Genomic DNA, 53,032 nt, shown 5'->3' with positions numbered 1-53,032 from the left:
CTCGGAGCCCGCCAGTTGATGGCGCTAATGGGCTGAAAGGCCTTTTTTCGTCTGTTGCCCGCACAAAAACAAACGCCCCGAACAAGTCGGGGCGTTTTGTTGGGCCTTCATCAGTGTGTTTTCACACAGTCTGCGAAGCCGGTTTTTTTGTGCCTGCGATCTTAGAACGAAGCGTTCTGCAGACCGTCCAGGTAACGCTCGGTGTCCAGTGCCGCCATGCAGCCGGCGCCGGCCGAGGTGATGGCCTGACGGTAAACGTGGTCAGCCACGTCACCGGCGGCAAAGACACCTTCGACGCTGGTTGCGGTGGCATTGCCGTCACGGCCGCCCTGCACTACCAGATAACCGTCCTTGAGGGTCAACTGGCCTTCGAACAGCGAAGTGTTCGGCGTGTGGCCGATGGCGATGAACACGCCGTCGACTTTGATCTCGTCGAAGCTGCCATCGTTGTTCTTCAGACGCGCACCGGTCACGCCCATGTTGTCGCCCAGCACTTCGTCAAGGTTGGCGTTCAACTTGAGGATGATCTTGCCTTCGGCCACACGGGCGTTGAGCTTGTCGATCAGGATCTTCTCGGCGCGGAAGGTTTCACGGCGGTGGATCAGGGTCACAGTGCTGGCGATGTTGGCCAGGTACAGCGCCTCTTCAACAGCGGTGTTGCCGCCGCCAACCACTGCAACAGGCTTGTTGCGGTAGAAGAAACCGTCGCAGGTCGCGCAGGCCGAAACGCCTTTGCCCATGAACGCTTCTTCCGATGGCAGGCCCAGGTAACGAGCGCTGGCGCCGGTGGCGATGATCAGGGCGTCGCAAGTGTAGGTCGCGCTGTCGCCGGTCAGGCTGTAGGGCTTGGAAGCGAAATCAACGGCGTTGATGTGGTCGAACACGACCTCGGTTTCAAAACGCTCGGCGTGCTCGCGCATCCGCTCCATCAACACAGGACCGGTCAGGCCGTGGACGTCGCCCGGCCAGTTGTCGACTTCGGTGGTGGTGGTCAGTTGACCGCCGGCCTGCATGCCGGTGATCAGCAGAGGCTTGAGGTTGGCACGGGCCGCGTATACCGCAGCGCTGTAACCGGCAGGGCCGGAACCGAGAATAATCACTCGCGAATGACGGACTTCAGACATGACCTGCTCCTGTTGACCGGGCCGAAAAACTGGCACGGTTCGCCGGACTGCCGGCGGGAATAAAAAAGGACCGTGGAAAACCTTGGGGAAGGCTTGAGCTCGACAGTCCTGTAAAAAGTTGGGTGCAGCGTATCGAGGGGGGCAAGATTAAGGAAATACGGTTTAACAATCCAGCTCATAGGTGGTCTCTATGCCGACCCACTGACGAGATGGACGTCTTTGTTACAGTGAATGTCGATCGCTCTGCCGCGCTTTCGCACATCTTGCAAAGTCGGTAAGGTCGGCGCGTTTTCCCTTGCTCGGAGCCCCTTATGCCCGCCCCTGTTCTGTCCGGCCCGCAATACCTGCGCGAAGGCCTCAAACTGGTTCTCAGCCCGGGCCTGCGCCTGTTCGTGTTGTTGCCGCTGGCAATCAACCTGGTGCTGTTCGTCGGATTGATCTATCTGGCCGGCCATCAGTTCAGCCTGTGGGTCGATACGCTGATGCCGTCGCTGCCCGACTGGCTGAGTTTCCTCAGCTACATCCTCTGGCCGCTGTTCGTGGTGCTGGTGGCGTTGATGGTGTTCTTCACCTTCACTATGCTCGCCAACGTGATTGCCGCGCCCTTCAACGGCTTCCTCGCGGAAAAAGTCGAAGTGGTCGTGCGCGGCAGCGATGACTTCCCGGCGTTCAGCTGGGGCGAACTGATCGCGATGATCCCGCGCACCCTCGCTCGGGAAATGCGCAAGCTCGGCTACTTCCTGCCGCGGGCCATCGGCCTGTTCATCCTCTCGTTCATCCCGGTGGTGAACATCGTCGCCGCCCCCCTGTGGCTGCTGTTCGGCGTGTGGATGATGGCGATCCAGTACATCGACTACCCGGCGGACAACCACAAACTGGGCTGGAACGAAATGCTCGCCTGGCTGCGGCAGAAGCGCTGGCAGAGCATGAGTTTTGGCGGGATCGTTTACCTGGTGCTGCTGATTCCGGTGGTCAACATCCTGATGATGCCGGCCGCCGTGGCCGGTGCGACGCTGTTCTGGGTACGCGAGCGCGGGGCCGAGAATCTGGTGACGCAGCGCTGACCCCGTCACAAATCCATCATCCGACCGTCACAAGCGCGACATGGCCTCAGCCGACACTGAGGTCATGACGACAGCTCTACACATCACTCTGATCAGCGAAACCTTCCCGCCGGAAATCAACGGGGTGGCCAATACCCTTGGTCGCTTGTGCGATGGATTGCGCGCGCGCGGCCATCAAGTTGACCTCGTACGGCCGCGTCAGGGCTGTGATCCGCAACGCAGTGACGACGATGCTGTGTTGTTGTGTCGTGGCTGGCCGTTGCCGGGTTATCCGGGGCTGCAATGGGGCCAGTCGTCGATGCACAAACTGCTGCGGCGCTGGAAGCAGCAGCGCCCGGACGTGCTGTACATCGCCACTGAAGGCCCGCTCGGTTTGTCGGCGTTACGGGCGGCGCGGCGTCTGGGGATTTGCGTGGTCAGCGGTTTCCACACCAATTTCCAGCAATACACCAGTCAGTACGGCCTCAGTCTCCTGACCCGGATGCTGACGCATTACCTGCGCTGGTTTCACAATCGTTCGGCGCTGACGCTTGTGCCCAGTGTCAGCCAGCGACTGGAGCTGGAGCGCCGGCATTTCGAGCGATTGGCGTTGTTGTCCAGAGGCGTGGACAGCCAGTTGTTCCACCCAACCAAACGCATGAACGCTTTGCGTGAGCAATGGGGGCTGGGTGAGCGTGACATTGCTGTGATTCATGTAGGAAGACTCGCGCCAGAAAAAAACCTCGGCTTGCTCAAACGCTGCTTTGAAAAGCTGCGCAGCACTTATCCACAGCGCAATCTGAAGCTGATCGTGGTTGGCGACGGGCCGCAACGTATGGCCCTGGAAAAAGATCTGCCCGAGGCAATTTTCTCTGGGGCGCAGCGCGGTGAAGCGTTGGCGGCGCACTATGCGTCCGGTGATGTGTTCCTGTTTCCGAGCCTGACGGAAACCTTTGGTAATGTGGTGCTCGAAGCACTGGCTTCAGGGCTTGGCGTGGTAGCTTACGATCAGGCAGCGGCGGCGCAGCATATTCGCCATGGCTATAACGGCGTACTGGCGATGCCGGGCGATGAAGAGGCGTTCTGTGATGCGGCGACGTGGTTGCTGGAGGCGCATGAGACATTGCGTTGCGTGCGCCTGAATGCACGGCAACATGCGAGTCGCCAAGGATGGGCGGCCGTGATCGAACAGTTTGAAAGTCACTTGCGTGGGGCATGCCAAGGGGAGCAGTTGGTGCCGAATGCGCCGACATTGCCTTGATTACCGCTGACTTTGAGCCGTCTTCGCGAGCAAGCCCGCTCCCACATTGGAATGCATTTCAATTGTGGGAGCGGGCTTGCTCGCGAAGGGGCCTATGAAGGCGCCCGTTAAACCAGCGTCATCAACGCCTCACGGCTGAACGGCAGAATCTCCTGCTCACGTCCTTCGCGCACTTTCTGCGCCCAGTCCGGGTCCACCAGCAGCGCACGGCCTACTGCCACCAGATCAAATTCCTCTTTATTCAAACGCTCCAGCAGGTTCTCCAGACTGGCCGGTTGGGCGACCTTGTCGGTGTTGACCATGAACTGCAGGAATTCGCCATCGAGCCCGACGCTGCCGACAGTGATGGTCGGTTTGCCCGTTAGCTTACGCGTCCAGCCTGCCAGGTTGAGCTCGGACCCGTCGAACTCCGGCTCCCAGAAACGCCGCGTCGAGCAGTGAAAAATATCCACACCCGCATCGGACAACGGCTTGAGAAACTCGCCCAACGCTTGCGGGGTTTGCACCAGACGTGCGGTGTAATCCTGCTGCTTCCACTGCGAGAAACGGAAGATGATCGGGAAACCTTCGCCGACCGCCGCGCGTACTGCCTGAACAAGTTCGATAGCGAAACGCGAACGGTTGGCCAGGCTGCCACCGTATTCGTCGGTGCGCTGGTTACTGCCTTCCCAAAAGAACTGGTCGACCAGATAGCCGTGGGCGCCGTGGATTTCCACGCCATCCATGCCGATGCGCTGTGCATCTTTGGCCGCCTGAGCGAAAGCGGCGATCACGTCCTGAATGTCTTGTTTGCTCATGCCGTGAACCACGACCTGACCGTCCTTGAGTTTTTCCGACGGACCGTAACCCGGCACGCTGGCGTCCGGCTCGGTGCCGATACGGCGTACGCTGCCGACGTGCCACAGTTGCGGAACAATCTTGCCGCCTTCAGCATGGACGGCGTCGACGACTTTTTTCCAGCCGGCCAATGCGGCCTCACCGTAGAAGTGCGGCACGTTCGGATAGCCGTTCGAGGCCTTGTGGCCGACGGTGGTGCCTTCGGTGATGATCAGGCCGACACCAGCGGCTGCGCGACGGCGGTAATACTCGATGACTTTGGAGTTCGGTACGCCGCCCGGAGAAAACGAACGGGTCATTGGCGCCATGACCACGCGGGTCGGCAGTTCGAGGGCACCGAGGTGGAACGGTTTGAACAGGGCTTGAACGGGCATCACAAGGCTCCACGAAAACATTATCGACAGGGCATAAGCCATATGACGGCGATAATATGAATAGTGACGCCAGCGCGGAAGCACTATTGATCTGAATGATTAAGGGTCAAAAGGCAGGCAAAAAAATCGCAGCGCGATGGCTGCGATTTTCAGGTTTCAGCTCAGCGCTTTTTCAATCGCATGAACAATGGTCGGATCGTCTGGCGCCGTGCGTGGCGAGAACCGGGCCAACACCCGGCCGTCCTTGCCGAGCAGGAACTTCTCGAAATTCCAGGTGATGTCACCGGGAAATTCCGCTCCCTCGCCCGCCAGCAGGCGGTAGAGCTGGTGACGATCGTGACCGTTGACTTCGAGCTTGCTCGACAACGGGAACGTCACGCCATAGTTGAGGCTGCAGAATTCCTGAATTTCCTGTTCGGTGCCTGGTTCCTGTCCGGCAAACTGGTTGCACGGCAGGCCCAACACACTGAAGCCTTTGCTTTTGAACTGCTGGTAAAGGTTTTCCAGCGCCGCGTACTGTGGGGTCAAGCCGCATTTGGAGGCGACGTTGACCACCAGCACGACGTGGCCCTTGAAGGGCGCCAGCGGTAGCTCCTGACCATCCAGGGCTGTCAACTTAAGGTCGTGAAAAGCACTCATGACGAACTCCAGGATTCCCGTGTTCTACTCGAAACGGCCACTTGGCGAAGCTACCAAGGACAGCCGCGGACTAAAAAGGCGCCCGCAGGCGCCTCTCCAGTTCTCGAAAGCTTAGCGCAGAAAATCAGTGCTGATGGCCGCCTTCGCCATGGACGTGACCATGAGCGACTTCTTCCTGGCTGGCGTCACGGATAGCAACGATCTTCACTTTGAAGTTCAGGCGCTGACCGGCCAGTGGGTGGTTGCCGTCAACAGTCACATCGTCGCCGTCCAGGTCACGGATGGTCACGATCTGCATTTGGCCGTCCGGCGCCGAAGCGTGGAACTGCATGCCCACTTCCAGCTCGTCAACACCTTCGAACATGCTGCGGCTCAGTGTGCTGACCAGTTCGGCCGAGTATTCGCCGTAAGCGTCTTCAGGCTCAACGGAAACTTCCAGCTCGTCACCAACAGCTTTGCCTTCCAGGGCTTTTTCCAGGCCCGGGATGATGTTACCTGCGCCTTGCAGGTAGACCAGCGGAGCGCCGCCGGCGGAGCTGTCGATGACCTCACCAGCGTCGTTGGTCAGGGTATAGTCGATGGAGACAGCCTTATTGGCGGCGATCAGCATGGGGCGAGACCTTTTGCATAAGAATTTAGAAAGGCGAAGTTTAGCGAAGCAATCGCGCGAAAGCGAACACAACCCGGACAAACGGGATTCGACGATTACGGGCTTCCATCTGGACGAAGAGGATCACTGGGTGGTCGAGCTTTCCTGCGGCCACACTCAGCACCTGCGTCACCAGCCACCCTGGCAATCTCGGGCGTGGGTGCTGGATCCGGCGCAACGTATTGAAAAAATAGGCCAACCCTTTGCCTGCGGTTGGTGCGCACAAGGCTCGGTTAGCGATAACCTTGGCGACTGAATTTCGGCAGATCGTCAGAGAAAGATGATCGCCATTGCCATGCACCCTTAGAGAATTCGCATGCAAACTTTTTTTATCGCGCCCACCGATTTTGGCGTGGGTCTGACCTCCATAAGCCTCGGGCTGGTGCGCATGCTTGAGCGAGCCGGGTTGAAAGTCGGTTTCTTCAAGCCGATTGCCCAGCCGCACCCGGGCGACACCGGCCCTGAGCGCTCCACCGAACTGGTGGCCCGCACCCATGGTCTGAAACCGCCACAACCGTTGGGCCTGGCCCACGTTGAGCGGATGCTCGGCGACGGCCAGCTCGATGAGCTGCTCGAAGAAATCATCACCCTTTATCAGCAGGCAGCCGTCGGCAAGGACGTGCTGGTCGTGGAAGGCATGGTGCCGACCCGCAGCGCCAGTTACGCCGCGCGGGTGAATTTGCACCTGGCCAAAAGCCTCGATGCCGAGGTGATTCTGGTCTCGGCACCGGAAAACGAAGTGCTCGCCGAACTCTCCGGCCGTGTCGAATTGCAGGCGCAATTATTCGGCGGCCCGAAGGACCCGAAGGTTCTCGGCGTGATCCTCAACAAGGTCAAGACCGACGAGAGCATGGAGGCCTTCGCCGCACGTCTGAAGGAGCACTCGCCATTACTGCGCAACGGCGATTTCCGCTTGCTCGGCTGCATCCCGTTCCAGCCCGAACTCAACGCGCCACGCACCCGTGACGTGGCAGACCTGATGGGCGCGCAAGTGCTCAACGCCGGCGACTACGAAACCCGGCGCATGAGCAAAATCATCATTTGCGCGCGGACCATGCGCAACACCGTCGAGCTACTCAAGCCCGGCGTGCTGGTGGTGACGCCGGGCGACCGCGACGACATCATCCTGGCCGTCAGCCTCGCGGCGATCAACGGCGTGCCACTGGCCGGCCTGCTGCTGACCAGCGACACCCTGCCCGATCCGCGCATCATGGACTTGTGCCGTGGTGCCTTGCAGGCCGGTCTGCCGGTGTTGTCGGTGAGCACCGGCTCCTACGACACCGCCAACCTGCTCAATGGCCTGAACAAGGAAATCCCCATCGATGACCGCGAGCGTGCGGAAATCATCACCGACTTCGTCGCCAGTCATCTCGATGCCAACTGGCTGCACCAGCGCTGTGGCACGCCACGGGAAATGCGCCTGTCGCCAGCGGTGTTCCGCTATCAATTGATCCAGCGCGCCCAAGCCGCCAACAAGCGCATCGTCCTGCCCGAGGGTAGCGAGCCGTTCACCGTGCAGGCAGCGGCGATCTGCCAGGAGCGCGGCATTGCCCGTTGCGTGTTGCTGGCCAAACCCGAAGACGTCGAAGCCGTGGCCCGCGCCCAAGGCATCGTCTTGCCGCCAGGGCTGGAAATCCTCGACCCGGACCTGATCCGCGAGCGCTATGTCGAGCCGATGGTCGCCCTGCGCAAGACCAAAAGCCTCAACGCGCCGATGGCCGAACAACAATTGGAAGACACCGTGGTGATCGGCACCATGATGCTGGCACTGGATGAAGTCGACGGGCTGGTTTCCGGTGTCATCAACACCACCGCCAATACCATCCGCCCAGCCTTGCAACTGATTAAAACCGCGCCAGGCTGCACGCTGGTGTCGTCGGTGTTCTTCATGCTGTTCCCCGAAGAAGTGCTGGTCTACGGCGACTGCGTGATGAACCCGCACCCAAGCGCCGCCGAACTGGCCGAGATTGCCCTGCAAAGCGCTGACTCTGCCGCCGCGTTCGGCATCACCCCGCGCGTGGCGATGATCAGTTACTCCAGTGGCGAATCGGCCACAGGCGAGGAAGTCGAAAAAGTCCGCGAAGCCACCCTGCTCGCCCATGAGCAACAGCACTCGCTGCTGATCGACGGCCCGTTGCAATACGACGCCGCCGCCAACGAGAACGTGGCACGGCAACTGGCGCCTAACAGTCCGGTCGCCGGACGCGCCACGGTGTTCGTGTTCCCTGACCTGAATACCGGCAACACCACCCATAAAGCCGTACAGCGCAGCGCCGATTGCGTCAGCCTCGGCCCGATGCTGCAAGGCCTGCGCAAACCGGTGAACGACTTGCCACGCGGTGCACAGGTCGACGACATCGTCTACACCATCGCCCTCACGGCGATCCAAGCCGCCAACCGACCTATGGATGTGTAAATGCTGGACTTTCTACCTGCACCACTGCGCGGCGTGATCGCCTCGCTGCTGTTGGCGCTCAATACGATAGTGCTGTGCTCGTTTCTGTTCTGCGTGGCGCTGGTCAAGGCCTTGCCGTTCGCCGTCACTCAGCGCATTGCCGGCTGGCTGATGCGCCACACCCACCAAGCCTGGATCAGCAACAACAAAGGCTGGATGAACCTGGTGCGCCGCACGCGCTGGCACCTTAGCGGCCTGCAAGGTCTGGACTATCAACACTCGTACCTGATCACCAGCAACCACCAGAGCTGGGTCGATATTCTGGTGCTGCAATACGTCCTCAACCGGCGCATCCAGCCACTGAAGTTCTTCCTCAAGCAGGAGCTGATCTGGGTGCCGGTGATTGGTCTGGCCTGGTGGGCGCTGGGCTTTCCGTTCATGAAGCGCTACTCCAAGGCGTATCTGGAAAAGCACCCGGAGAAGAAAGGCAAAGACCTGGAAACCACCCGCAAGACCTGCGCGAAGTTTCGCAACAACCCGGTGGGAATTTTCAACTTCGTCGAAGGCACGCGCTTCACTGAAGGCAAGCATGCTCAACAGCAATCGCCGTTCAAATACCTGCTCAAGCCCAAGGCCGGCGGCATTGCGTTTGTGCTGGATGCGATGGGTGAACAGCTGGAGTCGATCGTCAACGTGACGATCCACTATCCGGCCGGACGTCCGGGTTTCTGGGACCTGCTGTGTGGGAATGTGCGGGATGTCGTGGTGCACTTTGAAGCGCTGAAGATCCCGCCGCAATTCATCGGCAAGAACTACGACCAGGACGGCGAATATCGCCTGCAGTTTCAAGGCTGGATCAATCAGCTGTGGCTGGACAAGGATGCGCTGCTGGAACAGATGCACCGCGAATATCCAGACCGCCATTGATTCCTGTGGGTGCGGGCTTGCTCGCGAATACGGTTTACCATTCAACGCTGATGCTGGCTGATCCACCGCTTTCGCGAGCAAGCCCGCTCCCACAGTTGACCGGGTTGGCACGAAATAAAAAGCCCGCCGATGATTGCTCATCGGCGGGCTTTTTGGTTTGCAGCTAACGCTTAAATCGCACCACGCTTGCGCAGCAGATCCAGCACTTGCTTGACGCTTTCTTCCAGCGACAGCGCCTGGGTGTCAATCACCAGATCAGCATTGAGCGGCACGTCATACGGGAAGGATTCGCCCGGAATGTTGTCGCCACCCGCCGCATACAACCCTTGCGGATCACGCTCGGCGCACACAGTCGGCGAAGCCTGGACGTAGACCGTCAGCAAACGTTCCTTGCCGATCAGGTCCTTGGCCTGCTCACGCCCCTCTTCGCTGGGTGCCACGAATGCCGCCAGCGTCAGCAGGCCCGCTTCGTTGAACTGACGCGCAACATGCGCGGCACGACGCCAGTTTTCGGTGCGACCGACGCGATCATGCGCCAGACCTTTGTTGAGGTCGTGACGCAGGTTCTGACCATCCAGTACAAACACCGCACGGCCCATGTCGAACAGCTTGCGCTCAACGGCGTACGCCAGCGTGCTCTTGCCCGCGCCCGACAAACCGCTGAACAACACGGTGGCCGGTTGCTGGCCGAAACGCTGAGCGCGTTCTTCGGTGGCAACATGGGCCAGTTTGCCGTGGTGCGTCGCGGTGCCGTGAGTCACGGGCTGCGCGACGATCATGCCGGCGCCGACGGTGCCGTTGGTCAAGCGGTCGATGACGATGAAGGCGCCAGTGGTGCGGTTGCTCTCGTAACCGTCGAGGGCGATCGGCGCGTCGAGCGCGATCTTCACCTTGCCGATTTCGTTGAGCTGCAACGCGCTCGCCGGGCCTTCTTCGAGGGTGTTCACATCCACTTTGTTGACGATGCTGGCGATGGAGCCCGGCACGTAACTGGTGGCGCGTTTGATGTCGTATTTCTTGCCCGGCAGCATCGGCTCTTCAGCCATCCACACCAGCATCGCTTCGAAGCTGTCGGTGACCGGCGGCACGTTGTCGGCATGCACCAGCAGATCGCCGCGAGAGATGTCGATTTCGTCTTCCATGGTCAGCGTCACGGCCTGACCGGGGCCTGCGTGCTCCAGCTCACCTTCGAAGGTGACGATGGATTTCACGCGGCTGCTCTTGCCCGACGGCAGCACCACGACTTCGTCACCCTTGTGCACGATGCCGCTGGCGAGCGTGCCGGCAAAACCACGGAAATTCAGGTTCGGACGGTTGACGTATTGCACCGGGAAACGCAGATCGGTGAAGTTACGGTCGCCCGCCACTTCCACGGTTTCGAGAATCTCCATCAGCGACTGGCCGGTGTACCACGGCGAACGCTCGGACTTGTTCACCACGTTGTCGCCCTTCAGGGCCGACATCGGCACGAAGTGCATGCTGGTAGGCTTCATCTTCAAGCCTTCGGCGAACTTCAGGTAGTCGGCCTTGATCGACTCGAACACGCCTTCATCGAAATCCTTGAGGTCCATCTTGTTGATGGCGACAACGATGTGCTTGATGCCCAGCAAGGACGCGATGAAGCTGTGGCGACGGGTCTGGGTCTGCACGCCGTAACGGGCGTCGACCAGGATGATCGCCAGGTCACAGGTGGACGCACCGGTGGCCATGTTGCGGGTGTACTGCTCATGGCCGGGGGTGTCGGCGATGATGAATTTGCGTTTGGCGGTGGAGAAATAGCGGTAGGCGACATCAATGGTGATGCCCTGCTCACGCTCGGCCTGCAGACCGTCGACCAGCAATGCCAGGTCGATATCGTCACCGGTGGTGCCGACTTTCTTCGAATCGCGGGTGATGGCTTCCAGGTGATCTTCGTAGATCATCTTGGAGTCGTGCAGCAGGCGCCCGATCAGGGTGCTCTTGCCGTCATCGACGTTACCGCAGGTCAAAAAGCGCAGCAGCTCTTTACGTTCGTGCTGGCCCAGGTAGGCGAGGATGTCCTCGCTGATCAAATCAGATACGTGCGACATGACAACCCCTTAGAAATAACCCTGACGTTTCTTGTCTTCCATGGAGCCGGCGCCATCGTGGTCGATGACACGGCCCTGGCGCTCGGAAGTTCGCGTCAGGAGCATTTCCTGAATGATGTCCGTCAGGCTTTCAGCCTCGGACTCCACCGCGCCCGTCAACGGGTAGCAGCCAAGGGTACGGAAACGCACTTTCTTTTTGACGATGCGCGCTTTGTCCTCATCGGACAGGTGCTCGAGGATTCGGTCGTCGTCGATCATGATCAGCGTGCCGTTCTTCTCGATCACTTCGCGCTCGGCGGCAAAGTACAGCGGCACAATCGGGATGCCTTCGAGGTAGATGTACTGCCAGATGTCCAGTTCGGTCCAGTTCGACAACGGGAACACGCGGATGGATTCGCCCTTGTTGACCTTGCCGTTGTAGACGTTCCACAGCTCTGGACGCTGGTTTTTCGGGTCCCAGCGGTGCTTGCTGTCGCGGAACGAGTACACGCGCTCTTTGGCGCGGGATTTCTCTTCATCACGACGGGCACCGCCGAACGCTGCGTCGAAACCATGCTTGTCGAGCGCCTGCTTCAGGCCCTCGGTTTTCATGATGTCGGTGTGCTTGGCGCTGCCGTGGGTGAACGGGTTGATGTTCTGCGCCACGCCGTCCGGGTTGATGTGGGTGATCAGGTCCAGGCCCAGTTCTTCGACCATCTTGTCGCGGAACTTGTACATCTCCTGGAATTTCCACCGGGTGTCGACGTGCATCACCGGAAACGGCAGTTTGCCCGGGAAGAACGCCTTGCGTGCCAGGTGCAGCATCACGGCGGAGTCTTTACCGATGGAGTACAGCATCACCGGGTTGTCGAACTCGGCGGCCACCTCGCGGATGATGTGGATGCTTTCCGCCTCCAGCTGTTTCAGATGCGTCAGTTTGTCGACCATGGCTACTCACGAAAGCTTTCTTATGAACGGCCAGCGGGCCGTGTTCGAGCGGGGAATCCTAGCACAGCGAGCTTCTTCTAATCAGGACGCCAACTAGATCGAAAGAGCATATGAATATGCCCACTCGTTTGGGCAGCAAGCGCTCTTCTGTGGGAGCGGGCTGGCTTGCGAAAGCGCAGGATCAGTCGAAATCATTTTTGAATGACACACCGCATTCGCGAGCAAGCCCCCTCCCACCTTGGATCGATGTGATACGTCAGATCGGGTTCGGGCAATCGATGAAGATGTGTTCGAGGGCGAAGCGTTTGGCCAGGTAATCGCCCAGCGCCTGCACGCCGTAGCGTTCGGTTGCGTGATGACCGGCGGCGATGAAGCTGATGTCGTTTTCCCGGGCGCTGTGGAAAGTCTGCTCAGACGCTTCACCGCTGAGAAACAGATCGACACCCGCCGCCACCCCGTGATCGATATAACCCTGGCCGCCGCCAGTGCACCAGCCAACCCGACGAATCATCGCACTGCCTTCGACCAGCAACGGCTCACGACCCATGACGTCCTGCACCTTGCGGGCGAAATCACGCGCAGTGACAGGTTCGTTCAGCGAGCCGACCAGACCGACGACTTTCAGATTGTCCGGATCCAGCGGGCCTTCAACGGTGATGTCCAACTGGCGCGCCAACTGCACGTTGTTGCCGACCTCGCAATGCAGATCCAGCGGCAAGTGGTAGGCGAGCAGGCTGATGTCGTGCTTGAGCAATGTCTTCAGGCGACGCTGTTTCATGCCAGTGACGCACGGGTTCTCGCCCTTCCAGAAGTAGCCGTGATGCACCAGCACCAGATCGGCTTCGGCCTCGACGGCGGCGTCGAGCAACGCCTGACTGGCGGTGACGCCGCTGACAATGCGCATCACCTGCGGACGGCCCTCGACCTGCAACCCGTTGGGGCAATAGTCGGCGATTTTTGCACTGCCCAGGTAACGATCGGCTTCTTCGACGAGGGTGCTGAGGGCGACGGCCATGAAAGACTCCTAAATATCCCGTTCAGAGGCGCGCGCGGCCTCGTATAATGCGCGACATTATGGGCGGTCTGACCCCGCCTGCAACTTTTCCAGGACGTGCTTAATGTTCAAGGCGCTACGTTTTATGGGCTGGCCGCTGTTGGCCGGTGTGCTTATCGCTCTGTTGATTATTCAGCGTTACCCGCAATGGGTCGGGCTGCCGAGCCTTGACGTCAACCTGCAACAGGCCCCACAGACCACCAGCGTGCAGCAGGGGCCGGTGTCCTATGCGGACGCGGTGACCACTGCCGCACCGTCAGTGGTCAACCTGTACACCACCAAAGTCATCAACAAACCGGCGCATCCTTTGTTTGAGGATCCGCAGTTCCGCCGCTTCTTCGGTGACAACTCGCCCAAGCAGAAGCGCATGGAATCGAGCCTCGGTTCCGGCGTGATCATGAGCCCGGAAGGCTACATTCTGACCAACAACCACGTCACCAGCGGTGCCGATCAGATTGTCGTCGCGCTGAAGGATGGTCGCGAAACCCTCGCCCGTGTGATCGGCAGCGACCCGGAAACCGACCTCGCCGTATTGAAGATAGACTTGAAAAACCTGCCGTCGATTACCGTCGGGCGCTCCGACAACATCCGCATCGGCGACGTCGCGCTGGCCATCGGCAACCCGTTCGGCGTCGGCCAGACCGTGACCATGGGCATCATCAGCGCCACCGGGCGCAATCAGTTGGGCCTGAACAACTACGAAGACTTCATCCAGACCGACGCGGCGATCAACCCGGGCAACTCCGGCGGCGCGCTGGTCGATGCCAATGGCAACCTGACCGGCATCAACACGGCAATCTTCTCCAAATCCGGCGGCTCGCAGGGCATCGGTTTTGCCATCCCGGTAAAACTCGCGATGGAGGTGATGAAGTCGATCATCGAACACGGTCAGGTGATTCGTGGCTGGCTGGGCATTGAAGTGCAGCCGCTGACCCAGGAACTGGCGGAGTCGTTCGGTCTGTCAGGGCGCCCGGGGATTGTTGTCGCCGGTATCTTCCGTGACGGTCCGGCGCAGAAGGCCGGCCTGCAACTGGGCGACGTGATTCTGAGTATCGATGGCGAACCGGCCGGCGATGGTCGTCGCTCGATGAACCAGGTCGCGCGGATCAAACCCACCGACAAGGTGACGATTCAGGTGATGCGTAACGGCAAAGAACTCAAGCTCACCGCTGAAATCGGCCTGCGCCCACCACCGGCACCGGTGCAGGAAAAAGAACAGTAGGACTTTGTTCGCGCCGATGGCGCGAATAACAGACATTCTCAAAAGGCATGTTATATTGTTTCAATTTAGCCATTGGAACAACATATCATGTCGTCTCGAACAAAGGCCTCTCTACTGGGCCTGACTCTCGGTCTGCCCCTGGGTTTATTGGGCGATCCGGCCTTCGCCGAAGATCAGATTCCGCTGGAACTCGACGCCATCAGCGTCACCTCCGATTACGAATCCCCCACCGGCCCGGTCAAGGGCTACCGCGCCACACGCTCCTCCAGCGCGACCAAAACCGATACCGCGATCCGCGACATCCCCCAAGCCATCAGCGTGGTGCCCGCCAGCGTGCTCAAGGATCTGGGCAGCACCAGCGTCGAGCGCGCACTGGAGTTCGCCGGCGGTGTGTCGAAGCAAAACAACTTCGGCGGCCTGACCCTCTACGAATACAGCGTGCGCGGTTTCACCACGTCGGAGTTCTACAAGGACGGTTTCAGCGCCAATCGCGGTTATCCAAGCACGCCGGACGCGGCCAATATCGAGCGCATTGAAGTGCTCAAAGGCCCCGCCGCCAGCCTCTATGGCCGTGGTGATCCCGGCGGCACGGTAAACATCGTCACCAAGAAACCGCAGGCTGAAGCCTTTAGCACCCTGCAAACCAGCGCCGGCAGTTGGGATCGTTATCGCACCGCGCTGGACATCAACACGCCACTGGATGATCAAGGCGATGTGCTGTCGCGCATCAACCTCGCGGTCGAAGACAACAATAGCTTTCGCGATCACGTCGACAGCCAGCGCGTATTCGTCGCGCCTTCGATCAGTTGGCAGTTGAACCCGGACACGTCGCTATTGGTAGAAAGCGAAATCGTCCGTCACAGCTCCACCTTCGATCGCGGCATTGTCGCGCCGAACAATACATCGAGTGGAGTGTCGCGCTCGACCTTCCTCGGTGAACCGAACGACGGCAACATCGACAACCACAACAACCTGCTGCAGGCCACGCTTGAGCATCACCTCAATGACAGCTGGAAACTACGCCTGGCCAGCCACTACAAGGAAGGCAAACTCTGGGGCTTCGCCTCCGAAAGTCGTGCGCTGAATGCCGACGGCCACACCGTCAACCGCCGTTACCGCGAGCGCGACAATAACTGGCATGACAGCATCACCCAACTGGAACTGCGCGGCCTGTTCGACCTCGGCCCCTGGCAGCACGAACTGCTGATCGGCACCGAATACGAAAACTATCGCAAGAACGAACGGGTCACGACCCTCGCCGGCAGCCCGTATGCCATCGACATCTACCGGCCGATCTACGGTCAGCCAAAACCCGATGGCGCACGCTCAGGCACTGACTTCTTCGAACACGTCGAAAGTCACGCACTGAACCTGCAGGATCAAATCGTCTTCACGGACAAACTGCGCGGGATGATCGGCGCGCGTTTCGAACATTTCGACCAACGCATCGACGATAAAACCCGCAGTGCCAGCAGCCGACAGAGTCACGATGCCCTCACCCAGCGCGCCGGCCTGCTCTATCAGTTGACGCCCGATACCGGCCTGTTCGCCAACGCCTCGACCTCCTTCAAACCGAACAACGGCCTCGACGCCGCCGGCAAATCCTTCGCCCCGGAAGAAGGCGTTGGCTACGAAATCGGCATCAAGAACGAACTGTTCGACGAACGTCTGAGCAGCACCCTCGCCTTCTTCCACATCGACAAGGAAAACGTCCTTGCCCTCGACCCGGGCACCGACACCAGCCGTGCGATGGGCAAGGCGCGTAGTCGTGGCTTCGATCTGCAAGTGACCGGGCAAGTCACCGATGCCGTAAGGGTGATCGGGGCATTTGCCTACATCGACGCCGAAGTGACCAAGGGCGACGCGGTGATTGCCACTGGCAGCCGAATTCTCGGCGTGGCCAAGCGCAGCGGCAGTTTGCTCGGTGTTTACGAATTTCAGGATGGTCACCTGCGCGGCTCGGACGTCGGCGCAGCGTTTACGTATGTCGGTGACCGCTCGGGTGAGTCAGGCAGTGACTTCGAATTACCGGCCTATCACACCGTCGATCTGCTGGCCCATTACAAGGCCAGCGACAACGTCACCGTTGGCCTGAACCTGAACAATCTGTTTGACGAAAAATACGACGAGCGCTCGTACAGCAACTACTGGGTCAACCCCGGCGAACCGCGCAATTTCACCGTCAGCCTGACACTCAACCTGTAAAAGGACGTCACCATGCAATACCGTAAAACCCTCCTGATCCTCGCCGCGCTGTTCGCCACACAAGCCACAGCCCATGGCCTGTGGACAGAACAACGCCGCGGCAACATCGAAGTGATCTACGGCCACGGCGCCGAAGACAATGCCTTCAAGGCCCAGAAAATCAGCGGCGCGTGGGCCTATGACGCGGGCGGCAAGATGATCCCGGTCAGCGTCGAGCGCCTTGCCGATCACGCCCGCCTGAAGCCGCTGAAAACGCCGGCGGTCATGGCGGTGGCGCTGAACAACGGGATGTGGTCACAAACGGCTGACAAGAAGTGGATCAACGAAGGTCGCAGCAAAGTGCCCGGTGCAATCGAAGCGACGCAGACGTTCAAATACAGCCTGGCGATTTATCAACCGGGAGCGAAGTTGCCCAAGCTCGATCAGATCAAACTGCTGATTTTGCCGGAGGTCGATCCGCTAACCGTCGGGCCGGGGAATTCATTGCCGGTACGGGTTTTGCTCGATGGCAAACCGGCAGCGGGCGTGAAGTTGATCGGCGATTATCGGAGCGCGCCGAATACGCTGAGCACCGAGACCGACAAGGACGGGCGCGCGCAGGTGTTGGTACGAAATGAGGGGTTGAATGTGATTGCCGCGCAGGTTGAGGTGCCGGTGAAGGACAGTGTTGATGTGAACAGTCGAGGGTTGTTCAGTTCGCTGACGTTTTTGGGGGAGCCACATCACGAGTAAGGCTCAGGATTCGCGGCGCTGCATTCGCGAGCAAGCCCGCTCCCACATTTGATCTGTGTCGTGCACAAATCCACTGTGGGAGCGGGCTTGCTCGCGAAAGCGGTTCAGAGGTCGCCGAGCCCGTCGATCAACGCCTGATTCTGCTCCGGCGTGCCGATGGAAATCCGCAGGAACTGCGCAATCCGCGCCTGCTTGAAGTGCCGCACGATCACGCCTTGCTCACGCAATTTGGCCGCCAGCCCTGCGGCGTCATGTTGCGGATGCCGGGCGAAGATGAAGTTCGCCGCCGACGGTAGCACCTCAAAGCCCTTGGCCCGCAACTGCGCAATCACCCATTCACGGCTCTCGATGACCAAGCGACACGTCTTGTCGAAATACTCGCGATCTTCGAACGCCGCTGCTGCACCGACATTCGCCAGACGATCCAGCGGATAGGAGTTGAAGCTGTTCTTGATCCGCTCCAGCGCCTCGATCAGGTCCGGATGCCCCACCGCCAGACCGACCCGCAGGCCCGCCAGTGAACGGGATTTGGACAGGGTCTGCGTCACCAGCAGGTTCGGATAGCGATCCACCAGGCTGATGGCCGTCTCGCCGCCGAAATCGATATAAGCCTCATCGACCACCACCACCGAATCCGGGCTGGCCTTGAGGATTTGCTCGACCGCGTCCAGTGCCAGCAGGCAACCGGTCGGAGCGTTCGGATTGGGGAAAATGATCCCGCCGTTCGGCTTGGCGTAGTCCGCCGGATCGATCTGGAACTGCGCGTCCAGCGGCACCGCGTCGAACTTGATGCCGTACAACCCGCAATAAACCGGATAGAAGCTGTAGCTGATGTCCGGGAACAAGAGCGGCTGATCGTGTTGCAGCAAACCGTGGAAGATGTGCGCAAGCACTTCATCCGAACCGTTGCCCAGGAACACCTGACTACTCTGCACGCCGTAGTAGTTGGCGACCGCGTTTTTCAGCAGGTCGCTGTTCGGGTCCGGGTACAGACGCAGGTTGTCGTTGAGCTCGGTCTGCATCGCCGCCAGGGCTTTTGGCGACGGGCCATAGGGGTTTTCATTGGTATTGAGCTTGACCAGTTTGGTCAGCTTCGGCTGTTCGCCCGGCACATAAGGCACCAGATCCTTGACGAACGGGCTCCAGAATTTACTCATGCTCAGTTCCCCTGCTTGTCGTCAATGATGCGGTATTCGGCGCTGCGCGCGTGGGCACTCAGCGATTCGCCACGGGCCAGCACGGATGCGGTTTTACCCAGCTCCGACGCGCCGGCCTCGGAGCAGAAGATGATCGACGAACGTTTCTGGAAGTCATACACGCCCAGCGGCGAGGAGAACCGCGCAGTGCCGGAGGTCGGCAATACATGATTGGGGCCCGCGCAGTAGTCGCCCAGGGCTTCGCTGGTGTGACGGCCCATGAAAATCGCACCCGCGTGGCGGATCTGCGGGAGCCAGGCTTGCGGGTCAGCGACCGACAACTCCAGGTGCTCCGGCGCGATACGGTTGGCGACTTCGATCGCCTGCGCCATGTCACGCACATGAATCAGCGCACCGCGACCATTGATCGAGGTTTCGATGATGGTCGCGCGATCCATGGTCGGCAGCAGTTTGTCGATGCTCGCGGCAACCTTGTCGAGGAACTCGGCGTCGGGGCTGACCAGAATCGCCTGGGCGTCTTCATCGTGTTCGGCTTGGGAAAACAGGTCCATGGCGATCCAGTCCGGATCGGTCTGACCGTCGCACACTACGAGAATTTCCGAAGGGCCGGCGATCATGTCGATACCGACCTGACCAAAAACGTGGCGCTTGGCTGTCGCTACATAGATGTTGCCCGGGCCGACCACTTTGTCGACCTGCGGCACGCTTTCGGTGCCATAGGCCAGCGCGGCAACGGCTTGTGCGCCGCCGATGGTGAACACCCGGTCGACGCCCGCGATGCACGCCGCTGCCAGCACCAGCTCGTTGATTTCACCACGCGGGGTCGGCACGACCATGACCACTTCGGTCACACCGGCGACCTTGGCCGGAATCGCGTTCATCAACACCGACGACGGGTACGACGCCTTGCCTCCCGGCACGTAGAGGCCTGCGCGATCGAGCGGCGTGACCTTCTGGCCCAGCACCGTGCCGTCGGCTTCGGTGTAGCTCCAGGAATCCTGCTTCTGTTTTTCGTGGTAGCTGCGCACCCGGGCTGCGGCTTTTTCCAGGGCTTCGCGTTGCGCCACGGTGATACGGGTCAGGGCCAGTTCCAGGCGCTCGCGCGGCAGGATCAGGTCAGCCATCGAGGCCACTTCCAGACCGTCGAACTTCTGGGTGAACTCGACCAGCGCCGCGTCACCGCGCTCGCGCACAGCCTTGATGATGTCCAGCACGCGCTGATTGACCGAGTCGTCAGACACACTTTCCCAGCTCAGCAGATGATCCAGATGATGCGCGAAATCCGGATCAGCAGCGTTGAGTCGGCGAATTGCAGTCGGTGCGGTCATAGCGAGAGCCTCATAGGAATGGCAAAAACTCAGGCGCCCTAACTTAGCAGTCGTTTCCGCTTGGGCACCTGAGATTCTGGCTATGAGGCGGATAGACGGGCGCGGCTCAAGGTCGCGCAGGTAGATCAGCCGCGGTGTCGCGATTCCACTGCGTTGCGCAGGGTGTCGATCAACGCCTGGATGCGGGCGTGTTGCATTTTCATCGAAGCTTTGTTGACCACCAGACGCGAGCTGATCGTGGCGATCAGTTCCTGAGGTTCCAGGCCGTTGGCGCGCAGGGTGTTACCGGTGTCGACCACGTCGATGATCTTGTCGGCCAGACCGATCAGCGGTGCCAGTTCCATCGAGCCGTAAAGCTTGATGATGTCGACCTGACGGCCCTGCTCGGCGTAGTAACGCTTGGCGACGTTGACGAACTTGGTCGCCACGCGCAGACGGCCCTTGGGCTCGACCGCGCCGATCTTGCCGGCGGTCATCAGTTTGCACTGGGCAATCTGCAGATCCAGTGGCTCGTACAGGCCCTGGCCGGTGTATTCCATCAGCACGTCTTTACCGGCCACGCCGAGGTCGGCCGCGCCATGTTCGACATAGGTCGGCACGTCGGTGGCGCGCACGATGAGCAGGCGTACGTCTGCCTGCGTCGTGGGGATGATCAGCTTGCGGCTCTTGTCCGGATTCTCGGTCGGCACGATGCCCGCTTCAGCGAGAAGCGGCAGGGTGTCGTCAAGGATGCGGCCCTTGGACAGTGCGATGGTCAACATGGGAAACGTCAGTCCTTATCAAGGTACTCATGTCCGGTCGCAATCGGCGCCGGACACACATCGAGCCGATACCGGCTCGATTCAAAACGAATTCAACGGGCACATCCTTGTGCCCATGCAGCAGCTATTAGCCCGGAACGCGACGGATCTTGGCGCCCAGCATCTGCAGTTTTTCTTCGATGCACTCGTAACCACGGTCGATGTGGTAGATGCGGTCGATCAGGGTATCGCCTTCGGCAACGAGCGCCGAAATCACAAGGCTGGCCGAAGCACGCAGGTCGGTTGCCATCACTGGCGCGCCTTTGAGGACTTCAGTACCGGTGACGATGGCGGTGTTGCCCTCGACCTGGATCTTGGCGCCCATGCGGTGCAGTTCGTAGACGTGCATGAAGCGGTTTTCGAAGATCGTCTCGATCACTGCGCCAGTGCCTTCGGCAATGGCGTTGAGCGAGATGAACTGTGCCTGCATGTCAGTCGGGAACGCCGGGTACGGCGCAGTGCGCACGTTGACCGCTTTCGGGCGCTTGCCATGCATGTTCAGCTCGATCCAGTCTTCACCGCTGGTGACCTCTGCGCCGGCTTCACGGAGTTTTTCCAAAACCGCCTCGAGGATGGTCGGATCGGTATCCTTGACCTTCACACGACCGCCGGTCACTGCAGCGGCCACCAGATAGGTGCCGGTTTCGATACGGTCAGGCATGACTTTGTAGAAACACGAACCCAGACGCTCGACACCATCAATGGTGATGGTATCGGTGCCAGCACCGGAAACCTTGGCGCCCATGGCGTTGAGGAAGTTCGCCAGGTCCACCACTTCAGGCTCACGCGCGGCGTTCTGCAGCACGCTGCGGCCCTTGGCCAGAGCAGCAGCCATCATGATGTTTTCGGTACCGGTCACACTCACGGTATCGAAGAAAAAGCTCGCGCCGCGCAAGCCGCCTTCAGGCGCCTTGGCCTTGATGTAGCCACCTTCGACGTCGATTACCGCGCCCATGGCTTCCAGGCCACGGATGTGCAGGTCGACCGGACGCGAGCCAATGGCGCAACCGCCAGGCAGGGCGACTTCGGCTTCACCGAAACGGGCAACCATCGGGCCCAGCACCAGGATCGACGCACGCATGGTTTTCACCAGTTCGTACGGAGCGATCAGGGTCTTGATGGTGCGCGGGTCGATTTCGACGCTGAGTTTCTCGTCGATCACCGGCTCAATGCCCATGCGACCGAACAGCTCGATCATGGTGGTGATGTCGTGCAGGTGAGGCAGGTTGCCAACGGTCACCGGGCCATCGCACAGCAGGGTGGCTGCCAGGATCGGCAGGGCGGAGTTCTTTGCCCCGGAGATGCGGATTTCGCCATCAAGACGAACGCCGCCAGTAATAATCAGTTTATCCATAAGAATCTCGACGCCCTTAGGCTCAGGTGCGCTCGGCCCAGGCCGCGCTGCTGAAAAATTTCATAGTGACCGCATGGATGCTGCCATCGGTGATCCATGGGTTCAAATGGGCATAGATCTGCTGCTGACGCTTCACCGGGCTCAACGCCGCCAGTTCATCGCTAATCACGTTCAGCTGGAAATTGCAGCCTTCGCCCTCAACTTCTACCAACGTTCCGGGCAGCTTTCCTTCAAGGAAGCTCTTCACTTCTACGGCCTGCATGCTCAACCTCAATCGGCGCCCTGTGCGCACGGGTCGGACATCATACAAAAAAGCCCCGCGCCTGCGAACCCCGCATGGCAGGACTCTGACGGGGGGCTTCTTTATCGATGCGAATTCAGTGTAGCGCCAGCACTTCGGTCAGCTCGCTGACCTGAGCGATTTCGCGCATGTCATCGGGCAGTGCCCGGATGCTGACAGCCTTGCCGGCGGCTTGAGCATCGCGCATGAAGCACAGCAGCAACGACAAACCGACGCTGCTGGACTTCTTTACGCCCGAGCAGTCGATGACCAGCGACGAAGCCTTGCTGGACTTGATCAGCGCCTGCCCTTCCTTGCGCAGGTCAGGCCCGGTGCGGTAGTCCAGCACTCCGCTGAGCAAAAGCTCATCGACATCACTCATACGCACTGCCGCCTCTTTCATTGCGCTGGCTTCACGGCAGCTTTGTCGGTTTGTTCTTTGGCTTTGGCGACTTCACCGGCCCAACCGTTGATGGTCGCGTCCAGGTTGTTGCCATTGCGCTGCATCGCATCAGAGAACTGATCACGGAACAGCTTGCCAATGTTGATACCGTTGATGATCACGTTGCGCAGTTTCCACTCGCCGTTGATCTTCTCGAGCGTGTACTGCACTGGATAGATCGCGCCGTTGTTGCCTTTGACGGTCATGCCGACGCTGGTGCGATCGCCGGACTCGTCCTTGGCCGGATCAACAGTGATGCCCTGGTTGTTGTATTCAAGCAAGGCGTTGCCATAAAACTGGAACAGGCCTTTCTTGAAGTTTTCCTGGAACGTCTGCATCTGTGCCGGCGTCGCCTTGCGCGAATACTTGACCGTCATGATGCTTTTGGAAATGCCTTCGGCATCCACCACAGGGCCGACAATGGTGTTCAGCGCGGTATAGAAATCCTGCGGATCCTGTTTGTACTTTTCTTTATTGGCCGCCAGATCAGCCAACATCCGGTTCGTGGTGTCCTGAACCAGATCATGCGCCGACTGCGCCGCCACAGCAGTGCCCATCAATGGCAATGTCGCAAGCAGTACCAACAGTCCACGTCGCAAGGTAGAGATCATTCAAAAGCTCCTCATTTGGCGTCTTTGCTAACGGTATTGAGCAGGAATTTACCGATCAGGTCTTCCAGTACCAGTGACGACTGCGTGTCGTGAATGGTTCCGCCATCCTTCAGACGGGTGTCTTCCCCGCCCACGCTGATACCGATGTACTTCTCGCCCAGCAGCCCAGCGGTCAGGATAGACGCGGTGGAGTCGGTCGGCAGATTGTCGACGTTTTTATCCACTTGCAGAGTCACCCGACCCGTGAAGCTGTCGTGATCCAGATCGATTGCCGTGACCTTGCCGATCGTGACGCCGGCCATGGTCACTTTGGCTCTGACCGTCAAACCGGCGATATTGTCAAAGTAGGCATAAAGTTTATAGGTGTCGGTGGTCGAAGTCGGAGACAGGCCACTGACCCGCAAAGCAAGCAGCAGCAAAGCCAGGATCCCTGCCAGCAGGAACAGGCCGACACCGATTTCCAGGGTGCGGTTTTGCATCAGAAATCTCCAAACATCAAAGCGGTCAGAATAAAGTCCAGGCCGAGCACTGCCAGCGAGGCAAACACTACGGTCTTGGTGGTGGCACGACTGATCCCCTCGGAAGTGGGCTCACAGTCATAGCCTTGGAATACGGCGATCCAGGTCACTACGAAGGCGAAAACGATACTTTTGATGACACCGTTGAGCACATCACTGGTGAAGTTCACGCTGTTCTGCATGTTCGCCCAATAGGAGCCTTCATACACGCCCAGCCAGTCGACAGCCACCCACGAGCCGCCCCAGATGCCCACCACGCTGAAAATCATCGCCAGCACCGGCAGGGAGATGAAACCGGCCCACAAACGCGGCGCGATAATGTACTTGAGCGGGTCGACACCGATCATTTCCAGGCTGGAAAGCTGTTCGGTGGATTTCATGTTGCCGATTTCTGCGGTCAATGCCGAACCGGCACGCCCGGCAAACAACAGCGCCGTCACCACCGGGCCCAGTTCACGCAGCAGGGTCAGAGCAACCATCTGCCCTACCGCCTGCTCCGAACCGTAGCTCGACAGAATGCTGAAACCCTGCAGCGCCAGCACCATGCCGATGAAGATACCGGAGACCACGATGATCACCAGCGACATGACGCCCACCGAATGCAACTGTTTGACCAGCAGGCCAAAACCGCCGCTGATGCCGCCACGACCGATCAAGGCGTGAAACAGGAACAGCGTTGCACGACCAAACACCGCAATGGCGTCGATCGCCGCTTCGCCGAACCGGCGTACGCGTTCTATGAATGAAATTCTGCGCATCAGCGCTTCCCCAGAAGATCTGCGCGGTAATCCGTCGCTGGAAAGTGGTACGGCACCGGGCCGTCAGGATCGCCCGTCATGAACTGACGAATACGCGGCTCGTGCGAGTTCATCAATTCGTCCGGCGTGCCCTGCCCCAGTACCTGACCGTCGCCGACTATATAGAGGTAGTCGGCAATGCTCGCGGTTTCGGCCAGATCGTGGGACACCACGATGCTGGTGATTCCCAGCGCATCATTGAGCAGACGGATCAAGCGTACCAACACACCCATGGCGATCGGGTCCTGGCCCACGAACGGCTCGTCGTACATGAGGATCTGTGGATCGAGCGCAATTGCGCGAGCCAGAGCCACGCGACGCTTCATGCCGCCAGACAGCTCATCGGGCATCAACTCGATGGCGCCACGCAAGCCAACGGCCTGCAGCTTGAGCAGGACGATGTCGCGGATCATTTCTTCCGGCAATTGGGTATGAACGCGCAGGGGAAAAGCGACGTTCTCGAAAACATCGAGATCGGTGAACAGCGCACCGCTCTGAAACAGCACGCCCATGTGTTTGCGTGCATCGAACAGATCGCTGCGCGAAAGCTGCGGCAGGTTCTGACCGTTCACCCAGACTTCGCCACTGGAAGGACGCAACTGTGCGCCCATCAACCGCAGCAGGGTGGTCTTGCCACACCCGGAAGGCCCCATGATGCCGGTGACCTTGCCGCGCGGTATGCGGATATCGACGTTATTGAAAATGCTGCGCGCACCGCGCTTGAAGGAGACTCCCTTCAGCTCGACCGCGTAGGCGTTATCGGCACTCATCTAAACTCCTTGCGATGCAGCCTCTCACTCGGACGCCTGGCTCTACTTAAAAAGCACTTACATCCCGGGCAGGCCGAACTGGCGGCGAACTATATCACTGCAAAGGCCAAGCGCCCAAGGCTTGTACCGGGCTGTATTCAACGGTAAGGGGGAGACTGGAGGCCGTTTTGCCGGGTTTTGGTCGCGGGGAATGCTAAAGCACGACGAACTTGCGTGAGGCTTTGCAACATAACCGCTATAATCGCCGCCTTTTCATCGGGCTATACGATTTCTGACATGAGCCAATCCAGCGACCTGATTCAATCGGCACAACGCACCATCCGCCTCGAAATGGAAGCCGTAGAAGGCTTGTTGCCCCATATCGACGCCGATTTCGTACGCGCCTGCGAGATGATTCTGGCCAGCAAGGGCCGTGTGGTGGTGGTCGGCATGGGCAAGTCCGGACACGTCGGCAACAAGATTGCTGCGACCCTGGCCAGCACCGGCACCCCGGCTTTTTTCGTACATCCGGCCGAAGCCAGCCACGGCGACATGGGCATGATCACTCGCGATGACGTGATCCTGGCCCTCTCGAACTCCGGCTCGACCAACGAAATTGTCACCCTGCTGCCTTTGATCAAGCGTCTGGGCATCCAGTTGATCAGCGTGACCGGCAACCCGGCCTCGCCACTGGCGAAGGCTGCCGAGGTCAACCTCAACGTTCACGTCGAGCACGAAGCCTGCCCGCTGAACCTGGCGCCGACGTCCTCGACCACCGCTGCACTGGTCATGGGTGACGCCCTGGCCGTTGCATTGCTGGAAGCGCGCGGCTTTACCGCTGAAGATTTTGCTTTCTCTCACCCGGGCGGTGCGCTGGGTCGTCGTCTGTTGCTGAAAGTGGAAAACGTCATGCACAGCGGGCAAGAGCTGCCACAAGTGCAACGCGGCACTCTGCTCAAGGACGCTCTGATGGAAATGACCCGCAAGGGTCTGGGCATGACCGTGATTCTTGAAGCCGACGGCAAGCTCGCCGGGATTTTCACCGATGGCGATTTGCGCCGCACGCTGGATCGCAGCATCGACATCCGCAGCGCGACCATCGACCAGGTGATGACAGCCCACGGCAAGACCGCCCGACCCGAGATGCTCGCCGCCGAAGCCCTGAAAATCATGGAAGACCACCGAATCAACGCGCTGGTAGTTGTCGATGAGGAAGATCGCCCGGTCGGCGCCTTCAACCTCTCCGACCTGCTGCGCGCAGGAGTGATGTAATGAGCACCGATCTGCTGCAACGCGCAAAAGCGATCAAACTGGCGGTTTTCGACGTCGACGGCGTCCTTACCGACGGACGCCTGTACTTCCTTGAAGACGGCAGCGAGTTCAAGACGTTCAACACCCTCGACGGTCAAGGCATCAAAATGCTGATGAACGCTGGCGTGCAGACCGCCATCATCAGCGGCCGTAAAACGCCCGTGGTCGAGCGCCGAGCGAAAAACCTCGGCATCGCGCACCTGTTTCAGGGCCGCGAAGACAAATTGGTGGTTCTGGACGGTCTACTTGAGCAACTGGGCCTAAGCTATGAACAGGTCGCCTACCTCGGTGACGACCTGCCCGACCTGCCGGTGATCCGCCGCGCAGGCTTGGGCATGGCCGTGGCCAACGCCGCTGATTTCGTCCGCGAACACGCCCATGGTGTGACCCGGGCCCGCGGCGGCGAAGGTGCCGCCCGTGAATTCTGCGAACTGATCCTGCGCGCCCAAGGCCGCCTCGATGCGGCCAACGCCGCGTACCTGTGAGCCAAAAAATGTTCAGCAAAAAATTTCGTAACTTCCTGCTCTTCGCCTGTATAGCCGCGATATTCGCGGCGGTCGGCTATTGGAACATCAGCCCGGAACGCTTTCTCGACAAACCGCCAACCTCGTCGGTAGATACCCCTATCGACTGGTATGCGACCAACACGCATACCTTGCAATACCTTCCGGACGGCAAAGTGCAGTATGAAATGACGTCCGACAAGGCCGAACACGTCAAGGCGACCGACATCACACTGGTGACCAAGCCCGACCTGAACATGTACCGCGGGACAGAGTTCCCATGGCACGTGACCAGTGAGCGCGGCGAAGTGAACTCGGGCGGCACCGAAGTCGAGTTGATCGACTCGGTACGCGTCAAGCGCACCGATGAAAAGAACCGCGACACCCTGATCACGTCGACTCGCATGACGGTGTTCCCGCAGCAGCAATATGCGCAGACCGCGCAACCCGTTAGAATCGACGGCGCTGGGGGTGTATCGACTGGCGTGGGAATGAAAGCGTATCTGAAGGAAAGCAGGATACACCTGCTATCGAACGTAAGAGGACAGTATGAGGCTCGTTAAAACCCTCCCTATTTTGCTCAGTCTGGGCGCAGCACTGGGAAGCGTGAGCGCCTGGGCTCTGCCGAACGATCAAGAGCAGCCGATCCGCATTCAGGCCGACGATGCCCAACTGGACGACAAGAATGGCGTTGCCACCTATAAAGGCGACGTGATCATCACTCAGGGCTCGATGAAGGTTACCGGCAACACCGTGACCATCACTCGCACTCAGGCCGGTGACATCGACGTGGTGACCTCGGTGGGCAACCTTGCCTACTTCGAGCAACTGCAAACCGCCGGCGACAAGAAACCCGTTCAAGGCTGGGGCGTAACGATCCAGTACCACGCAGCGCAGAACCGCGTCGTGCTGATCGACAAGGCCAAGGTTGTCGACAAGGACGACAACATCACCCAAGGCGAGAAAATCGTCTACGACACGGTGAAGAAACTGGCCAGTGCCGGCCGTGCCACCGGCAGCAAGGTCACCGAGTCGCGTCCGCGCATCGACATGGTGATCCAGCCGAAGAAGAAAACCGACGAGAAAACCCAGTAATGGCCACTCTGAAAGCTCAGCATCTGGCCAAGGCCTATAAAAGCCGCCAGGTCGTGCGTGACGTCAGCCTGTCGATCGACAGCGGCCAGATTGTTGGCCTGCTCGGCCCGAACGGTGCCGGCAAGACCACATGCTTCTACATGATTGTCGGCCTGGTACAGGCCGATCAGGGCCGCGTGCTGATCGACGATCTGGACGTCAGCCACCAGCCAATGCACGGTCGCGCAAAGGCAGGTATTGGCTATCTACCGCAAGAAGCCTCGATCTTCCGCAAGCTGTCGGTGGCCGACAACATCATGGCCATCCTCGAGACTCGCCAGGAGCTCGACAAGGCCGGCCGTCGCAAGGAGCTGGAAAGCCTGCTGCAGGAATTTCACATCAGCCACATCCGCGACAACCTGGGCATGAGCCTGTCCGGTGGTGAACGCCGCCGAGTGGAAATCGCGCGTGCTCTGGCAACCGCACCGAAATTCATCCTGCTCGACGAACCGTTCGCCGGTGTCGACCCGATCTCGGTCGGCGACATCAAGCAGATCATCCACCACCTCAAGGCCAAGGGCATCGGCGTACTGATCACCGACCACAACGTGCGTGAGACGCTGGATATCTGCGAAACCGCTTACATCGTCAACGACGGCCAGTTGATTGCCGAAGGCGACGCAGAAACCATCCTGGCCAACGATCTGGTCAAGGAAGTGTATCTGGGTCACGAATTCCGCCTGTAAACGCGACAGCGCCCGGAGAGACGCGCGGGCGCTGTATCGATTCAAGCAGGATTTAATACGCTTTAATTGTTACAACGCTCTAGGCAAACACTTCAGTTTCAGGCATATAATTTGCTTAAGTTTGGCGCTTCGGCGCTCTGTAGTGGATGGCGCATGTGCGCCGGCGAATAAGGTGTTAAGCCCCTGCCATGAAACCATCGCTAGTCTTGAGAATGGGCCAGCAGCTGACGATGACACCGCAGCTGCAACAGGCCATCCGTCTGCTCCAATTGTCGACCCTGGATCTGCAACAGGAAATCCAGGAGGCCCTGGAATCCAATCCGATGCTCGAACGCCAGGAAGAAGGCGACGACTTCGATAACTCGGATCCTCTGGCCGACAACGCCGAGCAAAAGCCCAACACCGAAATTCAGGAACCGTCCTATCAGGAAACCGCTCCGACGGTGGACAATCTGGAAGATGGCGAATGGAGCGAGCGTATCCCCAACGAGCTTCCGGTCGACACGGCCTGGGAGGACGTCTACCAGACCAGTGCCAGCAGCCTGCCCAGCAGCGATGACGACGAATGGGACTTCACCACTCGCACCTCCGCCGGTGAAAGCCTGCAAAGCCACCTGCTGTGGCAGCTCAATCTCGCCCCGATGTCAGACACCGACCGACTGATCGCCGTCACCCTGGTCGACTGCATAAACAACCAGGGTTACCTGGACGAAACCCTCGAAGAAATCCTCGAAGCGTTCGACCCGGAACTGGACATCGAACTGGACGAAATCGAAGCCGTTCTGCACCGCATCCAGCAGTTTGAACCCGCTGGCATCGGCGCCCGCAACCTCGGCGAATGCCTGTTGCTGCAACTGCGCCAGTTGTCGGCGAAGACACCATGGCTGACTGAAGCGAAACGTCTGGTCACCGACTACATCGACTTGCTCGGCAGCCGCGATTACAACCAGTTGATGCGGCGCATGAAGCTCAAGGAAGATGAACTGCGTCAAGTCATCGAACTGGTGCAGAGCCTCAACCCGCGTCCGGGCTCTCAGATCGAATCCACTGAAGCCGAATACGTCGTCCCTGACGTCATTGTGCGCAAGGACAATGAACGCTGGCTGGTCGAACTGAATCAGGAATCAGTGCCCCGCCTGCGGGTCAACGCCCAGTATGCCGGCTTCGTAAGACGCGCCGATACCAGCGCCGACAACACTTTCATGCGCAACCAGTTGCAGGAAGCCCGCTGGTTCATCAAGAGCCTGCAAAGCCGCAACGAAACCCTGATGAAAGTGGCCACCCAGATCGTCGAGCATCAACGCGGCTTTCTGGAATACGGGGACGAAGCCATGAAGCCACTGGTGCTGCATGACATCGCCGAAGCGGTTGGCATGCACGAATCGACGATTTCCCGAGTGACCACGCAGAAGTTCATGCATACCCCGCGCGGTATCTATGAACTGAAATACTTTTTCTCAAGCCACGTCAGCACCTCCGAAGGCGGTGAATGCTCGTCCACGGCGATCCGCGCGATCATCAAAAAACTGGTTGCTGCGGAAAATCAGAAAAAGCCGTTGAGTGACAGCAAGATCGCTGGTTTACTGGAGGCACAAGGCATTCAGGTGGCTCGCCGCACCGTCGCCAAGTACCGCGAGTCCCTCGGGATCGCGCCTTCGAGCGAACGCAAGCGGTTGATGTAAGCCACGTTACAGCGTTCCAGTGGCAGGCTATCCAGCCTGCCGCTTTATGCACTGGCAACGAAGGAGAAGCTGTATGCAAGTCAACATCAGTGGACACCAACTGGAAGTGACCGAACCTCTGCGCACCTACATCAACGAGAAACTCGAACGATTGGAGCGCCATTTCGACAAGATCACCAACGTACAAGTCACGATGTGTGTCGAAAAGCTCAAGCAGAAAATCGAAGCCACCTTGCATATTCCCGGCAGTGAAGTGGTCGCCAACGCGGAACATACCGATATGTACGCCGCGATCGACGCCCTGACCGACAAGCTGGATAAACAACTCAAAAAGCATAAGGAAAAGACCCAGAGCCTGCTCCAGGGCGCTACCGGTCGATAACCCCCCACTCCATGATCCGACTTGAAAATATCCTGACCCCCGGCCGTTCTCTTGTGAACGTGCCGGGCGGCAGTAAAAAGAAAGCCCTCGAACAAATTGCCAACCTGATCGCCCGCGAAGTGCCGGCGCTGGAGATGCAAGATGTCTTCGAGGCCCTGATTGCCCGTGAAAAACTCGGTTCCACCGGTTTTGGCAACGGCATCGCCATTCCTCACTGTCGCCTCAAGGGTTGCATTGAGCCTGTCAGCGCTCTGCTTCACCTCGACGCCCCTATCGATTTCGATGCGATCGACGGCGCCCCCGTTGATCTGTTGTTTGTACTGCTGGTCCCAGAAGCCGCTACCGATGCGCACCTGGAGTTACTGCGTCAAATCGCCAGCATGCTCGACCGCAAGGAAGTACGCGAAAGACTGCGCAGCGCTGCCGGCAGTGAAGCCTTGTACCAAGTGGTACTGGAAGAGCAGAACAGGCATTAATCATGCGCTTGATCATCGTCAGTGGCCGCTCCGGCTCGGGCAAAAGCACCGCACTGAATGTCCTTGAGGACAGCGGTTACTACTGCATCGACAACCTGCCGGCAGGCTTGTTGCCAGAACTGGCTGAACGCGCACTGATACACACCGAATTGGCACAACCGCTGGTGGCCGTGTCGATCGATGCGCGCAACCTGCCGAGCCATCTCTCGCGTTTCCCCGAGTTGCTGGAAGAAGTCCGCAGCCGCCACATCCAGTGCGATGTGCTTTATCTGGACGCCGACGAAGAAACCCTGCTCAAGCGTTTTTCGGAAACCCGTCGGCGTCATCCACTGAGCACTGCCAACCGCTCACTGGCCGAAGCGATCAGCGATGAAACCGCCCTGCTCGGCCCAATCGCCGATCTGGCCGACCTGAAGATCAACACCACCCACCTGAACCTGTACCAGTTGCGCGACACCATCAAGTTGCGCCTGCTCAATCAGCCTGAACCCGGAACAGCATTTCTCGTTGAGTCATTCGGCTTCAAACGCGGCATGCCGGTCGATGCAGACGTGGTGTTCGACGTGCGCTGCCTGCCCAACCCGTACTGGAAGCCAGAGCTGCGCGCGCAATCGGGTCTCGATGCGCCGGTGGCCGAATACCTGGCGGCGCAGCCGGAAGTCGAGGAAATGTTCCAGGACATTTACGCCTACCTGCACAAATGGCTGCCGCGTTTCGCCGCGAGCAATCGCGCCTACGTCACCATTGCCATCGGCTGCACAGGCGGGCATCACCGCTCCGTCTACCTGACCGAACGCCTGGGTCAGGCCCTGCACAAAACCCTGAAGAACGTCCAGGTTCGCCACCGCGACCTCACTTAAAGGATTCACACCGCGATGCCTGCTCTGGAAATCGAAATCATCAACAAACTGGGCTTGCACGCCCGGGCGTCGGCCAAGTTCGTCGGGGTTGCAGGTCAGTATCCGGATTGCACGATCAGAGTAGGCCGCACACCAGAAACGGTAGTGGATGGCAAAAGCATCATGGCGATGATGATGCTGGCTGCCGGCAAGGGCACAAAAATCTATTTGAGTACTGAAGGACATCAAGAACAAGAAGCGCTGGATGCGTTGGTGGCGTTGATCAACAACTTCTTCGACGAAGGTGGCTGATCGTCGAACAGTCAAAAAATCGCAGCCTCGGCAGTGCCAGGGGCCGGTATAAAAAAGGCGCGCCACCCAATCGGATGGCGCGCCTTTTTTGTGTCGCGGGCGGGGCTTAGCTGCCCGCCACCGTCATCCGTTCGATCAACACGGAACCTGTGCGAATATTGCTGCGCAGCTCCAGATCGTTACCGACCGCGACGATCTGCTTGAACATATCGCGCATGTTGCCAGCGATAGTCACTTCCTGCACCGCGAACTGGATTTCGCCGTTCTCGACCCAGAATCCCGCCGCCCCGCGCGAATAGTCACCCGTGACCATATTCAAACCATGGCCCATCAACTCGGTGACCAACAGCCCACGCCCCATGCGCCGCAGCAGTGCGGCCTGATCCTCATCGCCATGAGTGACAAACAGGTTGTGTACGCCGCCAGCGTTGGCCGTACTCGGCATACCGAGCTTGCGACCGGAATAGGTCCCAAGGATGTACGACACCAACTCACCTTTTTCGACAAACGGTTTGGCATAAGTCGCCAGGCCGTCACCGTCATACCAGGCGCTGCCCATGGCACGCATCAGATGCGGACGTTCGTCGATGGTCAGCCATTCCGGAAACAGCTTCTGCCCCAGCGTGCCTTCCAGGAACGACGATTTGCGATACAGACTGCCGCCGGATACCGCCGACAAGAAACTGCCAAACAAACCGCCTGCCAGTTCTGCAGAAAACAGCACCGGCACCTCGCAAGTCGGCACCGGACGCGCCCCCAGACGGCTCGCCGCCCGTTGTGCAGCGCGTTGGCCGATGCTTACCGGATCCGCCAGCAAAGTGCCCTGACGGTTCACGTCGTACCAGTAATCGCGCTGCATCTGGCCGTCGGCCTCGGCGATCATCACGCAACTCAGGCTGTGTCGCGTCGACGCGTAGCCACCAATGAAACCATGGCTGTTGCCGTAAACGCGGCAGCCTTGATGGGTGCTGAGGGTGGTGCCATCGGCATTCTTGATCCGCGCATCAGCATCAAATGCCGCCGCCTCACAGATCAAAGCCTTCTCGATGGCCTGCTCCGGCGTGATATCCCATTCGTGGAACAGATCGAAATCCTGCTGATCCCTGGCCATCAGCGCAGCATCAGCGAGGCCCGAAGCTTCGTCCTCGGAGGTGTGCCTGGCAATGGCGAGTGCGGCGGCAACGGTTTCGCGAATCGCCTCAGGCCCCGTGGCAGACGTGCTGGCAGAGCCCTTGCGCTGACCGACGTACAGCGTGATGCCAAAGCCCTGATCGCGGTTGAACTCGACAGTTTCGACTTCGCGCTGGCGGACCGATGTCGAAAGGCCCTGCTCCAGCGACACCGCCACTTCACAGGCACTGGCGCCCTGACGCTTGGCTTCGGCGATGATCTGCTCGACTTGTTCCTGCAGTGCCGGCAATGCCTGCGGGCCGACGCTTTGAACTGCACTCATGCTCATCTCCACTCAAATTCTGCTTTCGGCGGGGGCCATCGAGCGACCGGGCCGGACAAGCGGCCCCCGACTGGTTATCATGGCGGCGTTTCTTTGCGGACTGCCACCATGGTTGATTCTTACGACGACTCCCTCGATACGGGAGAAAAAAGCAAATCTCAGGTCAAACGCGAGCTGCATGCTCTGGTTGACCTCGGCGAGCGCCTTACAACACTCAAGCCTGACTTGATCGCAAAACTGCCGCTGACCGACGCCATGCGCCGGGCCTTGGCCGATGCGCCCAAGCACACCGCGAATATCGCGCGTAAGCGGCATTTGCAGTTCATCGGCAAACTGATGCGCGATCAGGACACTGACGCGATTCTGACTCTGCTCGATCAACTCGATGCCTCGACTCGTCAGTACAACGAGCGTTTCCACAATCTCGAACGCTGGCGTGATCGCCTGATCGCGGGCGACGATGCCGTGCTGGAGAAATTCGTCGTCGACTACCCGGACGCCGATCGCCAGCAACTGCGTTCCCTGATCCGTCAGGCTCAGCACGAGGTTGCGCAAAACAAACCTCCTGCTTCCAGCCGTAAAATCTTCAAATACATCCGTGAGCTGGACGAGACTCAACGCGGTCTGCGTTGATATTCGTCACTGGGTGGTCGCCCTGCGCGCCACCCAAAGCTCCATCTTTTCTTATGCGCCCGTGCCACCCACGGTGATCGCATCGATTTTCAGCGTTGGCTGGCCAACACCCACCGGCACCGACTGTCCATCCTTGCCACACGTCCCCACACCGCTGTCCAGCGCCAGGTCGTTACCGACCATCGACACCCGGCTCATCGCCTCAGGGCCGTTGCCGATCAACGTCGCGCCTTTGACCGGCGCAGTGATCTTGCCGTCTTCGATCAGATAGGCCTCGCTGGTGGAGAACACGAACTTGCCACTGGTGATGTCGACCTGACCGCCACCGAGGTTGGCGCAATAGATGCCTTTCTTCACCGAAGCAATGATTTCTGCCGGGTCGCTTTCGCCGCCCAGCATGTAGGTGTTGGTCATCCGAGGCATCGGCAGATGTGCATAGGACTCACGACGCCCGTTACCGGTGCGGGCCACGCCCATCAGGCGTGCATTGAGCTTGTCCTGCATGTAACCCTTGAGTACGCCGTTTTCGATCAGCGTGGTGCACTCGGTCGGCGTGCCTTCATCGTCGACGCTCAGCGAGCCGCGACGGCCGCTCAAGGTACCGTCATCGACAATGGTGCAGAGCTTTGAAGCAACCATTTCACCCATGCGGCCGCTATAGGCGGAACTGCCTTTGCGGTTGAAGTCGCCTTCCAGACCGTGGCCGACCGCTTCGTGCAGCAGCACGCCGGACCAGCCCGAACCCAGCACCACCGGCAAAGTGCCGGCCGGCGCCGGAATCGCTTCGAGGTTCACCAGCGCCTGACGCAGCGCTTCACGGGCATAGCCCATGGCGCGGTCTTCGGCGAGGAAATAACGGTAGTCGGTACGCCCGCCGCCGCCATGCCCGCCACGCTCGCGACGGCCGTTTTGCTCAACGATCACACTGACGTTGAAGCGCACCAGCGGTCGCACATCCGCCGCCAGACCGCCATCAGTGGAAGCCACCAGAATCCGCTCCCAGACCCCGGCCATGCTCACGCTGACTTGCTGGATACGCGGATCGAGTGCGCGGGTAGCCACGTCGATGCGCTTGAGCAGCTCGACCTTCTCGGCACGGCTCAGCACTTCCAGCGGATTGTCCGGCGCATACAGTTGCGCAACGTCTTGGCTGGTAAATGCCTGCACCGTGCCGTTCTGCCCGGCGCGGGAGATCGAACGGGCCGCTCGCGCCGCAGCGCCGAGGGCTTCAAGGGTGATCGCGTTGCTGTAGGCGAAACCGGTTTTCTCACCGGACTGCGCCCGCACACCCACACCCTGATCAAGGTTGAAGCTGCCTTCCTTGACGATGCCATCTTCCAGCGCCCAAGACTCGGAGATCTGACCCTGGAAATACAGGTCGGCGGCATCGATGCCCGGGCCGGCCAGATCGCCAAGCACGCCTTGCAGGCTTTCGATCGTCACGCCGCCGGGCGCCAACAGGTGATCACTGACTGAGGACAACAACTCGCTCATAGGTTTACGCCTTAAATTCGTGTTCTGAGGCAGGCCGCTGTGCGCCCTGCGAGAAAAACCGCCGATGACTCGTCACCGGCATCCGCGCCCTGATGGACGCTTGTTCATCGCTATCGCGTTCGGCCAACAACACCGCTTCGCCTTGATCCTGATGCGCCAGCACGCGGCCCCACGGGTCGATGATCGCCGCGTGACCGAAGGTTTCCCGCGGCCCCGGATGTATCCCGCCCTGCGCTGCCGCCAGCACATAACATTGAGTCTCGATGGCCCGCGCGCGAATCAGCACATCCCAATGCGCCGCACCGGTCACCGCGGTGAAGGCTGACGGTGCGGTAATCAACTCGGCACCGGCCGCGCGCAATTCGCTGTACAACTCCGGGAAGCGCAGGTCGTAACACACTGTCAGACCGACTCGGCCGACCGGCGTGTCCGCCACCACCACGCTACTGCCATAAGCATAGTCATCGGATTCGCGGTAACGGCCGCGATTGTCCGCTACATCGACATCGAACAGATGCAACTTGTCATACCGTGCAACGATTTCGCCCTGATCGTTGACCAGCAGCGAGCAGGCATGTGGCTTGGCCTCCGGCTGATCCAATGGCGGCAACGGCAACGTACCGGCCACTATCCATAACCTGAGGTCACGGGCGGTCTGTTTCAACCACGGCAGGATAGGCCCTTCGCCCAATGCTTCGGCTCGACCGATGTCGGCGATGTCGCGACGGCCCATGGCGGCGAAGTTTTCCGGCAACACGGCCAGCCTCGCGCCACCGGCCGCCGCCTGTTCGAGCAGGCGTCGGGCCTGGGCCAGATTGGCCTGCACGTCACTCTGGCTGACCATTTGAATGACCGCTAAAGACATGGCGAACTCCGCAAGAGGTAAGCGGCCATGCTACTCCATCGGTTCAGGGACTGGCTGTTCAAAAAGGCTTGTCGAACGTGATTTTCGGGTCTTTCCATGGACCTTTGACGGTGTATTTCACGCTGGCGAAGCGCGCCACACGATCACCGATCAGCTTGTCGATCAGGAACAGCGCACCACCGATCGCCGGTGCGCCAACGATGAGTGCGGCAATCGGCAGGTTGTTGGTCACCGGCAAGGTCACCAACAACCTGGCATCAACCTGATCGGCGACCAGATCCAGCGTACCGTCCAGTTCGAAGGTACTCGAAGGCCCGGTCAAACGAATTGGTTCGCGGGTCACATACACACCGTTGTTCGCCACCAGTAATCCTTTGACGCGGTCGTAGCTCAAGCCTTTGCCGAACAAGTCGGAGAAATCCAGACGCAAACGACGGCCGATAGCGTTGAAGTTGAGCAAACCAAACACCCGCAATGCCTGTGTTCCGCCCTCCACTTCGACAAACTGGCCCTTGTTCAGCGACGCATCCAGAGTGCCGGAAAAACGCTTGGTCGCCAGCCACGCGGGCGAGCCCGGCCAGCGGCCATCGACATCCATATGGAATTCTTCACTGGTCACACTCGGCGCAAAGCCCCAACCCTTGAGAACATCGGCAAGGTTCTTGCCGCTAATCCGGCCTTTGAACCAGCTATTGGTCGCACCCGGCGCGCCCTCCCAACCGCCATTGCCCTGCAACAGGATGCCTTTGAGGCCCATGTCGAGGTTATTCAGGGCGATGCCTTTGCCGGTCGGTCGCACCTTGAGCGACCAGCCACCGACCAGGTCCTGGCCCAGGAACAGTTGATTGATGGTGATATCCAGCGCGGGGATTTTCGCAGGATCAACCGAGGCCAGCGGATCAGGAGAGTTCTCGTCGGCCTGCTCCTTCGGATCCGGTGCCGGCAAACGCACATACTGAAGGTTGACTCCAATCGGCGTGTTTTTCGCGTCGGCAAGGCTGGCGGAGCCTTTGACCTGCTGACTGTCGAGCGCCAGGTTCCACGCCGCGGATTTACGATCGACCTGCACCGAGGCCTGATCCAGCGTGGTACCGAACGCCGTCAACTTGCCGACCTTGAAGTCAGCGCTACTGAGCAGTTGCTTGGCACTGCCACCCGGGTCCTGCCCGGCGTACTTGTTGAGCAGATCCTGCCACGGCGCGATATCAAGTTCCGACAGCACACCACGAATTCGCAAGCCCTTGGCGCTCGGCAGCACGGCTTGGCCTGCACCGAGGAACAGTTCACCGCGCCCCTCGGCGAATTGGGTCGGCGGCGCGGCAAAGGTGAAATTGGCCAGTTGACCGTAATTGACCCAGTAACGCCGCTCCTGCCCCTGCAGGGTCATGCGCAACTCCGTGTCACGACCGACATCCGCCGCCATGCCGAACGGTGCCGGCAGATCGACCGCGACGCCTTTCATTCCGGAGCTGACCATCAACTGGCTGTTGGCGCCGTCCAGGTTCAGTTGCAACTGATAGGGAATCGTCCCGGACACTGGCAACGGCTGTGTCACACCCAGCCAGTCGGTGAGTTTTTTGACCTCGACCTGCCCCGATGCCGCGACCCGGGTTTTGAGTTTGCCAGGACTACCGTCGGCAAAAATTTGCGCGGTGACCGGTTTATCGAACGCTCGCGCCGCAATGTTCTGACCACTGAGGCCTTTGGCGCTGTCGAAACGGAAATCACCCTTGAGTTGAGTCAGTTCCAGCTTCGGCTCGGCCAGTTTCAGCCGCGCATTGGCAGTCGTGAAGTCGACCAGGATTTTCGGCTGATCGCCGCCCTTGTCCAGCGGGATGTCCAGTTTGAGTTTGCCCTGCAGGTCGCCCGCACCTTCCCAGCCGGCGAACGTTTCACCCGTGCCAATCGGTGCGTCTTGAAGAATCTTCAGTCCATCCCCCAAACCGCCGGCAAATGCCCCATCAAGGAACATATGCGTATGTTGTCCGGCAGGCACATGGGGAATATTGACGAAAACGTCGCTGATCCGGGTGTCGAGCAATTGGCCCTCGCTGGCCAGAATTCGCACACCACTGTCCTCAATGAACACATCGCCACTGACCTTGCTCACATGCGGCCAGCCGGGCTGGAAGGCCAGTTCGGCGTCATGCACCTTGAAGAACAGACTGATGCTGCGGTCGGCGTCCCCGGCGTTCTTGCTCAGAGACCCTTGATACTGGAAGAAGCCCTGATCCACCGCGCCTTTGAGGATTGCCGTGCGCAACCATTCGTCGAGTGCCGGGCTGAGGACTTGCGGCAAGTACTTGGCGGTGTAGCGACCGTCGCCATCGACCAGACCGACCCGCAGGTCCATGTAGTCTTCCTGGCTGTGATCAAAATGCAGGCGGATCAGGAAGTCGCCGGCAATCTTGCCTTCTTCGCCCAGTACCTTCAGGTACGGCGCGATCAAAGTGAAACCGTCCTTGTCGAGCTTCCAGGTCAGTCGGGCGTTGGCCTGAATGTACTGCCAGGGTTTGGCGAAAATCGGATCCAGGTGCAGGACGAAATCCTTGCTGTCCATGCGCAACTCGCCACCGTCGAGGTTGCCCGTCAGGCTACCGCTGACATTTCGTGCCGCCGGCGCGCCGTGATAGGCATCGAAACCGACGCTGTCGAGGTTGGCAGCGAAGCCGAACTTTGTACCGTCAGTGGCATTCGGACGGAAATCCAGCAGCACGTTGCGCAGCACGCCGGTCACTTTCAGGCGCTCGACCACCGTGGCAACCCCCTGCGGTAGCGGGCCCAATGCGTTGAGGAGCGGCGTGATCGGTGTCAGATCGAGACGATCGGCCTGCAAATGCCAGCGTTCGTCGACCTTGTCGGTAGCGCGTGTCTGCTGGAGTTGCACGCGAGATTCCCAGCGGGTTTCACCGAAGTTCATCGCCAGCGAATCGAGAGTGACGGTGGCGCCATCGGCGCTGTTTTCGTAGTAGGCATTGAGCGCCAGATTGTTGATCTGGATCGGCTTGCGCTCGGCGTAAGCGCCATTGAGTTGCGGGGCATTCAAACGCAGCGCCGCACTTTGCAAAGTGCCTTCAGCCCAGTTCACCCAAAGCTCGCCGCCGGCCTTGATCTCGGAGAAATTCCATTGCCGGGTCAGGCGCTCGGGCAGCCACTTCGACCAGTCACTTTGCGGCAGACTGACGTAGCCTTCCAGGGCGCTGTCCTGCCATTGGCCCGCGCGAATCCGCGTGCGCAGGCTCAGCGCGACCGGTTGACCATCAGGCAAGGTCAAGCGTGCGTCGAGGCGTTGACGACTGGCACCGGTTTTCAGATTGAGACCAACATAGGTGAGGGTCATCGGCGCGTGATCCAGTGGCTGCAGGGTCACTTGGCTATCGAGGACAGACAACTGCCGAATCATTTGCGAGCGATTGAACAGTTGCTCCGCATCCAGTGGCTGATCCTTTTGCACCGGCAAGCCTTCCAGCGCCCAACTGCCGTCCTGCGTTTCCTTGAGGCTGATTTTCAGACCATTGAGTTCCAGATGGGCAATACGCACTTCACGAGCCAGCAGACTGGCCCAAAGATCCGGCACCACCCGCACCCGATCGAGGCGCAAGGCATTGGCGCCGTCACCGACCATCACATCATGGGCCAGCAGGATCGGCGCAAATCCCTTCCAGTTACCCTCCAGTTCACCGATCTGAAGTGGCATACCGAGGGCGGTGCTGGCTTTGTCTTCGATCTCGGCGCGGTATTCGGCCACCAGCGGCGTCAGTTCGCGGCCAAGGCTGACATACAACGCCATCAACACCAGAACCAACGCGCACAGGCTCAGCCCCCATCGGGTGAGTGCGGCCAGAATACGTGTCAGACGGTCCATGTCAGTTGGCTCCCATGGCAAAAAAACTGCGAAAAGCTGAGGCCAGCCGCTGTTGAAAAAGGGTGATGCAGGAATTCAGAGCAGCACCACGTCGTATTGTTCCTGGGAATACATGGTTTCCACCTGGAAGCGTATGGTGCGGCCGATAAACCCTTCAAGCTCGGCGACGTTACCTGATTCTTCATCAAGCAAACGATCCACCACTTTCTGGTTCGCCAACACGCGATAACCCTCGGCCTGATAGGCCCGGGCTTCACGAAGGATCTCGCGGAAAATCTCGTAACAGATGGTCTCAGGCGTCTTTAACTTGCCGCGCCCCTGACAACTGCTGCACGGTTCGCACAGCACTTGCTCAAGACTTTCGCGGGTGCGCTTGCGAGTCATCTGCACCAGGCCCAACTCGGTGATGCCGATGATGTTGGTCTTGGCGTGATCACGCTCCAGTTGTTTCTCCAGCGTGCGCAATACCTGGCGTTGGTGCTCTTCATCTTCCATGTCGATGAAGTCAATGATGATGATCCCGCCCATATTGCGCAGGCGCATCTGCCGGGCAATCGCGGTGGCCGCCTCGAGATTGGTCTTGAAGATGGTTTCTTCGAGATTGCGATGGCCGACGAACGCGCCCGTGTTGACGTCGATGGTGGTCATGGCCTCGGCCGGATCGACTACCAGATAACCGCCGGACTTGAGCGGAACCTTGCGTTCAAGGGCTTTCTGGATTTCGTCTTCGACACCGTACAGGTCGAAAATCGGGCGCTCGCCCGGATAGTGCTCCAGACGATCGGCGATTTCCGGCATGAGTTCGGCGACGAACTGCGTGGTTTTCTGGAAGGTTTCCCGAGAATCAATGCGGATTTTCTCGATCTTCGGGTTAACCAGATCACGCAACGTGCGCAGGGCCAGACCGAGGTCTTCGTAGATCACGCTTGGCGCTGCGATGGTTTTGATCTGTTCGTTGATCTGATCCCACAGGCGTCGCAGGTAGCGGATGTCCATGAGGATTTCATCGGCGCCGGCACCTTCGGCGGCGGTACGCAGAATGAAGCCGCCGGCCTCTTTGATGCCTTCTTTGGCCACGCAGTCGCTGACCACCTGCTTGAGCCGCTCGCGCTCGGCCTCCTCTTCGATTTTCAGGGAAATACCGACGTGAGCGGTGCGCGGCATGTACACCAGATAGCGCGACGGAATCGACAGTTGCGTGGTCAGACGCGCGCCTTTGGAGCCGATCGGGTCCTTGGTGACTTGTACAACCAGACTCTGGCCTTCGTGCACAAGCGCGCTGATGCTCTCCACCGCCGGGCCTTCACGCACGGAGATTTCGGCTGCGTGAATGAACGCTGCACGATCCAGGCCGATGTCAACGAACGCAGCCTGCATACCCGGCAGCACCCGGACAATCTTGCCTTTATAGATATTGCCGACGATCCCGCGTTTTTGCGTGCGCTCGACATGGACTTCTTGCAGCACACCGTTTTCGACCACCGCCACGCGCGACTCCATCGGCGTGATGTTGATCAGAATCTCTTCACTCATGGCAGGATCTCGTTCAGGCATGTTCACGATAATGGCCGCATCTGGATTCATACGACGCTCATTGCGCGTTCAGGTTTTGCCAACAGGGTATGCCGAAATGGCCCAACAGTTCTGCGGTTTCGCAAACAGGCAACCCGACCACCGCCGAATAGCTGCCATTGAGCCCCGCGACAAACACCGCACCGAGCCCCTGAATGCCGTAACCTCCGGCCTTGTCCCGGGGTTCGCCGCTGGCCCAATAGGCGCCAGCCTCTTCACCGCTGATCGGACGGAACCGCACCAGACTGCGCACCACCCGCGACTCGCAATGCAGGTCTTCAAGCACCGCGATGGCGGTCAGCACTTCATGCTCCTTGCCGGACAACAGCATCAGCATGGCGCATGCGTCAGCTTCGTCCACCGGTTTGCCGAGAATTTTGCCGTTGAACACCACGGCGGTGTCGGCCCCCAGGACACAGCATGCCAGGTCGGACGCGAGCGTACGACGCCCGGCCTCGGCCTTGCCGCGTGCCAGGCGCTCAACGTATGCCGAAGGCGATTCTTCAGGGAGAGGGGTTTCATCAATGTCCGCGCTGATGGCGTGGAACGGAACGCCGATCTGCGTGAGCAACTCACGCCGACGCGGCGATCCAGAGGCGAGGTAAAGCGGCTTCATCAAAACATCTCCCTGTTCAGTGCCTTGCTTCACCGGATCAATTGATTTTGTAGCGCCGGCTCAATCCACGCAAAGCAAAGCTGATCCAAGGCCAAAGCAAGGCGCTGACCAGTGCCGGCAGCAGCAACGCCAGGGTCGGCTGGCGGTTGCCAGTCAAAGCGCTGAGCCACAACTGGACGAGTTGCGCGAGGCCGAAAATCACCAGGATAACCAGACACTGCTGCCACATCGGGAACATTCGCAGGCGCTGTTGCAATGACAACACCAGGAAAGTGATCAACGTGAGGATGAGCGCGTTTTGCCCAAGCAACGTGCCGTAGAGCACGTCTTCAGCCAGCCCCAGACAGAACGCGGTGACCATGCCGACCATATGCGGCATGTACAGCGCCCAGAATGTCAGGAGCAAGGCCAGCCAAAGCGGGCGAAGAATTTCCATGAATTGCGGTAGCGGCGACACGCTGAGCAGCATGCCGATGAGAAATGTCAGCCAGACGATCCAGCCGTTTCGCGATGCGGTAGCCCCGACCATTACTCTTGTCTCCCGGTGGTGGCCGGCGCGGCGACAGGCGGTTTGGCCGCTGGCCGGGCAGCAGGTTGGTTCGCAGGTGGTTTTGCAGCGGCGGGCGGTTTGTTCGCAGGTGGTTTCACGGGGGTAGCACCGGCAGCGGCGGCGGGCGTTGCAGGTGTGGCGGCAGGCGTTGCAGCCGCTGCGGGTGCGGTTTTCGGCACAGTCGCCGGCATCATCGGGCCACCGCCCTGCGCATCCAGATCCTCCTGCGCTTGCGCTGCATCGTTGGCGCGCTCTTCGGCGGTGCGATTGTCGCTGAATACCAGCAGCATGTAGCGGCTACGATTGAGCGCTGCCGTCGGCACCGCACGGACGATGGCAAACGGCTGGCCGGAATCGTGAATCACTTCTTTCACGGTTGCGACCGGATAACCCGCCGGGAAGCGCTGGCCGAGACCGGAACTGACCAGCAGATCGCCTTCCTTGATGTCGGCGGTATCCGCCACATGACGCAGTTCCAGGCGTTCCGGGTTGCCGGTGCCGCTGGCAATCGCCCGCAGACCGTTACGGTTTACCTGCACGGGAATGCTGTGAGTGGTGTCGGTCAACAGCAATACACGGGAGGTGTAAGGCATCAACTCGACCACCTGCCCCATCAGACCACGCGCATCGAGCACCGGCTGACCGAGGACCACACCGTCGCGCTCACCTTTATTGATGATGATGCGATGGGTGAAGGGATTGGGGTCCATGCCGATCAACTCGGCCACTTCGACCTTTTCGTTGACCAGCGCGGAGGAATTGAGCAACTCGCGCAGCCGAACGTTCTGCTCGGTGAGGGCCGCTAGCTTTTGCATGCGACCCTGCAGCAGCAGGTTTTCGGTTTTGAGTTTTTCGTTTTCGGCGACAAGCTCGGTGCGGCTGCCGAACTGGCTGGCGACACCTTCCCACAAGCGACCGGGCAGGTCAGTGATCCAGTAAGCGTCCATCAGCACCAGCGACATCTGGCTGCGTGCAGGCTTGAGCAGACTGAAACGCGCATCGACCACCATCAGTGCGACCGAGAGCACGGCCAGCACCAGCAGGCGAACGCCCAACGAAGGGCCCTTGGCGAAAAGCGGTTTAATAAGCCGCTCCTCCCAGGCAAATGTTCTGTTTATTCATACGGCATCAAACCGGCCTGGATGAAGACTGACAGAAGATAAACGCCAACAGGCAGCACTGCAAAGTGCTGCCTGCGCGCTCACCCACGTATTGCAATCGGCGACTTATTCGCTGGAGAGCAGATCCATGGTGTGCTTATCCATCATTTCCAATGCACGGCCACCGCCGCGAGCAACACAGGTCAGCGGATCTTCGGCAACGATCACCGGCAGACCGGTTTCCTGAGCCAGCAACTTGTCGAGGTCACGCAGCAGCGCGCCACCACCGGTCAGCACCAGGCCGCGCTCGGCGATGTCGGAAGCCAGTTCCGGCGGCGATTGCTCCAGCGCGCTTTTCACGGCCTGAACGATGGTTGCCAGGGACTCTTGCAGAGCTTCCAGCACTTCATTGGAGTTCAGGGTGAATGCGCGTGGAACGCCTTCGGCCAGGTTGCGACCGCGAACATCGACTTCGCGAATTTCGCCACCCGGGTAGGCCGTACCGATTTCCTGCTTGATGCGCTCAGCGGTGGACTCACCGATCAGGCTGCCGTAGTTACGGCGCACGTAGGTGATGATCGCTTCGTCGAAGCGGTCGCCGCCAACGCGCACGGATTCGGCATAGACCACGCCGTTCAGAGAGATCAGTGCGATTTCAGTGGTACCACCACCGATATCCACGACCATCGAGCCGCGAGCCTCTTCTACCGGCAGGCCGGCACCGATCGCAGCAGCCATTGGCTCTTCGATCAGGAACACTTCACGGGCACCGGCGCCAAGGGCCGATTCACGGATGGCGCGACGCTCAACCTGGGTGGATTTGCATGGAACGCAGATCAGTACACGAGGACTAGGCTGCAGAAAGCTGTTTTCGTGAACCTTGTTGATAAAGTATTGCAGCATCTTTTCGCAGACGCTGAAGTCGGCAATTACGCCGTCCTTCATCGGACGAATGGCAGCAATGTTGCCCGGTGTACGGCCGAGCATGCGCTTGGCCTCGGTGCCGACAGCAACGACACTTTTCTGGTTACCGTGTGTCCGAATGGCCACAACCGATGGTTCATTCAGGACGATACCGCGCTCGCGCACGTAAATAAGGGTGTTGGCAGTGCCCAGGTCAATGGAAAGATCGCTGGAAAACATGCCACGCAGTTTCTTGAACATGGGAAAGGGACCCTAGGCAACGCGTGGGTAAAAAAGTGCGGCAAACTCTAACAACGACAGGGATTTTGGGCAAGGCGCCAATATGTTAAATTGGCCGCTTTTCTGTGCACCAAGCCCCACAATCGCGGCCTTATGACCGTAGAAGTGCGGTAGTGTTCCGACAATCTAACACACGGACGCCGTCCGTTCTGTTTTCCACTGGAGAATCCCGATGGCGCTAGAACGCTCCGACGTGGAAAAAATCGCTCATCTGGCCTGTCTTGGCCTTAATGATGCCGATCTTCCGCACATTACTTCCGCCCTCAACAGCATTCTCGGGCTGGTCGACGAAATGCAGGCCGTCAATACCGACGGTATCGAGCCTTTGGCCCACCCGCTGGAAGCCAGTCAGCGCCTGCGCGCCGACGTCGTGACCGAAAGCAATCATCGCGAGGCCTATCAGTCCATCGCACCAGCGGTCGAAAACGGCCTGTATCTGGTTCCGAAAGTCATCGACTAAAGGGAAAGAGCCTGCAATGCATCAAATGACTCTGGCCGAGATCGCCCGCGGTCTCGCCGATAAAAAGTTTTCCTCCGAAGAGCTGACCAAAGTCCTGCTGGCGCGTATCACCCAGCTCGATCCTCAGCTCAACAGTTTCATCAGCCTCACCGAAGAGCTGGCGCTGGAGCAGGCGAAAGCCGCCGATGCCCGCCGTGCCAACGGTGAGAGCGGCGCCCTGCTCGGTGCGCCGATCGCTCACAAAGACCTGTTCTGCACTCAGGGCATTCGCACCAGCTGCGGCTCGAAGATGCTCGACAACTTCAAAGCGCCCTACGACGCCACCGTGGTTGCGAAACTGGCGGCTGCCGGCGCCGTGACCCTGGGCAAGACCAACATGGACGAATTCGCCATGGGTTCGGCCAACGAGTCGAGCTGGTACGGCGCGGTGAAAAACCCGTGGAACCTGGAACACGTGCCGGGCGGTTCGTCCGGTGGTTCGGCGGCGGCAGTTGCCGCTCGTCTGCTGCCAGCGGCGACCGCCACTGACACGGGTGGGTCGATCCGTCAGCCAGCTGCATTCACCAACCTCACCGGCCTGAAACCGACCTACGGTCGTGTTTCGCGCTGGGGCATGATCGCTTACGCTTCCAGCCTCGATCAGGGCGGCCCGTTGGCGCGCACTGCCGAAGACTGCGCTATTTTGTTGCAAGGCATGGCCGGCTTCGATCAGAACGACTCCACCAGCATCGATGAGCCCGTGCCGGATTACTCCGCCAGCCTCAATACGTCGCTGCAAGGCCTGCGCATCGGCGTGCCGAAGGAATACTTCAGCGCCGGTCTCGACCCGCGCATTGCCGAGCTGATCCACAACAGCATCAAAGAGTTGCAGAAGCTCGGTGCCGTGATCAAGGACATCAGCCTGCCGAACATGCAGCACGCGATTCCTGCGTACTACGTGATCGCGCCGGCAGAGGCCTCCTCCAACCTGTCGCGTTTCGACGGCGTGCGTTTCGGCCACCGTTGCGAGCACCCGAAAGACCTGATCGACCTGTACAAGCGCTCCCGTGGCGAAGGTTTCGGTACCGAAGTGCAGCGCCGGATCATGGTCGGTGCCTACGCACTGTCCGCCGGTTACTACGATGCCTACTACCTCAAAGCGCAGAAGATCCGTCGCCTGGTGAAGAACGATTTCATGGCGGCCTTCAACGAGGTCGACATCATCCTCGGCCCGACCACGCCGAACCCGGCCTGGAAACTTGGCGCCAAGAACAGCGACCCGGTCGCGGCTTATCTGGAAGACGTCTACACCATCACCGCCAACCTCGCGGGCTTGCCGGGCCTGTCGATGCCGGCCGGTTTTGTCGACGGTCTGCCAGTGGGCGTGCAGTTGCTCGCGCCGTATTTCCAGGAAGGCCGTTTGCTCAACGTTGCGCACCAGTATCAGTTGAACACCGACTGGCACACTCGCACCCCAACCGGCTTCTGAGGAGACACACATGCAATGGGAAGTCGTGATCGGGCTGGAGATTCACACTCAGCTCACCACCCGGTCGAAAATCTTTTCCGGTAGTTCCACCACGTTTGGCTCCGAGCCGAACACGCAGGCCAGCCTGATCGACCTGGGCATGCCCGGCGTATTGCCGGTGCTGAACCAGGAAGCCGTGCGCATGGCCGTGATGTTTGGTCTGGCGATTGACGCCCAGATCGGTCAACACAACGTGTTCGCCCGTAAAAACTACTTCTACCCTGACCTGCCGAAGGGCTACCAGATCAGCCAGATGGAATTGCCGATCGTCGGCAAGGGCCATCTGGACATCGCGCTGGAAGACGGCACGGTCAAACGTGTCGGCATCACCCGCGCGCACCTGGAAGAAGACGCCGGCAAGAGCCTGCACGAAGAATTCAACGGCGCCACCGGCATCGACCTGAACCGTGCCGGTACGCCGCTGCTGGAAATCGTTTCCGAGCCGGACATGCGCAGCGCCAAGGAAGCCGTGGCTTACGTCAAGGCAATCCACGCGCTGGTCCGTTATCTGGGCATCTGCGACGGCAACATGGCCGAAGGTTCGCTGCGTTGCGACTGCAACGTGTCGATCCGTCCGAAAGGCCAGGTTGAGTTCGGCACACGCTGCGAGATCAAGAACGTCAACTCGTTTCGTTTCATCGAGAAGGCGATCAACTCCGAGATCCAGCGTCAGATCGAGCTGATCGAAGACGGCGGCAAAGTGATCCAGCAGACCCGTCTGTACGATCCGAACAAGGACGAAACCCGTCCGATGCGTTCGAAAGAGGAAGCCAACGACTACCGTTACTTCCCCGATCCGGATCTGTTGCCGGTGGTCATCGAAGAGTCGTTCCTCGGCGAGGTGCGCGCCACCCTGCCGGAACTGCCACCGCAAAAACGCGAGCGCTTCCAGAGCCAGTTCGGTCTGTCGGCCTACGACGCCAACGTGCTGGCCACCAGCCGTGAGCAAGCGGACTACTTCGAGAAAGTTGCAGCCATCGGCGGCGACGCCAAACTGGCGGCGAACTGGGTGATGGTCGAGTTGGGCAGCCTGCTCAACAAACAAGGCCTGGACATCGACGAGTCGCCGGTTTCCGCTGAACTGTTGGGCGGCATGCTGCAGCGCATCAAGGACAACACCATTTCCGGCAAGATCGCCAAAGTGGTGTTCGAAGCGATGGCCAACGGCGAAGGCAGCGCCGACGAGATCATCGAAAAGCGCGGCCTCAAGCAAGTGACCGACAGCGGCGCGATCTCGGCGGTACTGGACGAAATGCTCGCGGCCAACGCCGAGCAGGTCGAGCAATACCGCGCGGCAGACGAAGCCAAGCGCGGCAAGATGTTCGGCTTCTTCGTCGGCCAGGCCATGAAAGCCTCCAAGGGCAAGGCCAACCCGCAGCAAGTGAACGAACTGCTCAAAAGCAAGCTCGAAGGCTGATGCAAACGGAGCCAGAACCTAGGTCTGGCTCCATCCCCTGTGGGAGCGGGCTTGCTCGCGAAAGCGGTCTGACAGTCAGCAAAGCTGTTGAATGTGACCCCCTCGTCGCACCGCCGCCCCCACATTTGTTTTGTGGAGCCTTTGAATGAAACGTCTGCTCGGCGCCTTCACCCTGCTCTCTATACTGGCCGGTTGCGCCAGCACCGACATCATCGACCCGCACGGTTACGACCAGACCGGCGTCGCCTCCTATTACGGTGCCAGACACCACGGAAAACGGACCGCCAGTGGCGAGCCGTTCAACCAGAATGCCCTGACCGCCGCCCATCGCCAGCTCCCCTTTGGCACCCGGGTGAAGGTCACCAACCTGAAAAACGATGAATCGGTCGTAGTCCGCATCAACGATCGCGGCCCGCATACCCGTGGGCGGTTGATCGATGTGTCTCGCGAGGCAGCCGAACAACTCGGTATGCTGCGCAGCGGCACCGCACGGGTTCGCGTGCAGGCCCTCGACAACTGATGGAGCACCGACCATTTTCGCACTGACCGACCTACCACTGCTCAGCGTGATCGAACTGCTTGCCGGGCTGTGCCTGCTGATCTTCGGCGCCGAACTGATGGTGCGTGCAGCCGTACGCCTGGCCGCGCGACTGAATGTACGGCCACTGATCATCGGTCTGACCCTTGTTGCCCTGGGCAGTAGCGCACCGCAGATGGCGGTGAGTCTGCAAGCCACGCTGGCACACAACTCCGACATTGCCGTCGGTAGTGTGGTCGGCAGCAGCATCTTCAACATCCTCGTGACCCTCGGTTTGTCGGCGCTGATCATTCCGCTGCGCGTGTCGCGACAATTGGTGCGCCTGGACATTCCGCTGATGATCGGCGCCTGCCTGCTGGTGTTTGTTCTGGCCTGGAATGGGGAAATCGGTCGTTTCGACGGCATCCTGCTACTGGGCGCCCTGGCGCTTTACCTGGGTTTACTGCTGCGCCAGTCACGGCATTCGACACGACCGCACTCGGAACACGGCGAAGCAACACAGGCGTCCTGGATCGGCAGTTCGCTGATGATCATCGTCGGACTGGCGATGCTGGTATTCGCCGGACACCTGCTGTTAGGCGCTGCCATTGAGGTGGCGACCGATCTTGGTTTTTCCGAACGCGTCATTGGCCTGACCGTGGTCGCCGTAGGCACCTCGCTGCCGGAACTCGCCACGTCGCTGATCGCGGCATTGCGCGGGCAACGGGACATCGCGGTAGGCAACGTGATCGGCGCCAACCTGTTCAACCTGCTCGGTGTACTCGGCTTCACCGCGCTGATCGCGCCGACGCCGTTGTCGGTCTCGCCCAATGCGCTGGATTTCGACCTGCCGGTGATGCTCGGCGTCGCCGTGCTGAGCCTGCCAGTGTTCTATTCCGGCTACCGGGTGACCCGCGCCGAAGGTCTGTTGCTGCTCGGTTTGTATCTGGCGTACGGGTTGCATGTGGTGTCGTTCACCACCGGCATGCCACTGGCCGGCAAACTCGAGCGGCTGATGCTGTTTTACGTTTTGCCGACGCTGCTGACGTTTTTGCTGTTCACGTCAGTCATCGCTTGGCGACGCCAACACCACAAGAGGGATGTGCCATGACCGATTCGAAGCAATCCGGGGTTGAAATCCGCCGCCAGGTAATGGGCGATGCATTCGTTGATCGCGCGCTGGGCAACGCCACCGAGTTCACCCAGCCGCTGCAGGACTTCGTCAATGAACATGCCTGGGGTGGCGTGTGGAATCGCGAAGGTTTACCGCTCAAAACCCGCAGTTTGATCACCCTTGCCGCGCTGACGGCGTTGAAGTGCCCGCAAGAGTTGAAAGGTCACGTACGCGGCGCGTTGAACAATGGCTGCACGGTCGAAGAGATTCGCGAGGCGTTGCTGCATTGCGCAGTGTATGCCGGCGTGCCGGCGGCGATTGACGCGTTTCGCGCGGCGCAGGAGGTGATCGACAGTTACCGGAAACCTGAGTGACCGGACTGACGTCTTCGCCGGCAAGCCCGCTCCCACAGGGGCAAGCATTGCAAATGTGGGCGATTGCAGGTTGCCCAACGCCCCTTTGAATCTCAGGTCAGATCCACCCACCCCACTGCAAAATGAAGATCCCCAAATTGGTGGTCACCGCTGCCATCAACGTGGTCAGCACGATGATCGCTGCCGCGAGTTCATGATTGCCCTGTGCCGCCCGGGCCATGACAAAACTGGCCGCCGCCGTCGGGCTGCCAAAATAAAGAAACAGAATCCCCAACTCCGGCCCGCGGAACCCCCACAGCCAGGCACCGACCGTTGCCAGCAGCGGCAGACTGATCATCTTCACCAGACTCGAACTCAGCGCTATGCTGCCGCTCTTGCGCAACGCCGCCAGCGATAGCGTGCCGCCAATACAGATCAACGCCAGCGGTAAGGTGGTCTGCGCCAGATACTGACCCGAGGTTTCCAGCCACCCCGGCAGACTGATCTTGAAATAGGCAAACGGCGCTGCCGCAATCACGCTGATGATCAGCGGATTGCTGAACACGCTTTTACAGATGCTCCACGGATCGGACTTGATCACCGGGCTGTACACCGCCAGCACAATGGTCGAGAGCGTGTTGTAAAACAGGATCACCAACGCGGCGAGAATCGCCCCGAGGGAAATCCCGTAGTCGCCATACATACTGGCGGCGAGTGCCAGACCGATGACGCCGTTATTGCCGCGAAATGCGCCTTGGGTATAGATACCGCGATCTTCACGCGGGCATCTGAAAATCGCCCAGCCCCAGGCAATGGCGAAGCAGGCCAGGGTGGCGAGCGAGAAGTAGATCAGCAACGCCGGTTGCAACGCGGCGTGCAGGTCAGCATGCAAAATGCCGAGGAACAGCAACGCCGGCATGGAAACATTGAACACCAGTGCCGACGCGGTATGGATGAAGTTGTCGTTGATCCAGTCGATGCGCTTGAGCAGCACACCGAGAAACAGCATGGCAAATACCGGCGCGGTGATGTTCAGGGTTTCGAGGAAAATAGCCAGCATGCCGCAGAGCCTTGGGTGAGCGTCGTTAGGGGCCTAATGATAAGCCACAAGTTCTCCGGCGTCTGTGAGTCACTCTTCGCGAGCAAGCCCTCTCCCACATTTGAAATGCATTTCCCTGTGGGAGCGGGCTTGCTCGCGAAGAACGATGACGCGGTCTCAGGTAATCGGCGCCGGATTGAACAACGTAATGTCGTTGTGCAGCTTGTGCTTCTCCGCCCACGTCTGCTGCTTGCCACTCGCCACGTCCAGGTAGTAGTGGAACAACTCCCAACCCAACTCCTCGATGGACGCCCGCCCGGTGGCAATCCGCCCGGCATCAATGTCGATCAAGTCAGGCCAGCGCTGCGCCAACTCGGTACGCGTCGAGACCTTCACCACCGGCGCCATCGCCAGCCCATAAGGCGTACCGCGCCCAGTGGTGAACACATGCAGGT

The 53,032-nt window shown here is 59.7% G+C and carries 53 protein-coding genes (1 of these 53 running past the window's edge); 25 read left to right on the top strand and 28 right to left on the bottom strand.

The features are described 5' to 3' along the window. Positions 1-161: 161 nt before the first annotated feature. Positions 162-1,124: a thioredoxin-disulfide reductase gene (gene trxB / locus AACY02_RS09940; RefSeq protein ID WP_221730013.1), complete on the bottom strand. Its 963-nt coding sequence runs from the start codon at positions 1,122-1,124 to the stop codon at positions 162-164. A 311-nt stretch (positions 1,125-1,435) separates the two neighbouring features. Here trxB and cysZ point away from each other — a divergent pair, with 311 nt between their 5' ends. Continuing rightward, complete coding sequence (gene cysZ, locus AACY02_RS09935) at positions 1,436-2,188, top strand: sulfate transporter CysZ (protein ID WP_339431772.1); 753 nt, start codon at positions 1,436-1,438, stop codon at positions 2,186-2,188. A 40-nt stretch (positions 2,189-2,228) separates the two neighbouring features. Continuing rightward, the gene (locus AACY02_RS09930; RefSeq protein ID WP_339431771.1) at positions 2,229-3,428 is read left to right on the top strand and encodes a glycosyltransferase family 4 protein; all 1,200 of its coding nucleotides are present in this window, start codon (positions 2,229-2,231) and stop codon (positions 3,426-3,428) included. A gap of 107 nt (positions 3,429-3,535) precedes the next feature. On the opposite strand, the gene AACY02_RS09925 is transcribed toward AACY02_RS09930, so the two are convergent. From AACY02_RS09925 to AACY02_RS09915, 3 genes are all read right to left on the bottom strand, one after another. Next, a complete protein-coding gene (locus tag AACY02_RS09925; RefSeq protein ID WP_339431770.1) occupies positions 3,536-4,639 on the bottom strand; it encodes an NADH:flavin oxidoreductase in 1,104 nt (367 codons plus the stop codon). Between the two features lie 156 nt (positions 4,640-4,795). Next, positions 4,796-5,278 carry a glutathione peroxidase gene (locus AACY02_RS09920; protein ID WP_221730017.1) on the bottom strand — a complete coding sequence of 161 codons (483 nt, stop codon included), beginning with the start codon at positions 5,276-5,278 and terminating at the stop codon, positions 4,796-4,798. Between the two features lie 124 nt (positions 5,279-5,402). Further along, positions 5,403-5,888: an FKBP-type peptidyl-prolyl cis-trans isomerase gene (locus tag AACY02_RS09915; RefSeq protein ID WP_339431769.1), complete on the bottom strand. Its 486-nt coding sequence runs from the start codon at positions 5,886-5,888 to the stop codon at positions 5,403-5,405. Here AACY02_RS09915 and AACY02_RS09910 point away from each other — a divergent pair. Genes AACY02_RS09910 through AACY02_RS09900 form a run of 3 tightly spaced genes read left to right on the top strand, consistent with a single transcriptional unit; the run spans position 5,857 to position 9,249 of the window. Beyond that, complete coding sequence (locus AACY02_RS09910; protein WP_339431768.1) at positions 5,857-6,183, top strand: DUF3565 domain-containing protein; 327 nt, start codon at positions 5,857-5,859, stop codon at positions 6,181-6,183. The genes AACY02_RS09915 and AACY02_RS09910 overlap by 32 nt on opposite strands. 60 nt (positions 6,184-6,243) lie before the next feature. Next, positions 6,244-8,343, top strand: coding sequence for a phosphate acetyltransferase (gene pta, locus AACY02_RS09905; RefSeq protein WP_339431767.1), 2,100 nt, complete (start codon positions 6,244-6,246; stop codon positions 8,341-8,343). Beyond that, positions 8,344-9,249, top strand: a complete 906-nt coding sequence (locus tag AACY02_RS09900; protein ID WP_339431766.1) for an acyltransferase — start codon at positions 8,344-8,346, stop codon at positions 9,247-9,249. 170 nt (positions 9,250-9,419) lie between these two features. Here the strand turns inward: AACY02_RS09900 and cysN are convergent, their stop codons facing one another. From cysN to AACY02_RS09885, 3 genes are all read right to left on the bottom strand, one after another. After that, positions 9,420-11,318 (bottom strand): sulfate adenylyltransferase subunit CysN, encoded by a 1,899-nt coding sequence (cysN, locus tag AACY02_RS09895; protein WP_339431765.1) that lies wholly within the window; start codon positions 11,316-11,318, stop codon positions 9,420-9,422. Positions 11,319-11,327: 9 nt separating this feature from the next. Then, a complete protein-coding gene (cysD, locus tag AACY02_RS09890; RefSeq protein WP_098967227.1) occupies positions 11,328-12,245 on the bottom strand; it encodes a sulfate adenylyltransferase subunit CysD in 918 nt (305 codons plus the stop codon). 256 nt (positions 12,246-12,501) lie between these two features. Further along, entirely contained in the window at positions 12,502-13,260 is a 759-nt protein-coding gene (locus AACY02_RS09885; protein WP_339431764.1) for a Nif3-like dinuclear metal center hexameric protein, read from the bottom strand. 103 nt (positions 13,261-13,363) lie between these two features. On the opposite strand from AACY02_RS09885, the gene algW reads away from it, so the two are divergent. From algW to AACY02_RS09870, 3 genes are all read left to right on the top strand, one after another. After that, entirely contained in the window at positions 13,364-14,521 is a 1,158-nt protein-coding gene (gene algW / locus AACY02_RS09880) for a Do family serine endopeptidase AlgW (protein WP_221730023.1), read from the top strand. Between the two features lie 87 nt (positions 14,522-14,608). Next, positions 14,609-16,726: a TonB-dependent siderophore receptor gene (locus AACY02_RS09875; protein ID WP_339431763.1), complete on the top strand. Its 2,118-nt coding sequence runs from the start codon at positions 14,609-14,611 to the stop codon at positions 16,724-16,726. A gap of 12 nt (positions 16,727-16,738) precedes the next feature. Then, on the top strand, positions 16,739-17,458 hold the full coding sequence (locus tag AACY02_RS09870; RefSeq protein ID WP_339431762.1) for a DUF4198 domain-containing protein: 720 nt from the start codon (positions 16,739-16,741) through the stop codon (positions 17,456-17,458). 104 nt (positions 17,459-17,562) lie between these two features. On the opposite strand, the gene hisC is transcribed toward AACY02_RS09870, so the two are convergent. The 10 genes from hisC to AACY02_RS09820 form a co-directional block, all read right to left on the bottom strand. Then, a complete protein-coding gene (gene hisC, locus AACY02_RS09865; protein WP_339431761.1) occupies positions 17,563-18,615 on the bottom strand; it encodes a histidinol-phosphate transaminase in 1,053 nt (350 codons plus the stop codon). Positions 18,616-18,617: 2 nt separating this feature from the next. Further along, a complete protein-coding gene (gene hisD, locus AACY02_RS09860; protein ID WP_339431760.1) occupies positions 18,618-19,943 on the bottom strand; it encodes a histidinol dehydrogenase in 1,326 nt (441 codons plus the stop codon). A 125-nt stretch (positions 19,944-20,068) separates the two neighbouring features. Next, on the bottom strand, positions 20,069-20,704 hold the full coding sequence (gene hisG / locus AACY02_RS09855; protein ID WP_221730028.1) for an ATP phosphoribosyltransferase: 636 nt from the start codon (positions 20,702-20,704) through the stop codon (positions 20,069-20,071). A gap of 127 nt (positions 20,705-20,831) precedes the next feature. Then, on the bottom strand, positions 20,832-22,097 hold the full coding sequence (gene murA, locus AACY02_RS09850) for a UDP-N-acetylglucosamine 1-carboxyvinyltransferase (RefSeq protein ID WP_045122295.1): 1,266 nt from the start codon (positions 22,095-22,097) through the stop codon (positions 20,832-20,834). A gap of 22 nt (positions 22,098-22,119) precedes the next feature. Then, a complete protein-coding gene (locus AACY02_RS09845) occupies positions 22,120-22,359 on the bottom strand; it encodes a BolA family protein (protein WP_007912386.1) in 240 nt (79 codons plus the stop codon). Between the two features lie 115 nt (positions 22,360-22,474). Beyond that, positions 22,475-22,780, bottom strand: a complete 306-nt coding sequence (locus AACY02_RS09840; protein ID WP_339431759.1) for an STAS domain-containing protein — start codon at positions 22,778-22,780, stop codon at positions 22,475-22,477. Beyond that, positions 22,777-23,430: an MlaC/ttg2D family ABC transporter substrate-binding protein gene (locus AACY02_RS09835; protein ID WP_339431758.1), complete on the bottom strand. Its 654-nt coding sequence runs from the start codon at positions 23,428-23,430 to the stop codon at positions 22,777-22,779. Before AACY02_RS09835 ends, AACY02_RS09840 begins: the two co-directional genes overlap by 4 nt. 11 nt (positions 23,431-23,441) lie before the next feature. Next, positions 23,442-23,909: an outer membrane lipid asymmetry maintenance protein MlaD gene (gene mlaD, locus AACY02_RS09830; protein ID WP_339431757.1), complete on the bottom strand. Its 468-nt coding sequence runs from the start codon at positions 23,907-23,909 to the stop codon at positions 23,442-23,444. Further along, complete coding sequence (mlaE, locus tag AACY02_RS09825) at positions 23,909-24,706, bottom strand: lipid asymmetry maintenance ABC transporter permease subunit MlaE (RefSeq protein WP_339431756.1); 798 nt, start codon at positions 24,704-24,706, stop codon at positions 23,909-23,911. Before mlaE ends, mlaD begins: the two co-directional genes overlap by 1 nt. Beyond that, positions 24,706-25,515 carry an ATP-binding cassette domain-containing protein gene (locus AACY02_RS09820; RefSeq protein WP_339431755.1) on the bottom strand — a complete coding sequence of 270 codons (810 nt, stop codon included), beginning with the start codon at positions 25,513-25,515 and terminating at the stop codon, positions 24,706-24,708. Before AACY02_RS09820 ends, mlaE begins: the two co-directional genes overlap by 1 nt. Before the next feature lie 276 nt (positions 25,516-25,791). On the opposite strand from AACY02_RS09820, the gene AACY02_RS09815 reads away from it, so the two are divergent. The 10 genes from AACY02_RS09815 to AACY02_RS09770 all read left to right on the top strand — a co-directional run bounded on the left by AACY02_RS09815 (position 25,792) and on the right by AACY02_RS09770 (position 32,819). After that, positions 25,792-26,766 (top strand): KpsF/GutQ family sugar-phosphate isomerase, encoded by a 975-nt coding sequence (locus AACY02_RS09815; RefSeq protein ID WP_339431754.1) that lies wholly within the window; start codon positions 25,792-25,794, stop codon positions 26,764-26,766. Then, on the top strand, positions 26,766-27,290 hold the full coding sequence (locus AACY02_RS09810) for a KdsC family phosphatase (protein ID WP_339431753.1): 525 nt from the start codon (positions 26,766-26,768) through the stop codon (positions 27,288-27,290). The genes AACY02_RS09815 and AACY02_RS09810 overlap by 1 nt, the downstream gene beginning before the upstream one ends. An 8-nt stretch (positions 27,291-27,298) precedes the next feature. Next, positions 27,299-27,871 (top strand): LPS export ABC transporter periplasmic protein LptC, encoded by a 573-nt coding sequence (lptC, locus tag AACY02_RS09805; protein ID WP_339431752.1) that lies wholly within the window; start codon positions 27,299-27,301, stop codon positions 27,869-27,871. Further along, a complete protein-coding gene (gene lptA, locus AACY02_RS09800) occupies positions 27,858-28,403 on the top strand; it encodes a lipopolysaccharide transport periplasmic protein LptA (RefSeq protein WP_339431751.1) in 546 nt (181 codons plus the stop codon). Before lptC ends, lptA begins: the two co-directional genes overlap by 14 nt. After that, entirely contained in the window at positions 28,403-29,128 is a 726-nt protein-coding gene (gene lptB / locus AACY02_RS09795) for an LPS export ABC transporter ATP-binding protein (protein WP_008085069.1), read from the top strand. The genes lptA and lptB overlap by 1 nt, the downstream gene beginning before the upstream one ends. 188 nt (positions 29,129-29,316) lie before the next feature. Next, on the top strand, positions 29,317-30,810 hold the full coding sequence (locus AACY02_RS09790) for an RNA polymerase factor sigma-54 (RefSeq protein WP_339431750.1): 1,494 nt from the start codon (positions 29,317-29,319) through the stop codon (positions 30,808-30,810). Between the two features lie 73 nt (positions 30,811-30,883). Then, a complete protein-coding gene (gene hpf, locus AACY02_RS09785; RefSeq protein WP_187676780.1) occupies positions 30,884-31,192 on the top strand; it encodes a ribosome hibernation-promoting factor, HPF/YfiA family in 309 nt (102 codons plus the stop codon). Between the two features lie 11 nt (positions 31,193-31,203). Next, a complete protein-coding gene (gene ptsN, locus AACY02_RS09780) occupies positions 31,204-31,668 on the top strand; it encodes a PTS IIA-like nitrogen regulatory protein PtsN (protein ID WP_339431749.1) in 465 nt (154 codons plus the stop codon). A gap of 2 nt (positions 31,669-31,670) precedes the next feature. Continuing rightward, complete coding sequence (gene rapZ / locus AACY02_RS09775) at positions 31,671-32,528, top strand: RNase adapter RapZ (RefSeq protein ID WP_221730039.1); 858 nt, start codon at positions 31,671-31,673, stop codon at positions 32,526-32,528. Between the two features lie 15 nt (positions 32,529-32,543). Further along, on the top strand, positions 32,544-32,819 hold the full coding sequence (locus tag AACY02_RS09770; RefSeq protein ID WP_339431748.1) for an HPr family phosphocarrier protein: 276 nt from the start codon (positions 32,544-32,546) through the stop codon (positions 32,817-32,819). Positions 32,820-32,925: 106 nt separating this feature from the next. Here AACY02_RS09770 and pmbA read toward each other — a convergent pair whose 3' ends face one another. Further along, the gene (gene pmbA, locus AACY02_RS09765) at positions 32,926-34,272 is read right to left on the bottom strand and encodes a metalloprotease PmbA (RefSeq protein WP_401161623.1); all 1,347 of its coding nucleotides are present in this window, start codon (positions 34,270-34,272) and stop codon (positions 32,926-32,928) included. A 108-nt stretch (positions 34,273-34,380) separates the two neighbouring features. On the opposite strand from pmbA, the gene yjgA reads away from it, so the two are divergent. Beyond that, a complete protein-coding gene (gene yjgA, locus AACY02_RS09760) occupies positions 34,381-34,905 on the top strand; it encodes a ribosome biogenesis factor YjgA (protein WP_221730042.1) in 525 nt (174 codons plus the stop codon). Between the two features lie 51 nt (positions 34,906-34,956). On the opposite strand, the gene tldD is transcribed toward yjgA, so the two are convergent. From tldD to mreB, 8 genes are all read right to left on the bottom strand, one after another. After that, the gene (gene tldD / locus AACY02_RS09755; protein WP_016771693.1) at positions 34,957-36,399 is read right to left on the bottom strand and encodes a metalloprotease TldD; all 1,443 of its coding nucleotides are present in this window, start codon (positions 36,397-36,399) and stop codon (positions 34,957-34,959) included. Between the two features lie 4 nt (positions 36,400-36,403). Then, positions 36,404-37,264, bottom strand: coding sequence for a carbon-nitrogen hydrolase family protein (locus AACY02_RS09750; protein WP_339431746.1), 861 nt, complete (start codon positions 37,262-37,264; stop codon positions 36,404-36,406). A gap of 58 nt (positions 37,265-37,322) precedes the next feature. Further along, positions 37,323-41,129 carry a YhdP family protein gene (locus AACY02_RS09745; protein WP_339431745.1) on the bottom strand — a complete coding sequence of 1,269 codons (3,807 nt, stop codon included), beginning with the start codon at positions 41,127-41,129 and terminating at the stop codon, positions 37,323-37,325. Positions 41,130-41,204: 75 nt separating this feature from the next. Further along, positions 41,205-42,662 (bottom strand): ribonuclease G, encoded by a 1,458-nt coding sequence (gene rng, locus AACY02_RS09740; protein ID WP_339431744.1) that lies wholly within the window; start codon positions 42,660-42,662, stop codon positions 41,205-41,207. A 58-nt stretch (positions 42,663-42,720) separates the two neighbouring features. Further along, on the bottom strand, positions 42,721-43,317 hold the full coding sequence (locus AACY02_RS09735; RefSeq protein WP_339431743.1) for a Maf family protein: 597 nt from the start codon (positions 43,315-43,317) through the stop codon (positions 42,721-42,723). A gap of 37 nt (positions 43,318-43,354) precedes the next feature. Then, complete coding sequence (gene mreD / locus AACY02_RS09730) at positions 43,355-43,846, bottom strand: rod shape-determining protein MreD (protein WP_339431742.1); 492 nt, start codon at positions 43,844-43,846, stop codon at positions 43,355-43,357. Beyond that, positions 43,846-44,952 (bottom strand): rod shape-determining protein MreC, encoded by a 1,107-nt coding sequence (gene mreC / locus AACY02_RS09725; RefSeq protein ID WP_339431776.1) that lies wholly within the window; start codon positions 44,950-44,952, stop codon positions 43,846-43,848. Before mreC ends, mreD begins: the two co-directional genes overlap by 1 nt. Before the next feature lie 141 nt (positions 44,953-45,093). After that, on the bottom strand, positions 45,094-46,131 hold the full coding sequence (gene mreB, locus AACY02_RS09720) for a rod shape-determining protein MreB (protein ID WP_015093487.1): 1,038 nt from the start codon (positions 46,129-46,131) through the stop codon (positions 45,094-45,096). A 211-nt stretch (positions 46,132-46,342) separates the two neighbouring features. Between mreB and gatC the strand changes: the two genes are divergently transcribed. From gatC to AACY02_RS09690, 6 genes are all read left to right on the top strand, one after another. Next, the gene (gene gatC, locus AACY02_RS09715) at positions 46,343-46,630 is read left to right on the top strand and encodes an Asp-tRNA(Asn)/Glu-tRNA(Gln) amidotransferase subunit GatC (RefSeq protein ID WP_007915356.1); all 288 of its coding nucleotides are present in this window, start codon (positions 46,343-46,345) and stop codon (positions 46,628-46,630) included. 16 nt (positions 46,631-46,646) lie between these two features. After that, a complete protein-coding gene (gene gatA / locus AACY02_RS09710) occupies positions 46,647-48,098 on the top strand; it encodes an Asp-tRNA(Asn)/Glu-tRNA(Gln) amidotransferase subunit GatA (RefSeq protein ID WP_339431741.1) in 1,452 nt (483 codons plus the stop codon). Positions 48,099-48,108: 10 nt separating this feature from the next. Beyond that, entirely contained in the window at positions 48,109-49,554 is a 1,446-nt protein-coding gene (gene gatB / locus AACY02_RS09705) for an Asp-tRNA(Asn)/Glu-tRNA(Gln) amidotransferase subunit GatB (RefSeq protein ID WP_339431740.1), read from the top strand. A 145-nt stretch (positions 49,555-49,699) separates the two neighbouring features. Further along, a complete protein-coding gene (locus AACY02_RS09700) occupies positions 49,700-50,074 on the top strand; it encodes a septal ring lytic transglycosylase RlpA family protein (RefSeq protein ID WP_339431739.1) in 375 nt (124 codons plus the stop codon). 46 nt (positions 50,075-50,120) lie between these two features. After that, positions 50,121-51,182, top strand: a complete 1,062-nt coding sequence (locus AACY02_RS09695; protein ID WP_339431738.1) for a calcium/sodium antiporter — start codon at positions 50,121-50,123, stop codon at positions 51,180-51,182. Next, positions 51,179-51,559, top strand: coding sequence for a carboxymuconolactone decarboxylase family protein (locus AACY02_RS09690; protein ID WP_221730050.1), 381 nt, complete (start codon positions 51,179-51,181; stop codon positions 51,557-51,559). Before AACY02_RS09695 ends, AACY02_RS09690 begins: the two co-directional genes overlap by 4 nt. A gap of 97 nt (positions 51,560-51,656) precedes the next feature. Here the strand turns inward: AACY02_RS09690 and AACY02_RS09685 are convergent, their stop codons facing one another. Both AACY02_RS09685 and garD read right to left on the bottom strand, forming a co-directional pair. Then, positions 51,657-52,598 carry an AEC family transporter gene (locus AACY02_RS09685; RefSeq protein WP_339431737.1) on the bottom strand — a complete coding sequence of 314 codons (942 nt, stop codon included), beginning with the start codon at positions 52,596-52,598 and terminating at the stop codon, positions 51,657-51,659. Positions 52,599-52,754: 156 nt separating this feature from the next. Beyond that, a protein-coding gene (gene garD, locus AACY02_RS09680) for a galactarate dehydratase (RefSeq protein ID WP_339431736.1) crosses the window boundary here: on the bottom strand, positions 52,755-53,032 show its end. 1,276 nt of this gene lie beyond the right edge of the window; only the last 278 of its 1,554 coding nucleotides appear in the window; its start codon lies beyond the right edge, outside the window; the stop codon is at positions 52,755-52,757.

It is taken from the genome of Pseudomonas sp. EA_65y_Pfl2_P78, assembly GCF_963970495.1.
GTDB lineage: Bacteria > Pseudomonadota > Gammaproteobacteria > Pseudomonadales > Pseudomonadaceae > Aquipseudomonas > Aquipseudomonas baetica_A.
The sequence above is the reverse complement of the archived record's forward strand: the minus strand, read 5'-3'. Positions and strand labels throughout refer to the sequence as shown.

Excerpts from the sequence above, each read along its gene's own strand:
- trxB (WP_221730013.1), bottom strand. The coding sequence starts at position 1,124 with ATGTCTGAAGTCCGTCATTCGCGAGTGATTATTCTCGGTTCCGGCCCT.
- cysZ (WP_339431772.1), top strand. The coding sequence starts at position 1,436 with ATGCCCGCCCCTGTTCTGTCCGGCCCGCAATACCTGCGCGAAGGCCTC.
- AACY02_RS09930 (WP_339431771.1), top strand. The coding sequence starts at position 2,229 with ATGGCCTCAGCCGACACTGAGGTCATGACGACAGCTCTACACATCACT.
- AACY02_RS09925 (WP_339431770.1), bottom strand. The coding sequence starts at position 4,639 with ATGCCCGTTCAAGCCCTGTTCAAACCGTTCCACCTCGGTGCCCTCGAA.
- AACY02_RS09920 (WP_221730017.1), bottom strand. The coding sequence starts at position 5,278 with ATGAGTGCTTTTCACGACCTTAAGTTGACAGCCCTGGATGGTCAGGAG.
- AACY02_RS09910 (WP_339431768.1), top strand. The coding sequence starts at position 5,857 with ATGGAGACAGCCTTATTGGCGGCGATCAGCATGGGGCGAGACCTTTTG.
- AACY02_RS09915 (WP_339431769.1), bottom strand. The coding sequence starts at position 5,888 with ATGCTGATCGCCGCCAATAAGGCTGTCTCCATCGACTATACCCTGACC.
- pta (WP_339431767.1), top strand. The coding sequence starts at position 6,244 with ATGCAAACTTTTTTTATCGCGCCCACCGATTTTGGCGTGGGTCTGACC.
- AACY02_RS09900 (WP_339431766.1), top strand. The coding sequence starts at position 8,344 with ATGCTGGACTTTCTACCTGCACCACTGCGCGGCGTGATCGCCTCGCTG.
- cysN (WP_339431765.1), bottom strand. The coding sequence starts at position 11,318 with ATGTCGCACGTATCTGATTTGATCAGCGAGGACATCCTCGCCTACCTG.
- cysD (WP_098967227.1), bottom strand. The coding sequence starts at position 12,245 with ATGGTCGACAAACTGACGCATCTGAAACAGCTGGAGGCGGAAAGCATC.
- AACY02_RS09885 (WP_339431764.1), bottom strand. The coding sequence starts at position 13,260 with ATGGCCGTCGCCCTCAGCACCCTCGTCGAAGAAGCCGATCGTTACCTG.
- algW (WP_221730023.1), top strand. The coding sequence starts at position 13,364 with ATGTTCAAGGCGCTACGTTTTATGGGCTGGCCGCTGTTGGCCGGTGTG.
- AACY02_RS09875 (WP_339431763.1), top strand. The coding sequence starts at position 14,609 with ATGTCGTCTCGAACAAAGGCCTCTCTACTGGGCCTGACTCTCGGTCTG.
- AACY02_RS09870 (WP_339431762.1), top strand. The coding sequence starts at position 16,739 with ATGCAATACCGTAAAACCCTCCTGATCCTCGCCGCGCTGTTCGCCACA.
- hisC (WP_339431761.1), bottom strand. The coding sequence starts at position 18,615 with ATGAGTAAATTCTGGAGCCCGTTCGTCAAGGATCTGGTGCCTTATGTG.
- hisD (WP_339431760.1), bottom strand. The coding sequence starts at position 19,943 with ATGACCGCACCGACTGCAATTCGCCGACTCAACGCTGCTGATCCGGAT.
- hisG (WP_221730028.1), bottom strand. The coding sequence starts at position 20,704 with ATGTTGACCATCGCACTGTCCAAGGGCCGCATCCTTGACGACACCCTG.
- murA (WP_045122295.1), bottom strand. The coding sequence starts at position 22,097 with ATGGATAAACTGATTATTACTGGCGGCGTTCGTCTTGATGGCGAAATC.
- AACY02_RS09845 (WP_007912386.1), bottom strand. The coding sequence starts at position 22,359 with ATGCAGGCCGTAGAAGTGAAGAGCTTCCTTGAAGGAAAGCTGCCCGGA.
- AACY02_RS09840 (WP_339431759.1), bottom strand. The coding sequence starts at position 22,780 with ATGAAAGAGGCGGCAGTGCGTATGAGTGATGTCGATGAGCTTTTGCTC.
- AACY02_RS09835 (WP_339431758.1), bottom strand. The coding sequence starts at position 23,430 with ATGATCTCTACCTTGCGACGTGGACTGTTGGTACTGCTTGCGACATTG.
- mlaD (WP_339431757.1), bottom strand. The coding sequence starts at position 23,909 with ATGCAAAACCGCACCCTGGAAATCGGTGTCGGCCTGTTCCTGCTGGCA.
- mlaE (WP_339431756.1), bottom strand. The coding sequence starts at position 24,706 with ATGCGCAGAATTTCATTCATAGAACGCGTACGCCGGTTCGGCGAAGCG.
- AACY02_RS09820 (WP_339431755.1), bottom strand. The coding sequence starts at position 25,515 with ATGAGTGCCGATAACGCCTACGCGGTCGAGCTGAAGGGAGTCTCCTTC.
- AACY02_RS09815 (WP_339431754.1), top strand. The coding sequence starts at position 25,792 with ATGAGCCAATCCAGCGACCTGATTCAATCGGCACAACGCACCATCCGC.
- AACY02_RS09810 (WP_339431753.1), top strand. The coding sequence starts at position 26,766 with ATGAGCACCGATCTGCTGCAACGCGCAAAAGCGATCAAACTGGCGGTT.
- lptC (WP_339431752.1), top strand. The coding sequence starts at position 27,299 with ATGTTCAGCAAAAAATTTCGTAACTTCCTGCTCTTCGCCTGTATAGCC.
- lptA (WP_339431751.1), top strand. The coding sequence starts at position 27,858 with ATGAGGCTCGTTAAAACCCTCCCTATTTTGCTCAGTCTGGGCGCAGCA.
- lptB (WP_008085069.1), top strand. The coding sequence starts at position 28,403 with ATGGCCACTCTGAAAGCTCAGCATCTGGCCAAGGCCTATAAAAGCCGC.
- AACY02_RS09790 (WP_339431750.1), top strand. The coding sequence starts at position 29,317 with ATGAAACCATCGCTAGTCTTGAGAATGGGCCAGCAGCTGACGATGACA.
- hpf (WP_187676780.1), top strand. The coding sequence starts at position 30,884 with ATGCAAGTCAACATCAGTGGACACCAACTGGAAGTGACCGAACCTCTG.
- ptsN (WP_339431749.1), top strand. The coding sequence starts at position 31,204 with ATGATCCGACTTGAAAATATCCTGACCCCCGGCCGTTCTCTTGTGAAC.
- rapZ (WP_221730039.1), top strand. The coding sequence starts at position 31,671 with ATGCGCTTGATCATCGTCAGTGGCCGCTCCGGCTCGGGCAAAAGCACC.
- AACY02_RS09770 (WP_339431748.1), top strand. The coding sequence starts at position 32,544 with ATGCCTGCTCTGGAAATCGAAATCATCAACAAACTGGGCTTGCACGCC.
- pmbA (WP_401161623.1), bottom strand. The coding sequence starts at position 34,272 with ATGAGTGCAGTTCAAAGCGTCGGCCCGCAGGCATTGCCGGCACTGCAG.
- yjgA (WP_221730042.1), top strand. The coding sequence starts at position 34,381 with ATGGTTGATTCTTACGACGACTCCCTCGATACGGGAGAAAAAAGCAAA.
- tldD (WP_016771693.1), bottom strand. The coding sequence starts at position 36,399 with ATGAGCGAGTTGTTGTCCTCAGTCAGTGATCACCTGTTGGCGCCCGGC.
- AACY02_RS09750 (WP_339431746.1), bottom strand. The coding sequence starts at position 37,264 with ATGTCTTTAGCGGTCATTCAAATGGTCAGCCAGAGTGACGTGCAGGCC.
- AACY02_RS09745 (WP_339431745.1), bottom strand. The coding sequence starts at position 41,129 with ATGGACCGTCTGACACGTATTCTGGCCGCACTCACCCGATGGGGGCTG.
- rng (WP_339431744.1), bottom strand. The coding sequence starts at position 42,662 with ATGAGTGAAGAGATTCTGATCAACATCACGCCGATGGAGTCGCGCGTG.
- AACY02_RS09735 (WP_339431743.1), bottom strand. The coding sequence starts at position 43,317 with ATGAAGCCGCTTTACCTCGCCTCTGGATCGCCGCGTCGGCGTGAGTTG.
- mreD (WP_339431742.1), bottom strand. The coding sequence starts at position 43,846 with ATGGTCGGGGCTACCGCATCGCGAAACGGCTGGATCGTCTGGCTGACA.
- mreB (WP_015093487.1), bottom strand. The coding sequence starts at position 46,131 with ATGTTCAAGAAACTGCGTGGCATGTTTTCCAGCGATCTTTCCATTGAC.
- gatC (WP_007915356.1), top strand. The coding sequence starts at position 46,343 with ATGGCGCTAGAACGCTCCGACGTGGAAAAAATCGCTCATCTGGCCTGT.
- gatA (WP_339431741.1), top strand. The coding sequence starts at position 46,647 with ATGCATCAAATGACTCTGGCCGAGATCGCCCGCGGTCTCGCCGATAAA.
- gatB (WP_339431740.1), top strand. The coding sequence starts at position 48,109 with ATGCAATGGGAAGTCGTGATCGGGCTGGAGATTCACACTCAGCTCACC.
- AACY02_RS09700 (WP_339431739.1), top strand. The coding sequence starts at position 49,700 with ATGAAACGTCTGCTCGGCGCCTTCACCCTGCTCTCTATACTGGCCGGT.
- AACY02_RS09690 (WP_221730050.1), top strand. The coding sequence starts at position 51,179 with ATGACCGATTCGAAGCAATCCGGGGTTGAAATCCGCCGCCAGGTAATG.
- AACY02_RS09685 (WP_339431737.1), bottom strand. The coding sequence starts at position 52,598 with ATGCTGGCTATTTTCCTCGAAACCCTGAACATCACCGCGCCGGTATTT.